The following is a 57,528-nucleotide window of genomic DNA, read 5'->3' as shown; positions in this document are numbered from 1 at the left end:
TCAGTCTTTGCTTAATGGCAACAAAATTTTATGTTGTGGCAATGGCGCATCTGCTGCTACTGCACAACGTTTTGCTGCGAGTATGATCCACCGATTTGAAACTGAGCGCCCTAGTCTTCCTGCTCTTGCACTGAATACCGATAATGCGGTACTTACCGCAATTTCAGGTAGCAAGCAACCTACTGAAATTTATGCGAAACAAGTGAGAGCATTAGGCCAGCATGGTGATGTTTTAATGGCAATTTCCACCCATGGTAATAGTAGCGATATTATTAAAGCTGTTGAAGCCGCTGTTACACGGGATATGACCATTGTCGCTCTTACTGGCTACGATGGAGGAGAGCTTGCTGGCCTGCTTGGCCCACAAGATGTTGAAATTCGTATTCCTTCTCAGCGCAGTGTTCGAATTCAAGAAGTTCATCTTCTTACTGTAAATTGTCTATGTGATCTTATAGATAATACCCTTTTCCCTCATCAGGATGATTAAGGAGACAAAATGCGATTAATACCCATTTTTGCCATAGTAATCAGTACGATTCTTTTACAAGGCTGTATTGGTGCTGCAGTTGTTGGCTCTGCCGCTGTTGCCACGAAAAGTGCTTCTGACCCACGGACCGTTGGCCAGCAAGTTGATGATGGCACATTAGAAGCTCGAGTGAGCGGGCAGCTCAATAAAGATAAAGAAATTACGGGTAAGGCACGAATTATTGCCACTGCATATAAAGGTAATGTGCTATTAACTGGGCAAAGTCCTGACATGTCATGGGCTGAACGCGCCAAACAAATCGCCTCGAATGTTGATGGCACCGTATCCGTTTATAATGAAGTGCGTAACGGTGAACCTGTCGATTTAGGTACTGCTTCCAAAGATACTTGGTTAACCACTAAAGTTAAATCAAAAATCTTAGCGAGTGACAGCGTTAAATCGGGTAGTGTAAAAGTGATTACTGAGAATGGTGAGGTTTTTTTACTTGGCGTATTAACAAGGCAAGAGGGTGATGCTGCAGCTAAAATCGCCAGTGAAACTGATGGTGTTCGTCGAGTGACGACGGCTTTCACTTATCTCAATTAATCATAAACAATAATATATCCGAATAAGAATAAGAGCCATTAGTGAAAAACTATGGCTTTTTTCTTATTCAGACAAAATATCATTTACTTTCAGAAAATTCTTACCGCCCAAAAGGTGCATTTGGTTCAATATCCACGCCTGCCGTCTCAACACATAAGAAGATGGTGATTTCGCACTATATCGGTGTGGATTAGGAAGAACTGCTGCTAAAAGTGCAGCCTCACTCATGGAAAGCTGACTAGCAGGCTTATTAAAGAATTTATTTGAGGCTTCTTCAACACCAAAAACCCCATCACCAAACTCAGCAATATTAAGATAAATGGTCAGTATTCTCTGCTTAGACCACATAAGCTCCATTATTGGTGTCATCACTGTTTCTAGGCCTTTTCTAACCCAGCTTCTACCATCCCATAACCATAAGTTTTTAACGGTCTGCTGGGATATTGTTGAGGCACCTCTAATTGATTGTTTATTGTTCACATTATGTTTATAAGCACGTTCTATTGCATCAAGATCAAAACCCCAATGATGTGGAAAATTTTGATCTTCAGATGCGATAACCGCTAAATAAATATACGGAGAGATCTGTTTTTCACTGACCCAAGTAGAGCTAGATACATAAGAAAAATTTAAGTTTAACCATGCACTAATTTGGCGTTCAAACATAACCGCTGAGAATGGCACGGGCACATATTTAAAGACAATGACAGTACAAAACCACACCAGAAGTAATGAAATTGTGATCTTCTTTAACCCGCGCCATAATCGAGAAACAATAGTTAGCATTCAAATAATCACGCCATTTCCAATACTTTCTTAACGAGTTTATTAATCCCTGTATTTGCTTCAGAAATTGATTGTGCCAGCATATAAGCAGGGGTTGTTATAACTCGGTTAACTTCATCAACAACAATGTCATCTACTGAACATTTGATGTGTTCTCCTCCCATATTTTCTATTTGAGCAATCGTTTTGCTGTCATCACCAATAGTTAATTTCACTGATGTATTTAACATTTTCGGAAGCATAACAGGTGCAATACACATCAGCCCTAGAGGCTTTTTTTGTTGGTGCATTTGGCGAACTAAACTTAATAGTTCTTTATTAATCTCACAGTCACTTCCTTTAACTGCAAAATCACATAAATTTTTTGCCGCACCAAACCCACCAGGAATAATGAGCGCATCCAGCTTAGAGGCATCCGCAGAGGACAAAGGGGATATTTTACCACGTGTAATACGGGCCGATTCCTCTAGTTGATTACGTTTTTCTGTTTTTTCTTTTCCATTTATATGATTTATAACAGTCGGTTGTAATTCATCAGGTGCAAAAAAATGAACTTCAGCATTATTTTGACTCAATGCTAACATTGTTAATACTGACTCATGAACCTCACTTCCATCAAATACACCACAGCCACTTAAAATAACCGCAATTGATTTCATATCTTGCTCCATTTGTAGTAAATTATCTCTCAAGCGATAAGGCAGGCAAACATCAATCTTCATCACAGATTTTAATGAATCTTGTAACAGATTCGCTAAATTTTGGTATCTTGATGTTATTGCTTACCGCGATTAACCTAATTTAACGATTTGCCTAGAATGAAAACCACATGCAAATCAACGATTTCCCTGGTGTTGGCGCAGTATTCGCGCACCCCAACTTCGGTTGGGGTTATTTTTTTGTGCGCACATCAACCCAGTTTCTTAAAGTTTCTATATCGTCTTTCCAATCCTGTTTTAATTCATCAACCCATTCTTGTACATTATCCCACCAAGCTGGTAAATCAGGAGATTGGATTTGCTGAGCTATTTTCTGTAAATTCCTTAAGCCCACAGAACCCGCTGCACCTTTAATCTTATGAGCCTCTTCCACGATACCCTTTTGATCTTTTGCAACCATATTAGAATCGAGAATTGCTAAGTAGCCTGGAAGCATTTTTTCAAATACGTCTAGCCCATCATAAATTAATTTAGGGCCAACCAATTCAATATATTGCTCCAACATTTCACAATCTAACCTTGATTCATCAACCGTTGATTTAGGGATATCGCTTTGAACCTCGTCTTCAGAGTGAGCGGCTTGCTCGCCCCAAAACTGCTCAATAACTTGAGTCAGCGCTGGAACAGATAATGGTTTGCTTAAAACGCCATCCATACCTGCATCAAAGTACTCTTTTTTATCTTTAAGCACATTTGCGGTCAGTGCGATGAGTGGAGGTAAATCCTCCTTGTCATATTGCTGTTTCAGTTGCCTTGAAATATCCAACCCTGTCATATCTGGTAGCTGAATATCTAATAAGACTAAATCGTACTCACCAGGTGCGAACATGGATAACGCATCTTTGCCTGTCATTGCGACATCAACTGTATTCCCTAAATTTTCTAATACAGAGCACGCCACAACAACGTTTAGCTCAATATCTTCCACTAATAAAATATGCAAAGCAGGTAATGGGTAATCATCATCATTTTCTTCAAATTCCACAACTTCATCGTCAACAACAGGCGCAGAAATAGATAACGTAAATGTAGAACCTTCGCCTATTTGACTTTCAACTTGGATGTCTCCCCCCATATTTTGTGCTAGCCGGCGAGATACAGAAAGTCCAATCCCCGTTCCCGTTGCAGGCTTACCACCCGCAGAATCTGTTACTTGGTAGTACATTGCAAAAATTTTATCTAGCTCATCTTTGGGGATACCAATTCCGCTGTCTTGTACCCTAAAAAACAACTTATTTTCAGACTCTTGCCAGATGCTGAGTTTGACTTCCCCTTGTTGTGTAAATTTGACTGCATTACCAATTAAGTTCCATAATATTTGGCGCAAGCGCGTCCCGTCAGTTAGTACTTTTTTCGGCAATGCGGGGGCGACATCCATGACAAATTTAAGCCCTTTTGGCTGAACTAATAAGCCACTTAAATTTTCGAGATCATTCACAAACTCAGATAATGTGATTGGCTGGTTATCCAACTGAACTTTACGGCGCTCGATCTTATCCATCTCAATGACATCGTTGAAAATATTTCCTAATGTCACTGCACTGACATGAATCGTTTTTAAATAGCTAGATTGTTCCGAAGTTAACTCAGTGTCTAACAATATTCGGCTCAAGCCAACAATGCCGTTAAGGGGAGTACGAAGCTCGTGGCTGATTGTTGAGATAAATGTGGTCTTCTCCCTACTTGCGCTCTCTAATGCCTCTTGGTAACGTTTACGCTCTGTTATATCGCGACCAAAACCCATGAGGCCATGACGTTTGCCAACTCGGTCATAAAATGGCACTTTTCGTAGCTCAAAACAGGCTTTTCTACCGTCTGGGTAAACCAACCATTGCTCATAGGTTAGAGAAACATTATGGCGAAAAACTTTTTCATCGGTTTCCATCACTTTAGAAGCGATTTCCACATCATAAATATCTAGAGGGGTTAGCCCAACTAAGTGTTTTTCACTTTTCCCAGTCAGAAGTTCCATTGCCCTATTACAACCCGAAAATTCGTTATTTTCATTACGGTAATAAACTAAGTCAGGGGAGGCATCAAGGAATGAGCGTAACAATACCGATTGCTGCTCAAGTTCAATTTGAGTTTGCTCACGGTATTTCATTTCTTGCTTAAGTTGTTCAAGTAATTCTAAATGTGCACGTTCCGCTTTTTCACGCTCAAGTATTTCGAGGTTGAGCTGCTCTATATTTCCTTGTAATTGCGTGTTTAATTCAGCGTCACGCTTGCGCATTACCTCAAGCTTATCCACCATACGCGATAATCGTTGGCGTGACTCTTCCAGTTGTTCCACCACAACAGACAGGAAGTAAACCGCAAGTGGAGTGATAATAAGCCCAAAGAAAATAGACCCGACCATATCTAAACTATCTACATGCCCGCGCAAGAAGATAGCGACCGCCATTTGCATTATCATGGCGAGTACAACAAGTGCGGATGCGAGTAATAGTGAAAATCGCACCAATCCAAGTTTCATCATCAAATCGACATAGTATTGCGCAAGGCCGCGAAGTACTTTCATAACCACCCCTTAGTAAAATTCTCTTTGAATCATATATCAAACAGGGCAGATTCGGATGTTTATTAATACAAAATGTCGATCCTGCTCATTCAATAGCCATTTTTTATCATTAATGATAAATAACAATCAGGTATTTTCTTTGTTTTAGCTCGAGTAAAAATGTATCTCGGGTTACTTTTCATCATAATCGTTTGAAAAATAGATCAATCGTGCGACTTATACTGACTTTTGTCGTGCTAAGCTTTAGGTTTCAAAGCGCACTGTATGATGTAAAATCAGACTAAGTTCAGTAAGGACTACCATGAACGCCAAAATTATCGGTCTCCCGCGAAATGAACCGCAAAAAAAAGCAGTCAATATTCGAAAAATAGATTTCGTCGAAATTTATGAGCCTGATGATGTCAACAATACGCAGCAACAGGCAAGTCGTTGTCTCTCCTGCGGTAGTCCGTTCTGTGAATGGAAATGTCCTTTGCATAATGCCATCCCTAAATGGCTAAAATTAGCAGAGGAGGGTCGTATTATTGAAGCCGCTGAATTATCTCATCATACCAATAGCTTACCTGAAATCTGTGGCCGCATTTGTCCACAGGATAAACTGTGTGAAATGGCCTGTGTATTGAACGATACCTTTGGCGCTGTCACCATTGGACACATAGAACGTTATATCAATGACACAGCATTCTCTCTAGGTTGGCGGCCTGATCTTTCCCATGTCACGCCAGTGAATTTCCGTGTTGCTATTGTTGGTGCAGGCCCTGCTGGCCTTGCGTGTGCAGATGTTTTAGCGCGTAATGGTGTACAAGTGACTGTATTTGATAGACACCCCGAAATTGGTGGTTTATTAACCTTTGGGATACCCGCATTTAAATTAGAAAAACAGGTCATGATACAACGACGCGACATTTTCACTAAAATGGGAATTCAATTTCAACTTAACATCGATATCGGCAAGGATATACATCTCAATACGCTTGAGACGGATTATGACGCGATTTTCCTCGGAACAGGTACATACAGTGCAATTAAAGGTGAACTGCTCAGGAATGACGCTCAGGGCTGTTATGATGCCCTACCTTATTTAATTGCTAACACACGTCATTTGATGCAACTCCCACCTTTACCTCTTGAACCTTATATCGATTTACAGGGAAAAAATGTGGTTGTGCTCGGCGGAGGTGATACTGCAATTGACTGTGTGCGAACAGCGATTCGCCAAGGTGCTTCGCAGGTGGCCTGTATATATCGGCGTGACAAACAAAGTATGCCTGCTTCACTAAAAGAGATAAATTATGCAATTGAAGAAGGGGCTGAATTTTATTTTCATTTACAAGCCACTGAGATTCTTTTGAATGAGGCTCAAAAAGTCCGCGGAATTTCTGTCGTCCGCACCCAAAATGGTGAACTCAAAGAGGGACGAAACGCCGTAGAGCCTATCAAAAATTCAGATTTTACAATTGAAGCGGATGCCGTCATTGTTGCTTTCGGTTTTCGCCCGCACAAACAACCTTGGGTTGAAGATAGTCTTGTACAATTTGACTCGCAGGGGCATATTTGTGTAAATCGCAATAGCCCGTTTCCTTTCAAAACTTCCCATGAAAAAATATTTGCTGGGGGGGATGCCGTTCGAGGTTCAGACCTGGTTGTCAATGCAATTGCCGATGGACGCAGTGCCGCCGAGGGTATTTTACTTTTTTTAGGGGTATAGAAGAACATAAAAAAACAGAGGAAAATCCCTCTGTTTTCTATCAACATGAAGTGAATTTGCTACTTAACCACTCTTAACGCAGGTCTGCCTTTTGGTGGTCTTGGTGGCTCATCATCCGAAGGTTCTTCAGCGCTATGCTCAACTAATGTGCTATCTTGAACTAATGAAATCCCTTCTTCTTGCGAATCATCTACGTCTTCAAAATCAGAAGATATTTGTGCATCATAGGCTGCTTCAGGTTCAAACATCATCCCTGCACCATTCTCACGCGCATACACAGCCATAATTGCGGCCATTGGGACATACACTTGACGAGGAACTCCACCAAAACGTGCATTAAAACGCACTTCGTCATTGGTAATTTCAAAGTTACCCACAGCACGTGGTGCAACATTCAATACAATTTGCCCATCCCGAGCAAATTCCATTGGAACGTTAACAGTAGGAACAGTGACATCAACCACCAAATGCGGGGTCATATCGTTATCGAGTAGCCACTCATAGTGGGCACGTAACAGATAAGGGCGACGTGGTGACATTGCTGTCATTTCCATCATACTTTTAGCCTCTTGCTGACAGACGCATTTCGCGTTCTAATTCCGTCAAAGATGCTAAGAATGCATCACGCTCAAATACACGTTGCATGTACATCTGTAAATGTTTGCTATTAGCAGGTTTCAATTCAATACCCAGTACAGGTAAACGCCATAACAGCGGCGCTAAGTAGCAATCAACCAAGCTAAATTCATCACTCATAAAGAATGGCATTTCAGCAAAAACAGGCGAAACGGCAATTAACTCTTCCGTTAGTTGACGACGGGCGCTATCCGCTTCCTGAGCACTGCCTTTTTCTACTTTGTGCATCAGAGAATACCAGTCTTTTTCAATGCGATGCATTAATTGACGGCTAGTTCCACGCGCGACAGGGTAAACAGGCATTAATGGGGGATGAGGAAAACGCTCATCAAGATATTCCATGATAATCAGCGGATCATATAAAGTCAGCTCACGATCAACGAGTGTCGGAACGCTTTGGTACGGGTTGAGATCAATGAGATCTTGAGGCGGATGACCAGGTTCAACATGTTCAATTTCGACGCTAACCCCTTTTTCTGCCAGGACGATACGTACCTGATGGCTAAAAATGTCAGTTGGGCCTGAGAACAATGTCATTACCGAACGTTTGTTAGGAGCGACAGCCATTAAAACCTCCAAATTACAAAAATGGACGAAATGTAATTAATTTTTAATTACCCGTTACCCATTTTAAAATCCCCTGTGTCCTACTTTCATTTATCCATACTGAAAGTCAACACAACCCTCCCGCACAGAAAGGCGAGAAATGATGAAATAAAAAAACAGGGGCATATTCTAACAGATTTTGTACAGCTTAGGGGGGAGTGATAGGAAAAATCATAGGTTTATTTCATTGAAGAAGAACAATTACACAAAAATCAAAATAAAAAACGAAACTAACCAAAATTAAAAAACAATAAACCTTAAAGTTAACTCCATGGTTATCTAAATAATATGATAAAAAAAACAATTTTTATTACCAAAGAGTGATTATTTTAAATTTTAGACTAATTCGTTGTCTTTTTCTGCTAATTATATTTAATTCTTTTTTAAATTATCTTTAAACGTCAGTTTATTAATTTTTAGGCAATAAAAAACCCGCCATAAAGACGGGTTTTTTCATCAATTTTATGCCCACAGGGCAATAAATTAACGTTTGGAGAACTGTGGACGACGACGAGCTTTACGCAGACCCACTTTCTTACGTTCAACAGAACGCGCATCACGGGTAACGAAACCAGCTTTACGCAGATCAGAACGAAGAGTCTCATCATAAGCCATCAGTGCACGAGTAATACCGTGACGGATTGCGCCTGCTTGACCTGAAATACCACCACCTTTAACAGTGATGTACAGATCCAGTTTTTCCAACATTTCAACCAATTCTAACGGCTGACGAACGACCATGCGCGCAGTTTCGCGACCAAAGTACTGTTCCAGCGTACGCTGATTGATTGTGATGTTACCGCTACCCGGCTTAATAAAGACACGAGCAGATGAGCTTTTGCGGCGACCAGTGCCGTAGTATTGATTTTCAGCCATTGCTATAATCCCGATTAAATGTCAAGAACTTGCGGTTGTTGAGCCGCGTGGTTGTGCTCATTACCTGCGTAAACTTTCAGTTTACGGTACATTGCACGACCCAGAGGTCCTTTTGGCAACATGCCTTTAACCGCGATTTCAAGCACACGCTCAGGACTGCGAGCAATCATTTCTTCGAAAGTTGCTTGCTTGATTCCACCTACATGGCCAGTGTGGCGATAGTAGATTTTGTCTTCGCGTTTTTTGCCGGTAACAGCAATTTTTTCTGCATTCAGAACGATGATGTAATCACCAGTATCCACGTGCGGAGTGTATTCCGCTTTATGCTTACCGCGCAGACGGCTAGCAATTTCTGTTGCAAGACGGCCTAAAGTTTTGCCATCTGCATCAACAACGTACCAGTCGCGTTTTACGGTCTCTGGTTTAGCTGTAAAAGTTTTCATTAAAACTTACCCAATATTGAAGTTACACGTTGGTGAACACTCATGTTCATAAGCTTTCTGAGGTTCACACGACTCTTTGTCCAGTAAACCTACCCCTTCGAGCAGCCTAACTGGCATTATGCGTTATTTTTTGGGAAATAAAAAATAGCGCTGTAACGTGGGGTCGCAAGATTATAGAGAAGTCAGAAACAAAAATCGACCCCAAATGCATTTTTTTTACGTTTGTGTGAATATCAAACGCCATTTGTACTTAATTTAAACGTTTTAGCTCATTTTTGCGCTGAAACTCGCATGCAAGCAAAAAAACTTAAGCCAAATGTGGAATTTTTAAGTATTCTTCGCTTTGCATTTCTTGTAAGCGAGATAAACAGCGTTGGTATTCAAAGGCTAAAAGTTGCCCTTGATATAATGATTCCATCGGGACTTCTGCATTAATCACCAATTTCACTTTACGCTCATAAAACTCATCCACCAGCGCAAGAAAACGCCGTGCAGGATTTTCATCTCTCGACCCCATAGAAGGGACATCGTACAATAAAACCGTGTGGTAACAGTTTGATAAGTAAATATAGTCATTTTGACTACGCGGCTCTTCACATAGCACTTTAAACTCTACGGCTAAAACGCCTTCCGCTGAGCGAAGCACTTGCATTTTCCGATGGTTGACCTCTAAAACTGGGTTTAACTTACCTTCCTTACCCGCCAATTTGACAAAAATCTCATCCAAGTGCTGGCGATTTTGTGCATTTATCGGAGATAAAAAGAGGTGAGCTTGCGTCAAAGTCCGTAAGCGGTAGTCAATCCCTGCATCAACATTCATTACATCACAATATTTTTTGATTTGTTCGATAGCAGGTAAAAACCGTGCCCTCTGTAAGCCATTGCGATATAAATTGTCAGGAATGATATTTGACGTGGCAACCAGCGTGATCCCGCGGGCAAACAAACCTTCTAGCAGTGTTCCCAGTATCATCGCGTCAGTAATATCAGAGACAAAAAACTCATCAAAACACAGCACATCAGTTTGCTTTTTAAATTCATCCGCAATGATATCTAGCGGGTTCTCCTGCCCTTGTAAAGCCATCAAATCTTCCTGCACTTTCTTCATAAAACGATGGAAATGCAACCGAAGTTTACGATCACCAGGTAAGCTTTCATAAAACATGTCCATAAGCCATGTTTTACCGCGACCTACCCCGCCCCACATATATAAGCCTTGAACAGGCTCTATTGATTTATTGGCCGCGTTTTTCCCTAATAATCGGCTAAAAAAACCGTTATTCTTTCTATTTGGCACAGCTAAAACAACTTGAGTCAGTTGCTGATAAATTTTATCTAAACGTTCTACGGCAAGCTTTTGCACGTCATCTGGCTGATAATTGCCATCCGCTAGCGCTTGTTGATAACGCATTGTAGGGGTCATCGGTGACATTAACTGAATAATCCTTAAAAAATTTTCGGTTTTTTTACCGTTATTTGATATACACTGCCTTTATTATAACCAGATTCAGTTACCATTTAACTTTCGGTTAACGAATCACCATAGAGTAAGGAAATTCACCTTAAGATTCTACTCTTAAAAAAGCGGTTAATTGTTTTACAATTACTCGATTCAAGCGCTGTGGGTTTTATCATCACTTAACGGCCAAATTACAATATGTTGAGATGCTTTACTTGACGTCTACATGCAACTTGAATTATTTAAGGTATAGTAACGGTAACGACGCTTAATTTCTGCGAACATTGAAGTAATGAAGGAGTCAGCATGACCTGGGAGTATGCATTAATCGGATTGATTGTTGGTTTTATCATCGGTGCATTAGTTGTCCGCTATGGTAATCCAAAACTTCGCCAACAAAAAACAGCGCAAGCTGAGCTAGACAAAAAAAGTACTGAACTGGAAGAGTACCGTAAAGAATTAGTCAGCCACTTTGCTCGTAGCGCAGAATTATTGGATAAAATGGCGCGTGATTACCGTCAGCTTTACCAACATATGGCACAAAGTTCATCTGAATTAATGCCAGATATGCCAGCACAAGATAACCCGTTTAACTATCGTTTAACGGAATCTGAAGCCGATAACGATCAAGCGCCAGTAAAAATGCCACCAAGAGATTATTCGGATAGCGCATCAGGCTTATTTCGACCTATCGAAGAGAAAGAAAAATAGTTTCTAATTGTATATCACCAGTAAGTCTCACTTGCTGGTGATTTCTTGTTGTATTAACTAAAACCCCCCATTCAACTCGCATCATCTGCTGTGAAATAATCATTTAATAATCTTGAACAATATTTACATCTAAATTTAATTAGACAATTTATTTAACTACCGTATAGAAGTTAAAGTCTTACTTAAATTACATGTAAATAGATGTAAAAGAGTGGTTAATTGCTATCCGTAAGTGGAACTTTTGCGCATAATCTGTGGTCATAGTCATCAGTAAAATTGAATCTTATACCAACCAAATAGAAACGCATTGTGCTTGCCTAATAAAAGGCTCCACAGTGAATTGAACCTTTATTCTTGAGAGAATTAACTGAATTATGAAAAGAAAAAACTTTTTTCTTACCGCTGTAGCAATGAGTTTAGGCTTATCACTGGCCACTATCCCAACGATAAGTAGCGCGGCGCTACCTGCAACATTACCAGCAACAGCGCAAAGCCAAAACATGCCAAGCCTTGCACCTATGCTTGAAAAAGTTCTGCCTGCGGTGGTGAATATTCATGTGTCAGGAACACGTGTACAAAATCAACAAATTCCAGAAGAGCTGAAATTCTTCTTTGGCCCAAATGCACCTTCACAACAACAAAGCGTGCGTCCTTTTGAAGGCCTCGGTTCGGGCGTGATTATTGATGCGCAACAAGGCTATATTTTAACTAACAACCATGTCATTGATGGTGCAGATAAAATTCAAATTCAACTCAATGACGGCCGTGAAATCGCTGTAAAGCTGATTGGTAAAGATCCACAAACAGATATTGCATTGCTTAAAATCTCTAACGATAAAGATATCAAAAACTTAACTGCAGTTAATATCGCAGACTCTGATAAGTTACGAGTTGGTGATTTTGCTGTCGCGGTTGGTAACCCATTCGGGTTGGGGCAAACGGCAACGTCAGGTATTATCTCAGCATTAGGCCGTAGTGGCTTAAATCTTGAAGGCTTAGAGAACTTTATTCAAACCGATGCCTCTATCAACCGGGGTAACTCTGGTGGTGCTTTAGTCAACTTAAATGGTGAGCTGATTGGTATCAATACCGCTATTTTAGCGCCAGGTGGTGGTAATATCGGCATTGGTTTTGCTATTCCAAGTAATATGGCAAAAAATCTCAGTGAGCAGCTGATTAAACATGGTGAAGTTAAGCGCGGTATCCTCGGTATTAAAGGGACTGAGATGAATTCTGATATCGCAAAAGCCTTTAATATTGATGCTCAACGTGGTGCATTCGTCAGTGAAGTTCTACCGAAATCCTCTGCTGCAAAAGCGGGTATTAAGTCTGGGGACGTATTAGTCTCTGTTGATGGCAAACGCATCAATAGCTTCGCAGAATTAAGAGCCAAAATCGGCACTAGCCAAATCGGTAAAGAAATTACTATCGGCCTGATCCGCTCGGGTAAACCGATGGACGTGAAAGTCGTCCTTGAAAATGATGAAGGTTCAGCAACAAGAGCTGAAAAATTAACTGAGTCATTATTAGGTGCAACTATTTCTAATGCAACCATTAGCAATACACGTGGTGTTCAAGTCGATAGCGTCGCGCCTAAGTCTCCAGCTGCCGCAATTGGTTTAGTCAAAGGGGACTTAATCTTTGGCGTCAATGACCAACGAGTTGAAACTATTGATCAATTCCGTAAAATTATCGATGGCAAACCACCCGTGTTGGCAATGAAAGTATTACGTGACGGCGAAACCTTATATTTATTAATGCGTAATTAATTGATAAAAATCGGTCTTAAAGTCAATAAAACAGGCTCAGTATCACTCTACTGTGCCTGTTTTTTTATGTTATGCTCAGTACATGTTTAAGAAATAACTGAATCTCCAATATTTTATGGTAAAGAAGCTTACTATTTCTGTCATGCTAGGCCTATTAGCTGCATTGATTATCATCATTGCGGTACCTTCATTGCGTCCGCAAGGTTTAGCTGATTTACTGTATGGCAAAACGGATAGTGAGCCTGTTAGTTATAACAAAGCTGTACGCCGTGCAGCCCCTGCCGTGGTTTATGTCTACAGTAGCTCCAAAGGTAGCTTCTCCCAGTCTGGTCGTGAACTTAAATCGTTAGGCTCTGGTGTCATTATGAGCCCGAATGGCTATATCATTACTAACAAGCATGTTGTTGATAACCCAGACCAAATTTTAGTCGCACTGCAAGATGGCGCAATTTTTGATGCATTACTGGTAGGCTCTGATACGCTCACCGATCTTGCGGTATTAAAAATTGATGCCGATAACCTCCCAGTGATCCCAATTAATACTCAACGTGTCACCCATGTGGGGGATGTCGTCTTAGCCATTGGCAATCCGTACAATATTGGTCAAACTGTGACTCAAGGTATTATCAGTGCGACAGGTCGTGTTGGCTTAAGCTCCACTCGTCGGCAAAATTTCTTACAAACAGATGCTTCGATTAACTCAGGTAACTCAGGTGGAGCACTGATTAATACCGAAGGTGAGTTAGTGGGAATTAACACTCTGTCCTTTACCGCGGGGCAAGGCATTACCTCTGAAGGCCTCAGTTTTGCTATCCCAACCGCGCTTGCAACAAAAATTATGGATAAGCTGATCCGTGATGGCCGCGTGATCCGTGGTTATATTGGTATTACTGCACGTGAACTACCGCAAATAAGGTCAAACAACAATAATATCAATCAGATACAAGGACTGCGTATTTTCCAAGTTGCCCCAAATGGCCCAGCCGCTAAGTCGGGTATTATGCAAGGGGATATTATTTTATCTGTTGATGGAAAACCTGCAGTTTCTGCCGCTGAAACGATGGACTTAGTTGCAGAAATTCGCCCTGGCAGTAAAGTGTCGGTGCAAATATTACGCGATGGTGAAATGAAAACGATCGATGTGATTATAGAAGAAAATCCTGAAGGGCAAGCAGGATGATGCTACCAAATGAATTTTAATATAAAAATGCCGTTCAATTCAGTTTGAACGGCATTTTTGTTTCAATTCAATAAACGAGAAAACTAGTCGTCTGAATGAACACGCTGAATATCTGCCCCTAAGCCACGCAGTTTATCTTCAATATGTTCATAACCGCGGTCAATGTGGTAAATACGGTCAACCGTTGTAGTGCCTTCCGCAATACAGCCAGCAATCACTAGACTTGCAGATGCGCGTAAATCTGTTGCCATCACTTGTGCACTAGTTAATTTCTCAACTCCATGACATAGCACTGTATTACTTTCAATTTCTGCATGAGCCCCCATACGGATAAGCTCAGGGATGTGCATAAATCGGTTTTCGAAAATCGTTTCAGTGATAAGCCCTGCACCTTCAGCCACTAGGTTAAGTAAGCTAAATTGTGCTTGCATGTCCGTTGGGAACCCTGGGTGTGGTGCAGTACGAATAGTGACCGCTTTAGGGCGCTTACCTTCCATATCTAGGCTAATCCAGTCATCACCTATTTCAATCGTTGCACCCGCTTCACGCAGTTTTGCTAATACCGCATCTAGGGTGTCTGGACGTGCATTGCGGCAAATGACTTTACCACGAGAAACAGCAGCTGCGATTAAGAATGTGCCTGTTTCAATACGGTCTGGCAGAACTTGGTATGTCCCACCGCCTAAACGTTCCACCCCTTCAATCACAATACGGTCAGTTCCTGCACCTGTAATTTTTGCACCAAGAGTGTTTAAGAAGTTGGCAGTATCTTCAATTTCAGGCTCACGCGCAGCATTTTCAATGACGGTAGTGCCTTCAGCTAATGTGGCTGCGGTCATAATTGAAACAGTTGCTCCAACACTGACTTTATCCATCACGATGCATGCCCCTTTCAGGCGGCCATCGACGGTAGCTTTCACATAACCATCTTCCAAAACAATATTTGCACCTAACTGTTCTAAACCAGAAATATGTAGATCAACAGGACGAGCACCAATAGCACAACCACCTGGCAGAGAAACTTCACCATGACCAAAACGTGCCACTAAAGGTGCCAGCGCCCAGATAGAAGCACGCATAGTTTTCACGAGGTCATAAGGCGCGCAGTAAGTGCTTACTGTGCTCGCATCAACAAATACAGAACCATTGCGTTTCACTTTCGTACCAAGCTGGTTCAATAATTTGATGGTGGTGTCGATATCCCTCAAATGAGGAACATTCTGTATTTCTACTGGCTCTTCAGCCAATAGAGCAGCGAACAGGATTGGCAGCGCAGCGTTTTTCGCGCCAGAAATAGTAACCTCACCCGATAAACGGGTTGGTCCTTTAACTAAAAACTTATCCATTCAAGTATTCTCGTATGTCGAATTGTACAGGCTGTTCGCTTAGGCTTTGAAATCAAAGGCCACTAAGTTTACGATCGCGCTCCCATTGCGCAGGGGTGTACGCTTTAATTGATAGAGCATGGATGCGGTTATCCGCAATATATTCCATCAATGGCGCATAAATTGCTTGCTGTTGCTTAACACGGCTCATACCGTCAAACATGTCACCGACAGCGATAACCTGAAAGTGGCTACCATCACCCGTAACAATAGCCTCATCCAGAGACAACTTTTCCATCAATACTTGTTTTATTTCGTTGGTTTCCATAGTGACTCTATTATGATTATTTGTGGTTTTTAATTTTACTCTGGCTAATTCTAGTTGAATGTGCCCAATTAGTCACAACTCGAATTAAAAGAGCATAAACGCCTATCCTAAAGGATTACGCCTAACACTTAAACCAAAGAAAACGCCTCTTACGCACAAATGCACGTAGAGGCGCTTATTTTTACATAACTTGACTAAATTTAAGACTCATCGCCTTAATCTAGAATGATGCTTTTCACCCCATATAACTCAATAAGTGTATTCAAGTTATCACTGGCCCCAATAATATTCAGAGGCTGTTTTTTGGCTTGAAACTCACCTTTTAAGCGAACTAACATAGCCAGCCCCGTTGAATCTACATGGGTTAAGCCAGAAACATCTATTTTCTCAATATGTTCCAGCAGTGGGGACTTTTTGTCCCAAAACGACATCAATGAGTCACGGTCTAATGACCCCGTCAGATACAACGTTGATTGCGTTTTCTCCCATGCCAATACCTGGCTCATATTAGTTTTTCTCTTCTAACGTAATTGGGGCTTTTGCACTGATTTCTAACTGTTTTGTTAAGCCATCAATACCTTGCTTACGTAAAATATCCCCCCACTCATTTTGCTTGGTGGTGATCATGCTTACGCCTTCAGCAATCATGTCATATGCCTGCCAGTAACCTGTTTTACTGTTTTTACGCCATTGGAAGTCTAAGCGTACTGGTGGGCGGCCATTGGTATCAGTTATCGTTACGCGAATGGCAACAATGTTTTTATCACCAATGGGTTGTTCTGGTGCAATTTGGTAAGTTTGACCATGGTACATCGCCAATGCTTGGCCATAAACCTGCTCAAGGTAATCTTCAAATGCCGCAAAGTAGGCATCACGTTGTGCGGGTGTTGCGCCTTTATAGTAAGTACCTAAAACGAGTGCACCTGCATATTTAATTTGCACATAAGGCAGTAATTCTTCACGGACAATCGTTCTTAGATATTCAGGATCTTGTTTGATTTTCGGCTGTTCAGATTTCAACCGAGTAAAAGTTTTTGCTGCCGCCTCATCCATTAATTTATACGGATTAGTTTGGTCTACTGCCATCGCAAATGGCGCAATAGCCAACATGGCAACCATCATTAAACGTTTAAACATAATTCATTCCTTTAACTATTTTGAGGGAACTTCACATTACTTAGATGCAGGCTCTGCACCTTGGCTATCGCCACTCTTATACAAGAACTGCCCGATTAAATCTTCTAACACCATAGCGGGTTTAGTATCCTCAAGGCGTCCGCCATCTTTCAAAATCGCAATCCCTAACTCCTCATCATCAGGGCCAATATTCATGGCAATATACTGTTCACCCAGTAAACCTGATGTACGAATGGATAAAGAACTTGAATCTGGAATATTGTCATATTCACTTAATAAGTCGATTTTCACTTCAGGTACATAGTTCTTTTTATCGAGAGTGATACTGGCAACACGGCCGACAACCACACCACCGACTTTGATCGGAGAACCTTCTTTCAAGCCACCAATATTTTCAAAAGACGCTGAAATTTGATAGGTAGATTGGCTACCAATTGATTTCAAATCGGCGACTTTTAAACACAAAAAGATAATTGCGGCAATCGCCAACAACATAAAACAGCCAACCCATATTTCACTTTTTTTACTTTGCATGACTTAGTTCCCAAACATCAGTGCGGTAAGTACGAAATCCAGTCCTAAAACAGACAATGACGCGTGAACAACGGTTCTCGTTGTTGCTTGGCTGATCCCTTCCGAGGTTGGAATTGCATCATAGCCATTAAACAGTGCGATCCACGTCACCGTAAAAGCAAACACTAAACTTTTGATAACACAGTTAACCAGATCTAATCGCCAGTCGATAGAAGATTGCATTGATGCCCAGAAAAAGCCTTCATCAATCCCCTTCCAATCCACACCGACTAATGCGCCACCTAAAATCCCGACAGCCACAAAAATCAGTGATAACAAAGGCATACTAATAAAACCCGCCCAAAAGCGTGGCGCAATAACCCGTCTTAATGGGTCAACTGCCATCATTTCTAAGCTCGAAATCTGTTCCGTAGCTTTCATTAAGCCAATTTCGGCGGTCAACGCCGAACCTGCACGCCCTGCAAATAACAAGGCCGTCACAACAGGGCCAAGCTCTCTTAATAAAGAAAGCGCCACCATCATGCCAAGGCTAGCTTCTGCACTGAATGTGGTGAGGACAAGATAACCTTGTAGCCCCAGTACCATGCCAATAAATAAGCCCGATACGGCCACAATCAATAAAGACTGTACGCCCACAGCATACAATTGCTTCATCAGAAGTGGCCACTGCTTGCCAAATTCAGGTTTCCCCAATAAGGCACGAAACAGCATATATCCAGCTCGACCAAAGGCAGAAAAAATATCAATCCACCGACGTCCGAAGGCTGCTATCGCCTTTATTATCATCTTATTTTACCCTAATAAATCGGCCAGATAATCATTGGCAGGAAAACGGAACGGCACGGGACCATCAGCGATACCATCAAGAAATTGGCGCACTCTAGGGTCTTGATTATCACGCAGCTCTTCACCCGTTCCCTGAGCAATAACATGCTGCTGGGCAACAATATACGCATTATCTGCAATGCTCAATACCTCTGGCACATCGTGAGAAACCACCACACACGTTACGCCAAGCGCTTGATTCAGTTCATCAATTAATTTAACTAAGACCCCCATAGTAATTGGGTCTTGCCCCACAAAGGGTTCATCAAACATGATCAAATCAGGGTCAAGGGCAATGGCACGTGCGAGTGCAGCACGGCGAGCCATCCCACCCGAAAGCTCTGATGGCATCAATTTTGCGGCGCCGCGTAACCCAACCGCCTCTAATTTCATCATCACTGTCGTGTGAATTAAAGACTCTGGCAAGTTTGTGTGTTCTCGCAGCGGAAATGCCACGTTATTGAACACATCCATATCGGTGAACAGCGCTCCTGATTGGAACAGCATGCTCATTTTTTTACGTGATTGATATAACTTGGAACGTGATAGCGACGGAATATTGTCACCATCAAACCAAATTTCCCCCTCACTTGGCCGTAATTGCCCACCAATCAAGCGCAGCAATGTGGTTTTACCAATCCCAGATGGCCCCATTATTGCCGTAATTTTACCACGAGGGACAGTCAGGTTAATATTTTCAAATATTTTCCGATTGCCTCGAGTAAAGGACATGTTCCGTACTTCAATTAAGTTGTCTGTCTGTGATTGCATTATTAAATAACTCGTTATACATCATGCCTGAGTATGCATTTATCCGTTCAGATATTACCGAAAGATAAACTGAAAATCGTCAAATATCACAACAAAGTGGAATTTATAGTATCATAGCGTCAAAAAGGTAACTGTTAATATTGTAGCTGTTTTTTATCTCTAAAAAGCGGCTAACTCCCTATGGAATTTACCTATAGTTAGGTAACTCTTTCATTAATAAAAGCAGATAGCTCTTAGAGTGTTGCAATTTACTAGCATGAGAATACGTGAATTAGCGAATACATTTTTGGTTTAGGGTGCTAATGACAGCGTATTTCATCTACCTTAAACATAAACAAAATAGCGATTAGGTGCAAAACTATCATTAAGAATAGCTTAACAGACAAAATACTTACTGATACTAAGTATTCGTTATACAATTTGATTTCGCTAATCCGATTAACTTAAAAGCTACGCATGGAACTAGAAATGTCAAACTTCGATTTTCAGAAAGTAGGTAAAGAAGTTCTCCATATCGAACACGACGGCTTAAAAAACCTCGAACAATATATTAATCATGATTTTGACTGTGCTTGCCAACTGATTTTCGGCTGTAAAGGCAAAGTTGTCGTTATGGGTATGGGAAAGTCGGGGCACATTGGCAGGAAGATTGCCGCAACATTAGCTAGTACTGGGACACCTTCGTTTTTTGTTCATCCTGGTGAGGCTAGCCATGGCGATCTTGGCATGATCACTAGTAAAGATGTGGTGTTAGCCATTTCAAATTCAGGGGAATCAGGGGAAATTTTAGCGTTACTACCTGTTTTAAAACGTATTAAGGTTCCCTTAATCTGTATGACTAACAACCCTGATAGTAATATGGGGAAATATGCAGATGTGCACCTGTGTATTAAAGTACCACAGGAAGCCTGCCCATTAGGGCTCGCGCCAACGACCAGTACAACCGCAACCTTAGTCATGGGTGATGCCTTAGCTATCGCATTATTGACTGCCCGTGGGTTTACAGCGGATGATTTCGCACTTTCTCACCCAGGCGGCGCACTCGGGCGCAAACTTTTACTCTTAGTTCGTGATTTAATGAATACGGGTGAAGATATCCCCCATATCCCTAAAAGCGCGTCTTTGCGGGAAGCTTTAGTCGAGATAACCCGTAAAAAACTGGGTATGACGGTTATCTGTGATGACGATATGAATATTGAGGGCATTTTTACAGATGGTGACTTGCGCCGTATCTTTGATATGGGAATTGACCTAAATAACGCGAAAATTGCAGATCTCATGACGCCAGGTGGCATTCGGGTTTCGCCCAATATGCTCGCGGTTGAAGCGCTTAATTTAATGCAATCAAAACACGTGACCTCATTATTAGTCGCACAAGACAACAAATTAGTCGGTGTTTTACACATGCACGATCTGCTCCAAGCAGGTGTTGTATAATATAAGGAAATACCATGAGTTCTCAAAACGTGGATACTTGCTACGGCCCTGTGGCAACATCCGTTATCGAAAAAGCCGCTAAAATTAAGCTGCTAATTTGTGATGTTGACGGTGTGATGTCCGATGGCTTGGTATATATGGGCAATAGTGGTGAAGAGCTCAAAGCTTTTAATGTACGTGATGGCTATGGCATTCGTTGTCTATTAACGTCCAATATTGACGTCGCCATTATTACAGGCAGAAAAGCGAAACTCCTTGAAGATAGAGCAAAAACTTTAGGCATTACACATCTTTACCAAGGCCAAAGCGATAAGCTTTTGGCGTATCGCGAACTGTTGGATACACTACAGCTAGCAGAAGACGAAGTAGCTTATATTGGCGACGACCTTATCGATTGGCCAGTAATGGCTCGAGTTGGGCTATCTGTTGCTGTTGCGGATGCACATCCACTGCTATTACCAAAAGCGAACTACATAACACGCATCGCTGGTGGAAAGGGTGCAGTACGTGAACTTTGTGACCTGATCCTTCTTTCCCAAGGTAAATTGGAAGAAGCAAAAGGCTTATCGATATAACGAATAGATTGAATTCATGAGCAATGCGAAGAAGTGGTTAATCATTATTTTATCCTTAGTTGTGCTGGGGCTTATCGGCTGGAATTTAGCGGGTAATGACACATCAGACTCACAGGAAAAAGTAATCAATGATGGGCAACCTAATTATCAAACTGATGATTCAGTAACTTACGTCTATAACCCAACAGGAAATCTAGCGTATAAACTCGTTTCGGATAAAATTGATAATTATACCGAAGGAAAAATCACGTGGTTTTCGAAACCCGTTTTAACCACTTATAATGAAGCGGGCGTGCCAACATGGACAGTCACTGCCTTTAAAGCAAGGTTAACAAACGATCGAGTGCTTTATCTGTACAGTGATGTTCAAGTCGATAGCTTAACGAAAGAGTCGCAAATTCAACGAATTACAACTGAAAGTGCAGTTGTCAATTTGACAACACAAGACGTTTCATCTGACGATAAAGTGACCATTATTGGACATGGCCTTAATTCTACTGGTCTAAAAATGAAGGGAAATCTTCGTACTAGAACCGCAGAATTAATCGAAGATGTGAAAACTCATTATGTGTTACAACCAGAAGAGCATCAAAATGAATCAAGTAACTAAGAAGCGTTTTATTCAAGGAGCGGTTGCCAGTGCAATTTTGGCTCTTAGCCTCCCAGCGATGGCATTAAAAAGTGACACCCAGCAACCGATGACAATTAACTCGGTTAAGCAATCCCTTGATCTAGAAAAGAACGTCACCACATTTACCGATGACGTCATCATTAAACAAGGTTCAATTGATATTCGAGCCAACAAAGTGGTTGTAACACGTCCAAGCAGCGACTCCGATAAAATCGTCATCGAAGCATTTGGTAACCCTGTGACCTTTTATCAGCTACAAGATGACGGCAAGCCAATTAAAGGCCATGCAAACAAAGCGCGTTATGAAGTTGATAAACAGCTCGTCACGTTAACGGGCGGTGCGTATTTAGAGCAGCTAGACAGCAATATTAAAGGCGACAAAATCACCTATGTTGTGCCAACACAGCAAATGGAAGCCTTTAGTGATAAAGGCAAGCGCGTGACTACTGTGATTTTGCCAGCGCAATTGCAAGAAAAAGGCCCAGCAGCAAACAATTCATCAGCAACTACGGGTAAGAGTAAATAATCGTTATGGCGACACTAACCGCAGAGAATCTGGCTAAATCCTATAAAAAACGCAAGGTTGTTGAAGATGTCAGCCTTGAAGTTAAATCAGGCGAAATTGTTGGCCTGTTAGGGCCAAATGGTGCCGGTAAAACCACCACCTTTTATATGGTTGTGGGCATTGTTCAGCGGGATGCGGGCAAAATTTTAATTGATGGTGAAGATATCAGCTTACTGCCACTGCATGAACGTGCGCGCCGCGGTATTGGCTATCTTCCTCAAGAAGCCTCTATTTTCCGTCGCCTTAGCGTTTATGATAACCTGATGGCGGTATTGGAAATCCGCGAAGATTTAACCTCTTCCCAACGTAAAGAACGTGCTGAAGAGTTAATGGAAGAATTTAGCATCACACATCTTCGCGACAGCATGGGGCAATCCCTTTCTGGTGGGGAACGCCGCCGAGTTGAGATTGCAAGGGCCCTCGCCGCTAACCCAAAATTCATCTTATTGGATGAACCCTTTGCGGGTGTCGACCCAATTTCTGTCTTGGATATTAAAAAAATTATCCAACATTTACGTGACTATGGCCTCGGTGTTTTGATTACCGACCATAACGTCCGTGAAACGTTAGATGTGTGTGAAAGAGCCTATATTGTCAGCCAAGGTCACCTGATTGCCCATGGTACACCAACCATGATATTGGAAAATGAACAAGTGAAACGTGTATACTTAGGTGAAGGTTTCCGGTTATAAACCGTATGTCGTATTCTATTGTTAGGGAGAAGAAAACAGTTTCATGAAGCAAAGTTTGCAGCTCAGAGTCAGTCAACAACTTGCGATGACCCCTCAATTACAACAGGCAATCCGTCTGCTGCAACTTTCTACACTTGAGCTTCAACAAGAAATCCAACTTGCGTTGGAAACTAACCCGCTTCTTGAGCAAGAAGAGTTAGGTTCTGAAACTGACTCGATTGATTCCCTTGCCACCACAGACAGCAGTGAGCTCGATACCAAAGACGCTTTAGAAAACAATGACATGCCTGAAGAACTTCCTCTTGATGCGGATTGGGACGAAATCTACACAGCAGGAACACCTTCAGGTACCAGCAACGATTACAGCTTCGATGAACTCCCTGTTTACCAAGGTGAAACCACTCAGACACTGCAAGATTACCTGATATGGCAATCGGATCTCACGCCGTTTACGGATACTGACCGTGCGATTGCCACCGCAATTATTGACTCCATAGATGACTCTGGCTATCTCACAACAACAATCTCTGATATACATGAAGGGATTGATAATCCAGAAATTAGTTTAGAAGAAGTGATTGCGGTACTTAAACGCATCCAGCACTTTGACCCACTTGGTGTCGCGGCACAAGATTTAAAAGAGTGTTTATTAATTCAGCTTTCGCTCTACCCAAAAGAAACGGAAGGTCTACAAGAAGCAAAGTTAATCATTACCAACCATATTGATTTACTGGCTAACCGTGATTTTAGGCAGCTTGGTAAATTAACGCGTTTAAAGGAAGATGCTTTAAAAACGGCTATCGACTTAATTCTCGCATTAAATCCAAAGCCAGGGCAGTCTATCAATACAGGTGAATCGGAATATGTTATTCCTGATGTTTTAGTGAAAAAGATAGCTGGGCACTGGCAAGTTGAGTTAAATACAGATAGCATTCCTAAACTCAGTATTAACAATCATTATGCTTCGATGGCAAATAGTTCAGCTAGCGATGATGATACACAATATATTCGCAGCCACCTGCAAGATGCAAAATGGTTGATTAAAAGCTTAGAAAGCCGCCATGAAACCTTGTTAAAAGTGGCGACCTGTATTGTCGAACAGCAACAAGAATTCTTTGAGCTGGGAGAGGAACACATGAAACCCATGATACTGGCGGATATTGCCTATCAAGTGGACATGCATGAATCCACCATCTCGCGAGTGACAACTCAAAAGTTTCTCCACAGCCCACGAGGCATTTTTGAGTTGAAGTATTTTTTCTCCAGCCATGTAAGCACGGATACAGGTGGCGAAGCCTCCTCTACCGCAATTCGGGCCTTGGTGAAAAAACTGGTTGCTGCGGAAAACCCCGCAAAACCATTGAGTGACAGTAAATTGACGAGTATGCTGGCAGAGCAAGGTATTCAAGTGGCTCGTCGTACTGTTGCTAAGTATCGTGAATCGTTATCTATTCCGCCCTCAAACCAGCGTAAACAACTGGTTTAATTGATAAAATAAGGAAGGTTGTATGGAATTTCAGATTACTGGACACAATATTGAAGTTACTCCAGCACTGCGTGAAACTGTTGAGAAAAAACTCAGTAAATTAGAGCAACTGTTTGACCGTATTAACAGTATCCAAGTCGTCCTGAAAGTTGAAAAAGTTCAGCAAATTGCTGAAGCAACCGTGCAAGTCAATGGAGCGGAGCTCCATGCATCAGCGGAAGAAAATGACATGTATGCCGCTATCGATTTACTGGTAGACAAACTGTCGCGCCAATTAACCAAACATAAAGAAAAACTGAGACAACATTAATACATTGAGGTGGCTGATTCGTTAGCCAACGAATGTTTCAAACCAGATGGTGGCATACATCATCTGGTTTTGTAGTCCTAAGTGAACAATAAAATGAATAGTGATATAGAAATCCAGTTAAACGATGTTTTATCATCAGCCTGTACACGTAATAATATTGTGTGCACCAGTAAAAAAAGAGCCCTAGAAATTATTAGTGAGCTGGCTGCCGTTGAATTGGAATTACCTGAAAATACGGTATTTGAAGCGTTATTAACCAGAGAAAAAGTCGGTACCACGGGTATTGGTGGCGGGATTGCAATCCCTCATGGCAAGTTAGATGAAAGCGAAAGTTCCCATGCTGTTGGTGTATTTTTGCATTTAGAAGAACCTATTGCCTTTGATGCGATTGATAATCAGCCTGTTGACCTGCTTTTTGCACTACTTGTGCCATCTGATCAATGCAAAACGCACTTACACACGCTCTCACTTATCGCCAAAAAGCTGGCCGATAAAACATTCTGTAAGCGTCTGCGTAGCGCACAAAGTGATGATGAACTATATAGTATTATTACTGAGTAAGTGATAATTTATGTGTCTTGCTATAGATTAATGATATTGCTATGGTTTTTATCATTAAAAACATGCAAAACACAGTTTATTAAGAAATACATCATTAGGAAACGAAAGGGAGTAAGCTCATGGTGCTGATGATTGTCAGCGGCCGTTCCGGTTCGGGGAAATCCGTTGCCTTACGTGCGCTGGAAGATATGGGTTTCTATTGCGTGGATAACCTGCCAGTCGTATTACTGCCAGAGTTAGCCAATTCACTGGCTGATCGTAACATCTCAGCAGCAGTGAGTATCGACGTGCGTAATATGCCCGACAATCCAGAAGTGTTTGAAGAAGCGATTGATAAATTACCCGCTAGCTTCTCTCCACAACTATTGTTTCTGGATGCCGATCGCAACACCCTGATCCGCCGCTACAGCGATACTCGCAGGTTACACCCACTTTCAAGTAAAAACCTGTCTCTTGAAAGCGCAATTGACGAAGAAAATGAGCTCCTAGAGCCACTTCGTTCACGGGCAGATTTAGTTATCGATACCTCTGAGATGTCTGTCCATGAACTTGCAGAAATGCTAAGAACGCGTTTAATGGGCAAACGTGAGCGTGAGCTGACAATGGTGTTTGAATCTTTCGGCTTCAAACATGGTATCCCTATTGATGCGGACTATGTTTTTGATGTGCGCTTTTTACCAAACCCACACTGGGACCCGAAACTGCGCCCAATGACAGGCCTTGATCGCCCTGTTGCTGCATTCTTGGATAGGCACACTGAAGTTCACAACTTTATCTACCAAACCCGTAGCTATTTAGAGTTATGGCTACCGATGTTAGAAACGAACAACCGTAGCTACTTAACCGTTGCGATTGGCTGTACGGGGGGGAAACACCGTTCTGTCTATGTTGCAGAACAGCTTGCTGACTATTTCCGCTCCCGTGGTAAAAACGTGCAATCGCGCCACAGGACTCTCGAAAAACGCAAGTAGCTGAAATGACTGTAAAAGCCACCATAACGCTAAAAAACCGCCTTGGAATGCATGCAAGACCAGCTATGTTACTTTATGATTTAGTTCAACAATTTAACTCTAAGGTTATTTTGCGGAATAATAGCCAAATTGAGGCAGAGGCGGATAGCGTTATCGCAATGTTGATGTTAGACTCGGAACAAGGCAGTAAAATTGATATTGAAGTGAGTGGTGCAGATGAAAATCAGGCATTATCCGCAATTGTTAACCTATTCGAGAGTGGGTTTGATGAAGAGTAAGCCTATTTCTACCTAACAATAAAAATATCAATATGCGTATTTTTACAAAGGCAGGCTTGGAGATCGTGATCCTGATCTCTTCCCTTTAAAGCGCATAGCGCCTAATATTTTAAACAAATTTATTAATAGCAACACCCCCTACCTTCTGGGTGGGGGGTGTTTGCTTTGTACGTCTCTATTGGAGTGTGGTATGACAAAGCCAACAATTATTATCAATGATTTAGATGCTGAACGCTTAGATGCACTAATGGAACAGCCAGCTTACGCAGGCACCCCTGTTGCTGAAGCGCTCAATGATGAACTTGACCGTGCGGATATTCTTAGCCCACAAGAAATTCCTGCTGACGTGGTCACAATGAACAGTACGGTTCGCTTTTTAGACCTCATTAGTAATGAAGAGCGCACACGTACATTAGTTTACCCTGCCTCGCTAAAAGACAGTGCAGAACAGTTATCTGTTATGGCGCCTATCGGTGCTGCACTATTAGGTATGCACGTTGGCGACGAAATTAGCTGGGAGCTGCCTAACGGTGTGCAAACACGCGTTCGTGTTCTTGAAATCGTGTATCAGCCAGAAGCGGCTGGTGAATTTCACCGTTAATTTCGACTTGCTGAATTAAGGATGGCTTAGCGAAAAAAGTTTTCTTGAAAAACTCAGGCAAGTCTTCTGGCATATTCAGGCACTCATTGAGTGCCTTTTTTGTGCCTAGTTATCTTGATAGATGATGCTACGGTTTTTTCGTTATACGCAGTAGCCTTTTGTGTTGCCACTGGCGAAAAAATTTATCCAATAAAAAGAGCCTAATCACCTTTATCGCTAATAACCCACCCCAAATAGACATCACCCAAATTGGCCAATCACGCTGCGGAGTATAAAAAGAGTTAACGGTATACAATACGGCACACACAATAATCGCAATGATGATGTTCTTCAGTAATTTTATTTCATCATTAACCCGCTTTTTCGCCTCTTCTATACGGCTGTCCAACTCATAACTTTCGAGTAAAGGCTCAGAGGTTAGCTCTGATACACTCACATTAAAAACGGATGCAAGTGCACTTAGAGTTTCTAAACTTGGCACTTCATTATTTTCAATGCGTTGGATCGTTCTTGTACTTAGGGATGACAATTGAGCAAGTTGCTCTTGCGACCAAGCCCTTGCCAATCTGAGCTGCTTGACTTTGTTTTCCATCATAACCTACCTTAGACCTAGCAATCTTCGTGTATGGCTATACTGTCAACTCAATAGAATTTTGACCACGACGCCTTAGCGACAGAGGGACGACAATAACATGACAGTTTATAAATCAATAAATTAGATAATATTATCACCAAGTAAAAGCGCCTAATAAAAAGTATTAGGCGCTTAAAGTTGTTCGTTAGATGAGGAAAGCCTTACTCCCCTGCAATACTCATTTCTGGGATCAACACAGAGCCGCACTGAATATTACTGCGAGTTTCGATATCATCAGCAATAGTGACCATATTGGCCCACATATCTTTTAGATTACCTGCAATAGTAATTTCACTCACTGGGTATTGGATTTCGCCGTTTTCAACCCAAAAGCCTGATGCACCACGAGAGTAATCCCCTGTAATGCCGCTCACACCTTGCCCCATTAACTCAGTAACGACTAAACCTGTTCCCATTTGTTTGAGCAATGCATCAAAAGAAAGCCCTTGCCCAGCGATACGCCAGTTATGAATTCCCCCCGCATGGCCTGTACTCTGTAAGCCCAGCTTTCGAGCTGAATAACTGGTCATTAGCCACGTTTGTAGAACGCCATCTTCCACGATATTACGCTCAGTTGTGCGTACACCTTCGCTATCGAAAGGTGAGGAGGCTAAACCGCCAATTAAATGTGGCTGCTCATTAATGGTTAACCAACTTGGTAAAATTTGTTTGCCAAGGCTGTCTAATAAAAAGGACGATTTACGGTAAATGCTGCTGCCGCTGATCGCCCCAACAAGGTGACCAAACAACCCTGTCGCCACTTCTGACGCAAAAATGACAGGGGCCTTCATCGTTGGCAGTTTTCTTGGGGATAGACGCGCTAACGTGCGGCGAGCGCATTCTTGACCCACCCACTCAGGGGATTTCAATGCATCCACACTGCGACCAATGGTGTAAGCGTAGTCACGCTCCATATCACCATTATGCTCTGCAATAACGCAGCTCGACATAGAATAACGACTTGAACAATAGCTTTGCAGCATGCCGTGGGAGTTCCCAAACACGCGCACACCGTAGTGGCCGTTAAAGCTACCGCCCTCGGTATTCACAATGCGCGAGTCCGCATTGAGCGCTGACATTTCAGCGATAGACGCTAAGCGGATAGCTTCTTCAGGAGAGAGCGCTGTCGCTTGGAATAATTTAAGATCAGGTGCTTCAAACGCCAGCAATGATTTTTCTGCTGGGCCCGCACAAGGGTCTTCAGAGGTATAATTCGCAATATCGATAGCGGCTTGAACGGTACGCTCGATGGCTTCAGGGCTTAAATCTGTTGAAGATGCGCTACCTTTACGCTGTTGGTGATAAACGGTGATCCCAAGGGCACCATCACTGTTAAATTCAACATTTTCAACTTCGCCTTGACGGGTACTAACGCTTATCCCTGTGCTTTTATTCACTGCCACTTCCGCGGCATCACAACGTGACTTTGCAAATTCTAATGCGTGCGCAACTGCATCTTCGAGTTTTTTACGTTGTTCTGTGACTTGTTCGGTTACACTCATGCATTCAATCCAATAATGTGGGGAAAATGTTTTTCTGCCCTAACATGCAAATGCTAGGTAGTCATAAAGGGGTTTTCCCAGTTACAATAGATAATAGTCAAATGTTAACACTCACAACGCAGTAAATCATATTAATTACGTGTAATTTCACGACTGTGTTTGGAAAAAGGAAAATCGATATGGCCAAACAGCCTGATGACTGGCTGGATGACATCCCAGCGCCGCAAGACGAAGAAGACGAGGAGATCATTTGGGTCAGCAAAAGCGAAATTAAACGCGATGCTGAGATCCTCAAAAAACTGGGGGCTGAACTCGTTGATTTAAGTAAAAGCGAGCTTGAACGTATTCCATTGGACACTCAACTACTTGAGGCCATTGAGCTCGCTCAAAAAATTAAACGTGAAGGTCGCCGTCGACAATTACAGCTTATCGGTAAGTTATTACGTTCACGTGAAGTGGAACCGATTACCGAAGCCCTTGATAAACTGAAAAACCGCCATAACCAGCAAGTCGTTATTCTGCATAAATTGGAAGATTTACGCACCCGTTTGCTGGAAGGGGGTGATGATGTGATTGAAGAAGTGGTGACGCTGTTCCCAACAACGGACAGGCAACAACTGCGCGCCCTTGTGCGTAATGCGAAAAAAGAACGTGAAGGCAACAAACCGCCAAAAGCGTATCGTCAAATATTCCAATATTTGAAAGACCAATCTGAAATCGCCTAATCGTTTTCCCCTACGCCTATTTTGGGCTAGGGGCTGTTTATCTTTGCTGCTGATTTTTACCGCTAAAAAGGTCAAAAAACAATTAAAACAATGATAAATGTGTCAATCAAGATGACTGGCTATTATCTACGTTAGCTATTGTGCTTAAACGCTGCCCTGCGGGTTCGATTAAAGCGCGTTTCACTCATTTGATGCTGTGTTGAGAGGCTCTTGCCTAGTTCACTAGGCGGCGAACCTCTCGCCTTGCCTAAAATGGCTTTAATTCGAATAAAAATTGACCATCAAAGATAAACAGCCCCTAGGGGAAAATCCTAAAAAGCATCCCTTCCATTGATAGCCCGCGTAAAGCGGCGTACTATTCGCCTGTTAGTCATACTCTGACCCGTATTATCGCGGCTGCTGAACCCCGATAAATAATGAGGAAGATATGGATAATACTCGAAATAGAGCATGGCGCAGAGCCCAAGCTCGTACCAATAAATCACGTGATCAACTGAACGCTCGCCTCGTCGACTGTTATGCGCCAGAAAAAAACTGGAAACAGATGTATGGGCGCAGTGAAAAAATGATCCGCGCAGCCCAACTTGGCATGGCCTATCCGCAAGTAAGCAGCGCCAAGCTTGTGCGTAATAGCCTTGATGAGATACAAGAAGATTAATGAATATTTTATTCATTTGCAGTAAAAATCAATGGCGTAGCCCAACCGCTGAACAGATCTGGCGCAATCATGCAAGCTGGGTCACCCGTTCAGCGGGAACCAGCCGCCACGCCAAACGCCCCGTTAATGCCGATTTAATCCGTTGGGCTGATGTCATTTTTGTGATGGAACAAAAACACAAAAACCGCCTTAAAGCTGATTTTTCGCGCCTACTTGAACACAAGCCCCTCCATGTTCTGGATATTCCTGATGATTATCAGTATATGGCTCCTGAACTGATAGCCTTACTGGAAGATGCAGTCCCTCACATCCTTAACCAAACTGCTGTTTAATTGCCTCAAGCAAGGTGGGAAACGTCGTGTAGCCTTCTCTATCCAGAAAATGCCCTGCATTCTCTTCTAAGATAACCTGTGTTTTTAATGCCTCCGCCAGCACTTTTGATGAGGATGGTGAGACAATTTCATCATTGGTTGATATGATTGAAATTCGCTTATCAGCCAGATCAGTTAATGTTGCATAGCCGAGTGGGCTCAAAGTGTGACTACGCAGCTCAGGTAGCGTCTGTTGCTCTTCATCAAAACCAGACACTAAGACATACCCCTTAACCGCTTGATTCTTATTTTGTAAAAAACGCAATGCGGTAACACAACCAAGGCTATGGCCAATCAACACAGACTCTTTATCAATGTCAAAAGGAAGCTGTTGCAAGCGCTGCTGCCATTTTACTGGATCAGGGGATAAAGAATCTGGCATGTCTGGCACATCAACTTGCGCGCCAAGCGCTTCAAGCTGGCTTTTTAACCATGGGAACCAATTTTTTTCGGGGGATGCTGTATAGCCATGGATAATAACGAATTTTTGATTTATTAATGGCCGTAACATCGAAGTGAAGTTGCTCATCTTAGAATTCCTATCAACTCAGTCATCTTGCTTAGACTTTACCATGAGTGATTGGAAAATCAGTTAGCACTTTTTGTTATATCTAAAGCAAAAACAAATTCGTCTTCCCACATGTCTTGTGCATCATTCATCACATCAATAATATCGGAAAATTCGATGCGTTGTTCTGCACTCATGTGGCTAAAAATAATTGTCACGGGAAGCTCAATGCCTGCAGAAACCATGTCCCACAAAGCATCGAGGTTATGACCAAACCAATCTGGAAGCGAAAATTGCTGAGCAAATTGCTGATAAAAATCATTCAGTGTGTTTATCTGACGAAAATCAAAGCTCACCTGTTTGCTCATCGCGATGCTTCCTTTAATTAACTTGTTTAAAGCTCTTATAATGGTCGTGGGTAACAAAAATCATCCCATCTGAAGAGTATAGCAAACGATCGGCCCCGCGGTGCCCACAACGGTAGTTGATATCCGCTTCAAACCATTGGCGATTATCTGCGATAGGCAATGATTTTTCGCGATTCGAAAAACGATCCCCCCCAATTGCCCGCCCAGGTAAGACATCGCAAAGATTGCCTTTTTTGGCATCCCAACCCGCTTGTCTCGCCTCTTTTTTCGTTAAATAAAATGCAGGAAGTTTTTGATATTTCTGCATATAACTAACGACATTCTGTTGATCAGTCAGTTGGTCAATAGTTTTAGGAAGGGCATTTTCTCGGGCGATTGTTTGTTCTGGAATCGCTGGTTTGTCTGCTTGTGGTTTATCTTGAACATCACCGCCACGAAAGTATAGGCTCAGTACAATCAAAACGGCCATCAACACCAGTGATATAACTCTTTTATTCATTTATTACCTTCATAATGACAATAACGGCAACCCATACTGGCGCAAAGGCTGCCGTTTAACCCGCTATAACGTGGGATATCGCGAAATTATGCAGTACCACCCACCGTCATTTTGTCTAATTTCAGGGTTGGCTGACCGACGCCCACTGGCACACTTTGGCCTTCTTTACCACAAACGCCGACACCTTTGTCTAGTGCGAGGTCATTACCTACCATGGAAATTTGCTGCATCGCCTCAACACCAGAGCCAATCAGTGTAGCCCCTTTCACTGGCGATGTGATTTTCCCATTTTCAATTAAGTAGGCTTCAGAGGTTGAAAACACAAATTTACCCGAGGTGATGTCAACCTGACCGCCGCCAAAATTCGGTGCGTAAATGCCTTTGTCGACGCTAGCAATGATTTCTTCTGGCGTTGAAGAACCTGCCAGCATGTAAGTGTTCGTCATGCGCGGCATTGGCAGATGCGCATAAGATTCACGACGTGCATTACCTGTTGGGGAAACGCCCATCAGGCGTGCATTCAGTTTATCTTGAATATAGTTACGTAAAATACCATTTTCTATTAGGACGTTATATTGCCCTGGTACCCCTTCATCATCGATAGCAAGAGAACCACGACGACCCGCAATCGTGCCATCATCCACCACAGTACACAGTGGCGAAGCCACTTGCTCCCCCATTTGCCCAGAAAATACGGATGTCCCACGACGGTTAAAGTCACCTTCAAGGCCATGGCCAACCGCTTCGTGTAACAGTACACCTGGCCAACCCGCTCCCAGTACCACAGGCATCATTCCAGCAGGTGCTGCAACGGCAGATAAATTCACCAACGCCATACGTACCGCTTCACGGGCATATTGCTCTGCCACAATTTGGCCTTGATGTAATTCTAAGAAATATTCATAACCATAACGGCCACCACCGCCACTGGCACCACGTTCACGCTTGCCGTCATGTTCGACTAATACACTGACAGAAAGGCGCACTAATGGGCGAATATCTGCCGCCAATGTACCATCAGTTGCGGCAACCAGTACTTGCTCGTAAACACCTGTTAAACTCGCATTCACTTCGATAACACGCGGGTCTTCAGCACGGGCGACTTGGTCAACACGGTGCAATAAATCAATTTTTTGTTCACGCGACAGGCTCTGTAATGGATCAACTACGGAGTACAGTTTTTTATATTCAACATTGCTTAAAACGCGTGATTTACCAGAGCCTTGTTCGTTCACAATGCTTCGTGCTGCGGTAGCGCTTTGCATCAGCGCTTGCAGTGAAATTTGGTCTGCATAAGCAAACCCTGTTTTTTCCCCGCTTACCGCTCTTACACCAACACCTTGGTCAATATTGTAAGAGCCATCTTTAATGATCCTATCTTCAAGTACCCAAGACTCATGGAAACTTGATTGAAAAAACAGATCCGCATAATCCAGATGGCGCTCAGATAATACCCCTAAAATGTCATACAGATTTTCTTGCCCAAGGCGGTTGGCGGCCAGCAAATGTTCGCTGACAGAAGCTAAACTCATATTCGTTACTCTTTGGTTGCGTCTTTTTTAATCAGAGAGGTCAGTTGCGGTCTGAAGCGGTTATGTTTAACGACTCGAATTTGCTCACGCATGACACTCAAACTGTCTGTTTTAATATTCAATACCGTCGATGCCACTGCATCCACGTTCTTTTTCATCACTTTACCCCAACCATCAACGGCAAGGCTATGACCCCACGTGCGGCGGGTTCCATGCACACCCACTTGAGCAGGTGCCAAAATATAACATTGGTTTTCAATCGCACGAGCGCGCAATAATGGCTCCCAGTGTGCTTGACCGGTATAACGGGTAAATGCGGCTGGAACAGAAATAATCTCCGCACCTTGTTCGCGCAGCGCTTGGAACAAGCCTGGGAAACGTAAGTCATAACAAATCGTCATCCCTAACCGACCCACAGGGGTATCCACCACCGTAATATGTTCTCCGCGTTGATAAATCACAGACTCATTATAGTTCCCTTGCTCATCTTCAATATTCACATCAAACATATGAATTTTATCGTAGCGAGCTTTGATATTACCTTCGGAATCAAATAATAAGCTGCTGCTTGTAATACGTTCGGGATCTTCACGGCTGACCATCGGCATAGACCCAACGAGGATCCACACATTATACCGTTTCGCCATGCTGCTGATAGCGTCTTGCAGCGGGCCTTTTCCTTGGACCTCAGCTTGTTTACGGTAAGTCGCGGCGTCCGCAAAGAGCAATGCATTTTCAGGTGTCAAAACTAACTGAACAGTCTCTGGCAACTGTTTGATTTGTTGCTCGATTTGCGCCAAATTGTGCTTAGTATTATTTCCGCTACATAACTGCAAAAGTGCAACGTTACCATTTTTCATTACTCTTGAGTCTCCTTTAGTTGACGTAATACTTCATCAATTTTTGGCTCGTCCAAGCTACCTGTTACACGATAACGGATAACAGAAACTTTGCTCCATAATGGACCGAGCACTTTCGTCGCCGCGAATACCGCAGCGCCTGCAAATGGGTTGACCACAAATGCGGTTGCTACCCCTACTGTAGCAGAAATTTCAGGAGTAATGACCGCTTCTAAGTTAATTTGACGTTTAACAAGGTCAACCTCACCATTTAAAGCAATATCCGCGACCAAGCCATCCACAACTGTGTTTTTTGATGTCATTACGCCATTGTGAAGGGTTGCATCCCCTTTAATCGAGTCAAAATCGAAATCGTTGTTAAACGTATCGCGAAAATCGAACTGTAACTTCCGTAATAAGGCGTCGAAGCTGACTAAGCGCAGGATCTGCCCTGCACGCCCACCGCCCATCTTCGCTATCGCCCCTTTACCCAGTTTTGCCGAGAGCTTACCGTTTAATGAGGCAATGTCTGGTGACCACGGCAAATTACCCCAGTCTAAATTAAATTCAATCGTATAAGGGGACTCAATAATTGGCACTAACATACCGAAATAAGCCGCCGTTTCATCGAAAGCTTCTCCCGTTAAGGAGCCCGCTACTTCGGTTTTATTACCATCACCGCTGTGCCAAATAGCATCCAATTTTAGCTGCATTGCACTATTGTTTAGCACACCACCAGTGAGTTGCAACGCATTGCCTTGCGGAATGATATTCGCGCTAAACTCACCCAGTTTTTGCCCCGCTAGCCAGCACTCTTTACAAGCCACATTCAGTTGGGGCCAGTGGCTAAAATCAAAGCGCTCGGAACCCGTTGTACTTTCCGCGATTGAACTTGGGTTGTAATACAGGTAATCAATCTCGACTTTCCAAGGCTGTTTGGCATAAATTTGCAGCGAACCTTTTAGATTTTCACTATCTACGCTAACAACTTGGTCATCCCGTTGTAAATCATACGAAAAGTTTAAATCTTTCCAATACTGTCCACCAAGGTAAATAGAAGCCAGTTTGATCTCCAGTACTTCAGGAAGGCGAATATTAACGCCACCTTGACGGCTGTTTGATGAAACTAACAACCCAGCGAGTTTGTCCCAGTCCATGGCCTTAACAGGGGGAAGAGAGACAACAATCGCCGTATTTTTCGGTAATTCAGGTGCTTGGTTTTGCCATGGGGCAATGTGAGCTTTGACTAGCCTTAACGGCTTATCATTCAAGTTCCACACTGTATTAAAGCCAAGACGTTTGCCGATATCACCACCAATGGTCAATTGCTCAGTATCGCCTTTTGCTTGAACATTAATTTGCCCTAATTCTGCTAGTAACTGGCTATTTAGCGCAGGTAATTGGCTTTGTAGCTGCTTCAAGCCAGCAGTGACATCAATTTGCAAATTCACTTTTTCTTTTGCTGAGTCAGGTAAATTTATCGTGACATGACCTTTCCAATCACTGGTACCAGACACTTTCTGTTTAATTTCTTCAGGGAGCATCGCCAATTTATTCAGCGCCCAATTCCCTGCGATGTTCACATCAACCTGATAATCTTTCGAGCCCATCAACGTTGTAAAATCAACAGAAATAGGTTGCCCAAACCACTGTCCCTGTAGCTTATCACCAATCAAGTCGCCATTATTAAAGCTAAAACTGCCTGTTAGTGACGAAATAGTGCTATCAATCGGCTGAATGAATAAATCATTTTTATTAAGGTTAACCTTCCCTTTTGCGACAACATCTTTCCCCCCAGTTAATGGGATAGACAAACTGAGCTGTCCATTCACGATGCCACCAATTTGTAACTCTTCCAAGGTATCACCTATGGAATGTTTCATCGGTGTGTGCACAAAATATTGCTGAATTTGCTTTCCTGTGCCACTAATATCCGCATCGATATACAGCATTTCGTCGGTGTAATCACGGATAATCGCATCAAGGTTGGTTGCGGTTGCATCTGCCAGTTTGACCGTTGGCGCATGCATATACAGACCTGCACGGCGAAAATCTAAATCCATGTCCAAGTTGAGTAACGCTGGCCATTCGCTGTCATACTCGAAAGTGGCATCTCTCAGCGGCACATACACTTGGAATTGACCGTCATTGTGGCCATATGGGAAATTGGCAGGATCACCTTTATACACCAATGTGGCGTTGTCGACCTTACCTGCAATAATCGCTTTTGTCAGGTAGTCAGCAACATCTTGCCCCATTAATTTTTGAGGGAAATAGCGCCATGCATCTCCTGCATCATCTAGTCGAATGCCCGATAGAATGGCTAAATCGGCATAATTGCCTTTTTTGGCTTTGGCATAACGAAATTCGCCGTTTGCCCACAGCGATGTGGCTTGTACATCTAAGGCAGGGCTCCAAAGCTTAAATTCACTGTCGTTATCTACCCAATACAGCTGCCCTTTTGCAGTGGAAATCGTAAAAGGCGCTTTAAATTCATCACGGTAATCGACTTCGCTGTCTTGCAGGTTGAAAGAGAGCCCACCACTTTGCATTCCCCCTATCAATACACCAGAGAAATGATCCACAGAAGGAAGCGCCTTCCATTTTTTCCAGCTAACATCCTGCCAATCTAAGCTAACTTGCAAAGATTCAGGCCTATTTTGCGTCGCATCCAGCGCAAATTCGCTCACGATCCCTGTTGGTTGTCGGTGTTGCCAATCTTGCACCATGTCTGGTGTGAGAAATGAAAACGTTGGTAGGACTTCACTTAGACGCTCAAGCTCAATATTCTTTGCTCGAACACGCCAATGGTCGTTATCTTGATATTTTTTCGATGCAGGTAAATACAGCACCGACACACTACCTTGCGGCCAAATGAATTCATTGGTTTTTAATGTATCAAGCTCAGGAATATTAAATAACCAACCATCTCCCTGCCTTTTCATTCGTAGCAGTAAATCATTCACTTGCAAATTCTGAGCTAACTCTCCCGTCCCCCAGTTAGCTTCCCCTTGACGCAGTTGAATCAAGCCACTTTCAATACGGTTATCTTTTAAACTGATCCAAGAAGATAGGCTAAAGTTCGCATCACGTAATGATGTGTTATCTCGTAACCAGCGACTTAACCAAGGCTGCATATCAATATTGTCGGCTTGAAGATAAAAAATGCCATCACTCAATGCACCATTTTTATCTGATACATCCAGTTTAACTTGCAGATACCCATGCTGTTTATTAATGGTTTCAAGGCTGACAAAGCCTTGAGCGCGGTGACGTTCATTTTCATTCAGCCAAGAAAGTTCTGGCAGAATTAACGTGGTCTTTTGCTCTGAAGGCGTTAAGAAGGTCAATTGACTGTCTTTTAACGTAAAATGGTCAAATTGACGTAAAAATAGCTCTTCAACGCCATCTAATGACCCACCTTCGGGGGAGCCTTCAAAAGAAAAGGGAATTTTGTAATCGACATTGAGTTGGTAGAATGTCAGGTCGCGAAAGCGCCAACGCAGGGAAAAAAGCGAGTTCCAAATATCCAGTTCGAGGTGGATTTGCTTGGCACTTACATCCGTTGTTTCATTTTGCAACGTGGTATCAGATAACGTAAGAATAGGGCCAAAATAACGCCATGCCCCTTCAATCTTACCTATTTTTACCGAAACATCGGCCTTTTTTTCGATATAAGCAATAAGATCGGGGCGATAACTATCAATATTCGGTAAAAGGAAACGCAGCCCTGTCAGCACCAGCGCGCACAGCAATAAAATAACCGCAGTGGTCACCAGTACTACACGTGGCAGTCGTTTCACTTATTTCTCCTTTAAGCAAACAGGCTACATCATCACAACATCAAAGCGTTCTTGGCTGTATAACGGCTCAGTCTGAACTTTCACTTGCTTCCCAACGAAGATTTCTACTTCAGCTAGTGCGTGTGATTCATCCCCTTTGAGCACATCCACCACAGCTTGTGATGCATAGACTAAGAAGCGATCAGCATCGATCGTGCGGTGAACTCTCACAATTTCACGTAAGATTTCATAACATACCGTTTCCACTGATTTCACCGTACCACGGCCTTGGCAAGTTGGGCAATCATCACACAATACGTGTTCAAGGCTTTCTCTTGTCCGCTTACGGGTCATTTCCACTAAGCCAAGTTGCGAGAAACCGTTGATCGTCGTTTTAACTTTATCTTTGCTTAACGCTTGTTCCAGCGATGCTAATACACGACGGCGGTGCTCAGCATCAGTCATATCAATAAAGTCGATGATGATAATCCCGCCTAAATTGCGTAAGCGTAACTGACGTGCAATCGCTTGAGTCGCTTCAATATTGGTATTGAAAATGGTTTCTTCTAGATTACGATGGCCAACAAATGCCCCCGTATTGATGTCGATGGTGGTCATGGCTTCAGTTTGATCGATGATCAGGTAACCACCTGATTTCAACTCAACTTTTCTGTCCATCGCCCGTTGAATTTCATTTTCAACATCAAATAAATCGAAAATCGGCTGGTTACCTTGGTATAACTCCAGCTTTGCCGTCATTTCTGGCACATACTCTTCGATAAATTCTTGTAATTGAGTATAGGTCAAACGGGAGTCAACGCGAATTCTATCGAGATGAGCGCCTGCAAAATCACGGATAATACGAAAAGCGAGCGCTAATTCACCGTAAATCTTTGTTCGGGTAACATTGCGTTTTTTCCGCTCAATAACTTTTGCCCAAAGACGTTTTAAGAAAGCGGCATCTTGTTTGACTTCATCTTCCCCCACACCTTCCGCTGCAGTACGAATAATAAAGCCACCATTTTCATCACAATATTGGGCAACACATTGCTTTAAGCGTTCTCTTTCTTCTTCACTTTCAATGCGTTGAGAAACCCCCACATGAGAAGCTCCTGGCATGAAAACTAAATAGCGTGAAGGCAGAGTAATGTCTGTCGTCAGCCTCGCCCCTTTGGTTCCTAACGGGTCTTTTACCACTTGTACAATCAGGTCTTGGCCCTGTTTAACCAGTTCGGCAATATCCCTGACGTGAAAGTTTTTTTGCTCATCACCCGCAATGCATTCGGTGTGCGGCATGATATCGGATGCATGCAAAAAGGCGGCTTTCTCCAGACCAATATCAACAAAGGCCGCCTGCATTCCGGGTAAAACGCGGCTCACGCGGCCTTTGTAAATATTCCCTACAAGTCCTCTTTTTGCTTCTCGCTCAACATGTATTTCTTGTAAAATCCCACCATCAATATAAGCTACGCGCGTTTCAGATGGTGTAATGTTCACTAGTAGTTCCGCTGTCATGACTTCCCCTTACCATCACCTAACGCTAAAAATCGTTGAATTAATTCATTTGTTTCGACCAAAGGTAAACCCACTACACCGTGGTAACTGCCATTAATTTTACGAATAAAACGACCACCAAGGCCTTGGATTGCATAGGCCCCCGCTTTATCCATAGGCTCACCTGACTGTATATAATCCTGTATTTCAAGTAAAGATAACCCGCTGAATGTCACATCTGTCACAATCAACTCGTGTAATGTCTGTTGGCGATCGGAAATTGCTATCGCTGTCATCACTTGGTGAGTTTTACCCGATAACGCGCTGAGCATCTCTTGAGCGTGCTGGTCATCCCTTGGTTTTTCAAGGATTTTCCCATCCAGAACCACAATCGTATCCGCCCCTAAGACAGGCTTATCTTCCGGTGCAATGGCAACACCTGCTAAGGATTTATCACACGCTAGTCGCTGTACATAACCTTCTGGCGTCTCACCCGGTTGCCACTGTTCCTCTACCTCTGGACGTAAAATTTCAAAAGAATAGTCAAGATATTGCACCAATTCGCGTCGGCGGGGTGAACCTGATGCCAAATAGATTAAATTCATAAAAAATATTTTCCGTCAGATACGACAGTTAAAGCCCTTAACACACTGAAAACTGTCGACGAATTTTTCGTAAAAGCAAAAACAGCCATGGCCACAGGATACCATTGACGAGACTATTCCAGAATACTTGCGGATGGAATAATACCTGAGATGATAAAAACTCAGCCCAAAATACCGCCAGATCTTGGATAATGGTCAACAACATAATGACGAGCGCTTGCTGCCATAGCGCCATATTGCGTAATAATTGATGTTTATAGGCGACGAGATAACAAATAATACTGAAGGAAAGCGCGTGAACGCCCAGAGCAGAGCCTTGAATGGAGTCAACAATAATACCTAAAATAAAGCTGGTGCCAACGCTCACGCGGTGTGGCAACGCCATCACCCAATACGCTAAAATCAACAGCAACCATGATGGCCGATAAAAATTAAGCTGTTCTGGCCACGGCATGACTTGCAAAATCAGAGCAATAATAAAGGACAGCCAGATAATAGCACGTCCATTACCACGGTATTCATCCATTTAATTCATTCCTCCTACCCATAACCATAATAATATTTCCTTTACCTATGGTTGCGGTGCCATTGATGGTGGCAATGGTGGCCCTTGAATTTCACTTGGATTCGGTAAAACTTGCGGGAGCACTTTCATTAAGCGTTCATTTGCTGCACGGTACACTTCTGATGGCTGTAACGGCGTTTTCGGGTCACTATCATTACCCCATAAAAGCAGAAGATAACGTAAACGTTGTAGCTCAGCGCTTGGTCTGGCGCTAATGATAGTATATGCACGTTGTGTATCATGTTTCACCGCAGAGACAACCCCAACGGGGTAACCTTCAGGGAAACGCCCACCTAGGCCAGAGGTAACGAGCACATCCCCAACACGGATATCGGTGTTTTCAGGTAATGGCTCAAGCTGTAAATCATCCGCACACCCTGAACCCGCGGCAATGACACGCACATCATTGCGCAGAACCTGTACTGGAAGAGCATGTGTGGTATCGCAGATTAATAATACGCGGCTATTAAAGTTACTCACTCCCACCACTTGGCCGACAACGCCTTTATCACTAATAACGGGCTGACCTTCATAAACACCTTCATTACTGCCTTTATCAATCACCACTTGATCACGATAAGGCGTGTTCGCACCTGAAATAACTTGCGTCACCATCATGTGTTCATCCTGGCGTAATGGCGAACCGAGAAGCTCCCTTAAGCGCGCATTTTCCTGCTTAAGTTGTTCCAGTAATAGGTTATCGGCTTTTTTCAGTAGCAGCTCTTGGCGCAATGCTTTGTTTTCAAATTGCAGCTGTTCCCGTGAAGAGAAACTTTCTGAGATATTGTCTAGGAACTGACGTGGGCCATTAGCTAAAAAATAGAATGGGCTGACCGCCGTGTCTAAGTAGTTACGGACTTTATTGAAAGGCTCGAATCGATGGTCAATCACCACCAGCACAAGTGCAATAATTACCGCAAAAAAAATGCGTAACTGTAGGGATGGACCTCGCCTAAAAATGGGCTTCATGTGTGGCTAAGTTTCGCTAATGTCAGAGGATCAAAAATAGTCAAAGCAGCTAGGCACCAACCTAACTGCTTATAGTTGGCCATTTAGTCTTCGCTAAACAGGTCACCACCGTGCATATCAATCATTTCTAACGCTTTACCACCACCACGGGCGACACAGGTTAGAGGATCTTCTGCAACGATAACTGGAATACCAGTCTCTTCCATTAATAAGCGATCTAAATTACGAAGAAGTGCACCACCGCCCGTTAAGACCATTCCGCGCTCTGAAATATCAGACGCTAATTCAGGTGGACACTGTTCCAGTGCAAGCATAACCGCGCTAACAATCCCCGTTAACGGCTCTTGTAATGCTTCTAAGATTTCATTGGAATTCATTTTGAAACCACGTGGAACCCCTTCAGCAAGGTTACGACCACGGACTTCAATTTCAAACACTTCATCAGTTGGGAATGCAGAGCCAATACCATGTTTAATACGCTCAGCCGTTGCTTCACCAATCAGTGAACCATAATTACGACGAACATAGTTAATAATGGATTCATCAAAACGGTCACCACCGATACGAACAGAGGATGAATACACCACACCATTTAATGAGATAACAGCGACTTCCGTAGTACCACCACCGATATCAACCACCATTGAACCTGTTGCTTCAGATACAGGAAGACCCGCACCGATAGCCGCAGCCATAGGCTCTTCAATTAAGAAGACTTCACGCGCACCAGCACTTAAGGCGGATTCGCGAATGGCTTTACGTTCAACTTGAGTTGCACCGACAGGTACACAGACCAACACGCGAGGGCTTGGACGCAAAAAGCTGTTGCTATGAACTTGTTTAATGAAGTGTTGTAACATTTTTTCAGTCAAGAAAAAGTCAGCAATAACGCCGTCTTTCATTGGTCTGATTGCAGAAATATTACCTGGTGTACGTCCCAGCATCTGTTTGGCTTCACCACCGACTGCGGCCACACTTTTCGACGAACCTGCACGGTCTTGACGGATAGCGACTACAGAGGGTTCATTTAATTTTACGCCCTGTCCTTTGACATAAATGAGGGTATTGGCCGTACCCAAGTCAATAGACAAGTCATTAGAAAACATGCCACGAAATTTTTTAAACATAACGAAAGAGTTATCCTGCAAGCTGGGGACGAATATAAACCCGTCTACTCTACCAACCACTTGAAGCGGCCTCAAGACGTTAATGAGCTGCTTCTATAAATATGGTCAATTCATCTATTTTTCACGTACCGTACTGTACATGCTTCTTATCGAAACGAAGCAGATAAAAACCTCAAAAATAGATATTAATTTCACTTTTCCCATCACTAGATAGAATTACGTAAAAATAACCCCTACTCTTTGGCTGTTATATACTCCATTGTTTGTATTCCCAGTGTGACAAGTAATTGTGACTACAAGTTCAAATAATATTTATATCTTTTTATTATTGCTACGCACTGGTTATTTTCACTACAAATCAGATGAATTTCACGAGTGTTCGCTCTATTATCTACCAAAAATGAGGCAAATTTGTATTAGTACGCAAAATGAATTCGTCGTGATGCGTTATTTTGCATGATAAAAGCCTATTTATGCCAGAAAAAAATAAAATTTTACAAAATAATTACATTACTAATAGCTTAAGAACCGTTATTACGTCAATGAAATACCTTTAAATTTTCGGCATTTTAAATGACATATTTAATCATTTCACTAGGAGTGAACGATGAAAGCTCTCGTCCTAAACAAATCCGATGAAAAAATCACCGCTAATATCCAATCTCTGACAACAGAAATGCTACCTGCCGGGGACATTATAGTCGATATTCACTGGTCCACACTAAATTATAAAGATGCGCTCGCCATTAATGGGAAAGCGGGTGTAGTAAGACAATACCCGATGGTGCCTGGTATCGATTTTTCTGGCGTCATTCACCACAGTGAAGACCCTCGTTTTCAAGTTGGGCAGCATGTTTTATTGACAGGTTGGGGGGTCGGTGAAACCCATTGGGGGGGCTTAGCCTCACAAGCCCGTGTTCCTGCAAATTATTTAACCCCCCTTCCTGAGCAACTCTCTTTAAAACAGGCGATGATTATTGGCACTGCGGGTTTTACCGCTATGCTGTGTGTCCAGGCTCTAGAAGATGCAGGCATTACGCCAGATAAAGGCGAAATCGTTGTCAGTGGAGCAAGTGGTGGTGTCGGCAGCACCGCGGTTCAACTGTTATCTTTATTAGGCTATGACGTGGTCGCCATTTCTGGACGTGAAGAAAATAACGCTTATTTGCAGACGCTAGGCGCAAAACGCGTTTTACCGCGCAGTGATTTTACACATCCCGCAAAACCACTCGATAAACAGCTTTGGGCTGGGGCTATCGATACCGTTGGTGGTGAATTGCTGGCTAACTTGCTGGCACAAACCCATTATAATGGTGCCATTGCAGCTTGTGGCTTGGCTGGTGGTTTTAACTTACCGACCAGTGTGATGCCTTTCATTTTACGTAATGTGCGCCTACAAGGAGTCGATTCAGTCTATTTTCCTGCGGCAAAACGCGCGAAAGTCTGGGAACGCCTTGCACGATTGCTGCCAGCTGCTTTCTATGAGCAAGTATGCTCTGAAATCAAATTGGAAGAAGCTGCAGAATATGCAAAAAAACTCTTAAAAAATGAAGTGACTGGACGTACTCTAGTCAATCTTTGCGAAAAATAACCGAATACGTGCGGCTCTCTGGCAAAAATACGGATTACCGCACATTTCACAAAATAAATTCGGGTAATTTCTCTGATAAGACCAGTATTTTGCTGCTATATGCCACGAAATAATTATAATAGCGTCCTTTGTCGGTAGAAATTCCATTTATTTTTATGATAAAAGATGACAAACGCTCAACATCGCGTTATGTTGTCGGACTATTGATATATCGTCGGAGTTAGCAGCATAATGGCAGAAGATATTCACATTTTACTCTTGAACGGGCCAAACCTAAACCTGCTAGGTACACGGGAGCCAGATAAATATGGCAACCAGACTCTTGCTGATATCGTCGCAAAATTGGACGTTGAAGCAGGCCAGTTAGGTGTAAAATTGAGTCATTTTCAATCAAATGCAGAGCATGAACTGATCGATAGAATTCATGCAGCACGCCATGATGTTGATTTTATTCTCATCAATCCGGCTGCATTCACACATACTAGCGTAGCTCTACGTGATGCGTTATTGGCGGTGTGTCTCCCGTTTATCGAGATCCACCTGTCTAATGTGCATGCGAGAGAACCATTTCGCCAACATTCTTATTTCTCCGACCAAGCTGTCGGTGTAATTTGTGGTCTAGGCGCTGATGGCTACCGTTTTGCTTTACAGGCAGCGGTTAACCGCGTGCGCCTAATTAATTCAATCCAAATATAAGAGTACGGAATCATATCCATGGATATTCGTAAAATTAAAAAGTTGATCGAGCTGGTCGAAGAGTCTGGCATTTCTGAACTGGAAATTTCTGAAGGTGAAGAGTCAGTACGTATCAGCCGTGTCGCTCCTGCTTCTCAAGTTATGGCTGCACCTCAACAATTTTACTCAGCACCTGTTGCACAACAACCTGCGCTGGCAAATGCTGTTGCACCATCTGAAGCAATGGCAACACCAGCTGCTCCTGCAACCGTTGCAGGGCATCAAGTTCGCTCACCAATGGTAGGAACGTTCTACCGTGCGCCAAGCCCAGAAGCGAAAGCATTCGTTGAAATTGGCCAAACTGTGAGTGTTGGTGACCCACTTTGCATCGTTGAAGCGATGAAAATGATGAACCAAATCGAAGCAGACAAAGCAGGCGTTGTTAAAGCCATTCTGTTGCAAAACGGTGATGCAGTAGAATTTGACGAGCCATTAGTTGTCATCGAATAACGAGGCGTCTCCATGCTGGAAAAAATTGTCATCGCAAACCGCGGGGAAATCGCACTACGTATTTTGCGTGCCTGTAAAGAATTAGGCATCAAAGCTGTAGCGGTTCACTCCACGGCTGATAGCGATCTAAAACACGTGTTGCTGGCTGATGAAACTATCTGTATTGGCCCAGCAGCCTCTGCAAAAAGCTACTTAAATATCCCTGCGATTATCTCCGCAGCAGAAATTTCAGGCGCACAAGCGATTCACCCAGGATATGGTTTCTTGGCTGAAAACGCTGATTTCGCAGAACAAGTTGAAAACTCGGGCTTTATTTTTATCGGTCCCAAAGCTGAAACCATCCGCCTAATGGGTGACAAGGTTTCTGCGATTAACGCGATGAAAAAAGCAGGAGTTCCGTGCGTGCCAGGTTCTGATGGCCCACTAGGTAATGACACCGAAAAAAATAAAACCATCGCAAAACGCATCGGTTTCCCTGTGATCATCAAAGCATCTGGTGGTGGTGGTGGTCGTGGTATGCGTGTGGTTCGCAACGAAAAAGATTTGGAATCTTCCATCAATCTGACGCGTGCTGAAGCGAAAGCCGCTTTCAATAATGATATGGTTTACATGGAGAAATACCTTGAAAACCCACGTCACATTGAAATTCAAGTTATGGCGGATGGCCAAGGCAATGCGGTTTATTTAGCAGAACGTGACTGTTCAATGCAACGTCGCCACCAAAAAGTGGTTGAAGAAGCACCTGCACCAGGGATCACCCCTGAAATTCGCCGTAGCATCGGTGAACGCTGTGCAAATGCCTGTATTGAAATCGGTTACCGTGGTGCAGGTACCTTTGAATTCCTGTTCGAAAACGGTGAATTCTACTTTATCGAAATGAATACCCGTATTCAGGTTGAGCACCCAGTGACTGAAATGATCACGGGCGTTGACTTAATCAAAGAGCAATTACGTATTGCTTCGGGTTTACCATTATCAGTGAAACAGGAAGATATTGTGGTTCACGGTCATGCGGTTGAGTGTCGTATCAACGCAGAAGATCCGAAAACCTTTATTCCTAGCCCAGGTAAAATCACACGCTTCCACTCTCCAGGTGGCTTCGGTGTACGCTGGGAATCTCATATCTACGCAGGCTATACAGTGCCTCCGTACTATGACTCAATGATTGGTAAACTGATCACCTATGGTGAAACCCGTGAAATTGCTATTTCTCGTATGAAAAATGCATTGAATGAGTTAATCGTTGATGGCATCAAAACCAACATCGAACTGCACCAAATGATCATGAACGATGAAAACTTCCAAAAAGGTGGAACTAACATCCACTATTTAGAGAAAAAACTGGGCATTTCTGAGTAATTTTGAAATTGTCTGTTTGACTCATCGTCAATTAATGCCGCAAAGCCCTGCTTCGCGGCATTTTTTTGCATTAAATACCTTTTCTCGCACTTTTATTCTGCCTTTTCTTACACTCTACCTGCGGATTATCGTACAATCCCTGATTATTTTTCTGTGAGTGAGGAGGAATAACGGATGGATAAACGTTTTCTTCAATCCAATAAGGAAGCGCGTTGGTCTCTCTATTTGACCATCGCATACATGATAGGCTGGATAATTAGTGCCTATCTACCCGACAATACGCGTGGTATCACTGGTCTACCGTTATGGTTTGAGTGGTCATGCATTATTGTCCCCGTCATTTTTATTTTGCTCTGCATTATGATGGTCAAAATCATTTTTAAAGATATTCCTCTGGAGGAGAAGGATGCAGATTGAAGTTCTTCTACCTTTAATTGGTTATCTAGCACTAGTTTTCCTGTTATCCGTCTACGCCTATAGAAAACGGACGAAAGGGGAATTCCTCAATGAGTACTTTTTAGGTAACCGTTCCATGGGCGGCTTTGTCCTAGCCATGACCATTACAGCAACCTATATTAGCGCAAGCTCATTTATTGGTGGGCCTGGTGCAGCGTATAAATATGGCCTGGGCTGGGTGCTCCTTGCTATGATCCAACTCCCTGCTATTTGGTTATCTCTCGGAGTATTAGGGAAAAAATTCGCTATCTTGGCGCGTCGCTATAATGCAGTGACTCTAAACGATATGCTGTACGCTCGCTACCAAAGTCGATTTTTAGTCTGGTTCGCCAGTGTTAGCCTGTTGATTGCCTTCTTTGGGGCAATGACTGTACAGTTTATTGGCGGGGCAAGACTACTCGAAACCGCCGCAGGTATTCCCTACACATATGGGTTAATTATCTTCGGTGTCTCCATCGCGCTATATACCGCGATTGGCGGGTTTCGGGCGAGTGTATTAAACGATGCCTTACAAGGGCTCGTCATGCTGCTTGGCACGGTGATTTTACTTGTTGCCATCATTTATCATGCAGGGGGTCTCCCTGCTGCAATTGAAAAAATACAGTCTATTGATCCGAAATTAGTCTCCCCAGCAGGGGGCGATGATATTCTAAGTGGGCCGTTCTTAGCATCATTCTGGATTTTGGTTTGCTTTGGTGTTATCGGCTTACCGCACACTGCGGTACGCTGTATTTCATACAAAGACAGTAAAGCCGTTCACCGTGGTATTATTTTGGGCACTATCGTGATGGCGGTATTGATGTTTGGAATGCACTTTGCTGGCGCATTAGGTAGAGCAATCATACCTGACCTCACTATCCCTGACCAAGTCATTCCAACCTTGATGGTACAAGTACTACCGCCTTTTGCCGCAGGGATTTTCTTAGCAGCGCCTATGGCGGCAATTATGTCCACCATTAATGCCCAATTACTGCAATCTTCAGCAACTATCGTCAAAGATATTTACCTGAACGCAGCACCAGAACAAATAAGAAATGAGAAGAAGCTCGCACGGATCTCCAGCTTTTCTACTCTGATCTTGGGCGCATTACTCCTCATTGCTGCGTGGAACCCACCACAAATGATCATTTGGCTAAACCTGTTAGCCTTCGGTGGGTTAGAAGCCGTTTTCTTATGGCCACTGGTACTCGGACTGTATTGGGAGAAAGCCAACGGAACGGGCGCGGTTAGTGGCATGGTTGTCGGAGGAGTAAGCTATGCAATCTTAGCAAGCTTCAAAATCGAAATCATGGATTTCCACGCCATCGTACCATCACTGATTTTTAGCCTAATTGCGTTTCTTGTCGGTAATCTTTTTGGCAAAAATCCAGTACAATTGACGACAAATTAATTTAGAGACCTGTTTTTGACATTGTCTCGTCATATGACATTCATGCTCTAAATAGTGTGGGCTATCTGCACCAATTACGCGATAGCCCAAAACATAGTGAGCATTTAAGGAATACTATGCCTTGGATCCAAATCAAAATTAACTCCACAGCCCAACATGCGGAAGCACTGGGTGATGAACTTATTGAAACAGGCGCAGTCTCTGTAACATTTCAAGACAGCCACGATACCCCTGTTTTCGAACCGCTACCTGGGGAAACCCGTCTGTGGGGTGATACTGATGTAATTGGCTTATTTGATGCAGAAACGGAGATGAAATTCGTTGTTGCTCAATTAGAAAATAGCCCTCTACTGGGCACTGGTTTTGCCCACAAAATCGAACAGTTAGAAGACAAAGACTGGGAAAGAGAGTGGATGGATAACTTTCACCCAATGCGCTTTGGTGAGCGCTTGTGGATCTGCCCGAGCTGGCGAGATGTCCCTGATCCAACTGCGGTAAACGTGATGCTTGATCCTGGCTTAGCATTTGGAACAGGAACTCACCCAACCACATCCCTGTGTTTACAGTGGCTTGATGGCCTTGATTTAGAAGGTAAAACGGTGATTGACTTTGGTTGCGGATCTGGGATTTTAGCGATCGCGGCACTCAAGCTCGGTGCCACTCATGCCATCGGGATCGATATTGATCCTCAAGCGATTACGGCAAGCCGTGATAACGCTGAACGTAATGGCGTTTCAGAGCGTTTATCTCTCTACTTACCGAAAGACCAACCCCAAGAGCTCCAAGCTGATGTCGTCGTCGCTAACATCCTTGCTGGCCCATTACGTGAATTAGCACCAATGATAAGCGTGCTACCGCGTGCAGGTGGGTTACTAGGACTTTCGGGTGTTCTCGCAACACAGGCAGAAAGTGTCGCAGATGCTTACCGCGCAACCTTTGAAATCGACCCTATTGCCGAGAAAGAAGAATGGTGCCGCATCACAGGTGTCAAGCATTTTTAATAGAAAAATTATAAAAATCAGAGAATAATTTCTTTGAAAATAAGCGCAGAATAGATTATCTTATAGCTCAAATATTGCTCAGTTGCTGGCGATAATCTGTTCTGCACGAGATTTGAACAGCATAACAGTTATTTTAATAAATGGTTACGTAGTTATCTTAACTATTTGTTAAATATAACTAATTTTAAAATTGCAAAAATGCAAGATAAAAAAATTAGTGATAAATAACCGTTTGCTCAAAGTTTGTCCTTTCATATCTCGTAAAAAATGCGTAATATACGCGCCCTTGCAGTCACAGTATGGCCCCCATTTAGATATGCGAATCGGACAATATCAGTTGAGAAACTGTCTTATTGCTGCCCCCATGGCAGGCATTACAGATAAACCGTTTAGGTCGCTCTGTTATGACATGGGTGCAGGGATGACAGTATCGGAGATGCTTTCTTCTAACCCTCAAGTTTGGAAGACAGACAAATCTAGACTCAGAATGGTTCATCGTGATGAACTTGGGGTTCGTTCTGTTCAAATAGCTGGCAATGATCCCGATGAAATGGCTGCCGCGGCTCAAATTAATGTTGAGAGTGGCGCTCAAATCATCGATATCAACATGGGCTGTCCAGCTAAAAAAGTGAATCGTAAGTTTGCAGGTTCAGCACTGTTACGTTATCCAGACATCGTTAAATCGATTCTCGAAGGCGTTGTTAAAGCAGTGAATGTTCCCGTTACGCTTAAGATCCGCACAGGCTGGTCACCTGAAGAGCGAAACTGCATAGAGATTGCCAAATTGGCCGAAGATTGCGGCATTCAAGCACTCACTATTCACGGCAGAACTAGAGCCTGTCTGTTTAATGGGGAGGCTGAATATGACAACATTCGGGCAGTTAAGCAGACTGTTACCATTCCGGTTATTGCCAATGGCGACATTACTGACCCGCATAAAGCCAGAGCAGTTCTAGACTACACAGGGGCGGATGCCTTGATGGTAGGCAGAGCCGCTCAGGGAAGACCCTGGATCTTTCGGGAAATCCAGCATTATCTGGACACAGGTGAGCTCTTGCCACCAATGCCTATGGCAGAGGTACAACGCATTATGCTCGCGCACGTACAGGAATTGCACGACTTTTATGGTCAAGGCAAAGGAGCCCGTATCGCGCGCAAACATGTTTCTTGGTACTTAAAAGAACATGCACCTGATGACCAGTTTCGGCGCTCATTCAACGCCATTGAGGATGCCAGCGAACAGCTGGAGGTGTTGGAAGCATTTTTTGAAAATTTTTGCGTAAATAAAGATAAGAGCTGACAGAACTATGTTCGAACAACGCGTAAATTCTGACGTACTAACCGTTGCTACTGTAAATTCACAAGATCAAGTAACTCAAAAACCGTTACGTGACTCAGTTAAGCAAGCACTGAAGAACTATTTTGCTCAATTAAATAATCAAGATGTTAACGATTTATATGAGCTGGTATTGGCTGAGGTAGAACAGCCTTTGTTGGACATGGTTATGCAATATACCCGTGGAAACCAGACCCGTGCAGCCCTGATGATGGGTATCAACCGCGGAACTCTGCGTAAGAAACTGAAAAAATACGGCATGAACTAATCCTAGTCGGTTAATGCAGTGTTTTTAAAGGCATTTCCTGTTTTTCAGGGAATGCTTTTTTGTTCCCCCTCCCCCCAAAAATTCTGCTCACAATCTCTTGGCACTTATCGCGGTAATCAACAATATCGCCCCATGACAAGCGATTCCAAAAAATAAGCACAAGGTGATGCGTTAAGTCTGATTAACAAGTCAGTAATGGCTTATATTCTTATAGCCCCCTTAGTGGTTTACAATTAGAAACTGACCTTGAAGCGTTCCTGAGTCAAATTGACCAGAATACCTACGCAAAGGAATAAGATAATCTAACAAATACAGTTAGTTATCCTATCCCCTATTTCAGCTTAATCAACTAACGGGTTACACACTCGTTAGTTGAAACTTTCTAACCCCCTGCTGTAACTCCTGAGTTTGCTCAGCTAATGAACTGGCCGCCGTTGCCACTTGCTCAACTAAAGAAGCATTTTGCTGTGTAACGCTGTCCATCTGTGTAATCGCCACACCAACTTGAGCAATACCTTTACTTTGCTCTTCAGAAGCCACCGTTATCTGCTTCATAATCGCAGTCACTTCATTGATACCTTGCAGAATGTTTTCCATGGTTTTACCCATTTCATTAACTAGTCCTGTCCCTTTTTCAACACAGGCCCCTGAATCCGCAATCAAACGTTCGATTTCCATTGCCGCATCCGCGCTGTGACTCGCTAGCTTACGGACTTCAGCCGCGACGACCATAAAACCACGGCCGTGTACACCCGCCCTTGCCGCTTCAATGGAGGCATTTAGCGCTAATATATTGGTTTGAAAACTAATATCGTTAATCATATTGATGATATCTGCGATTTTTTGTGAGCTTTGGGATATCTCATTCATTGTCACAACAACTGAATCAACGATCGTATTTCCTTTGTTTGCTACGACAAACGCTTCACTTGCTAATTGGTTCGCTTGAAGAGTGTTTTCCATATTCAACTGCACAGCCGCAGTAATTTGTTCCATACTCGCCGCCGTTTCTTCTAACGCTGCCGCTTGTTCTTCCGTTCTCGATGAAAGATCACTGTTACCATTGGAAATTTCACTCGCCCCGAGATAAATATTTTCACTGCCCTGCCGTATAATACTAACTGATCCGCGCAAGCTTGTTTGCATCTCTTCAAGCAACGGAAATAGTTTACCAACACAATTGTTTCCGAAAGGCTTAATTGAATGACTTAAATCCCCTTTCGCTATTTGCGAAAAATATTGTCTTAGCAAATCCAATGGCTTTTGCATCATAGCTGCAAGGTAGCGATCGGTGAAAATTAGAGTTAATACCCCGAGTACCGTCGCAACAATCATTACGACACGCGTAATATCCATTTGATTATCAACTTGGTCACGTGTTGCACTGATCATCTCTTCTGCTGATTGATTAAACTTTTGGATTGATGCGCCAAATGTTCTGCTCAATGCTGGGGTCACATTATGCGCGTGGGTTAAATATTCCTGTGAATTATCTCCCATGCCTAGAACTAACTGTGGCTTAACACCCTCATCAAGTAGTGCCTGCCAGCTATTAATCACTTGCTCAGAAATCTCAGTTTCCATCGGCCCTGGCGAAATCGCTTTCATCTGCTCAAGATAGCTTGCCATATTCTCCATCGCATCTTTAACAGGTGCATAATCGATAGTTTTTCCCTCATTTTTACTTTCCATCACACGCGTTAACCGTGTGACAAAACGAAAATATTGGTCATTTCCTTGACTGAGTACTGTCATCTGTTTCACCAATTGCCTATCGATATCATTACCATCAGCAATCCGAGACAAAGACCAACCGCTATAGAGACTGGTTCCCCCCAAGATCAAGCATAGAAGCCCTAATAAAATGAGCATAACAGCACGAATTGAGTAGTTTCGAAGTTTCTGCATACAATTTCTCTTTTGGTGGGATAAAATGACGATATTTAACTTTATCGGCGATAAAGAGAAAAAAATTAGCCTCTTAAACGGGTTGTTTAATAGACAAAAATCAGCAAAATAAGTAAAAACGCTTATAATTCAAAAGGGTTATTATTTAGTTTTAAGATAATTAATTTTACATACGGTATAAATTAATTTTATAAGTTTGATAAGGATCGCTAAATACAGTTTCTTAACCCTAGGCTTATGCACCAGCTTTTATCTTTGCCCAATACTGTTCTTATACTCAATTCCCGCTACATAATCGATTTCATCATTAATCATGTCGATATCAATTCACAATTTATTCTCACTTAAATCAAATAATTATCTATCTCATAAATTGACTTAAATATATTGATCTTGAAATTACTTTTAATATAATAATATTGATTATCATTTGCATTATCATTACAAAAGGCAAGCCTACTCCAATGAAAACTATCTCCCCCGTTGGAAACAATAGGGTTAAACTTAAGCCAAATATTATTTGTTTTACTATTTTATCTATTCTTTCTTTTACAACTTATGCAGCCAACACAGAACCCAAATCGTCACAACCCCAAGGTGATGATGATACGATTGAGCTACAAGATAGCTACGCTCGGCCAGATTATGTTGAAATTGAACGTTTGCGAGATACCAAGCAAATTATTGTTATTACAAAAGAAGATATTCAGGGAAAAGGGAACCGCACCATCTCTGATGTGCTTAAATCCGTTCCTGGTATTAGCGTAGATACCTCTGGGCAAGGAAATATTGACCTGCGTGGACAAGGCGCAGAAACCTCACAGCGTAATCTGCAAGTGTTACTTGATGGCGCCCCGATTACGACCCTTGCGAATCATCCTTATACTACTAACTACGATATCATCCCTGTTGAACAGCTTGAGCGGATTGAAATTATTCCGGGAGGTGGAAGCGTTATTTATGGTTCAGGCACTGCGGGTGGCGTTATTAACATTACCTCTAACTTAAGAAGTATGGCCGATCCTAAAACCAGCGTTTTATCTGAATGGAACTCAGAAGGATACCGCTTAAATGCCAACTTAGGTGCTCGGGTTAATGATAAATTCTCCTTGTTAGGGACAGCCAGTAAACTCAACCGTGACCTCTACTATAAAGATACTTACCGTAACTCAGAATATTACTCGTTAGGTGGGAGATGGGATCTCACGCCAGATCAAAGTCTTATGTTACGTGGAAGCCATCTCACGGAAAGCTCACAGTACGTTAAAACGCTGACTTCACGTAATATCAAAAAATACGGTAAAGACTACGTTCCACCAGATAAAACCGTCACTGTAGGTATTGATGAAAATGGTCAGTTGATTAAAAAAACCATTAGTGGTTATTTAATTGGCGACCGCGAGGTCGATAGCTATAACCTTAGCTATCAAAATGCATTTACCGATAAGCTAAATTTTGCCACTGATGTTTTCTATACCGATGGTTTTTATACCAATAATGCCAATTGGGAACAAAAAGTTGATCAAAAAAGCCACGGCACAAAAATAAAATTAGATATTGGTTATCTTGATAATAGCAATTTACTTCTTGGTGTTGATTATTCGCAACAAAAAGCCTCAATTCATTATATTGGTAGCTATAAAAAAGATAAGAAAGGCCGCTATTATGGAGTTCCTCATAATTTCGATTACGATAAAACAACAAAAGCCATTTATGCACTTAACAGTTTGAAATCAGAGCAGTTTGTATTTACGCAAGGTTTAAGACGTGAATTGTCTGAATGGTCATTTGATAAAAGTGGTACGGTAAATGGCTCGGGTACCTCAGACCGTTGGAATACCGCGGCGGAGCTCTCCCTTGCTTATCTTTATCGTGATACTGGCCGAGTGTATGGGCGATACGAACGAGGTTACACCCTTCCTGACGGCCTGCAAATCAGCGATCAATCCGTTGTTAATGGTGAAAAAATCTATACCCCAACTAAGGCCGAAGATGAAAAATATGACTTATTTGAGCTTGGCCTTAGAGATAAATTGGCGTTCAGCACAGTCAATGTAACGCTCTGGACATCAAATACCAATAATCAACTAAATCGTATTTATCTTACCAGTGTTAATGACGCGAAAACGATGAACTTACTAAAAACTCGCCGCTGGGGAGCCGATGTCGACTTCCAACAAACTCTCGGCGATTTCACCTTCCAAGAGTCTTATTCATGGCTCAGAGGACGCTCAGATTACAATAATCATGGACGCCAATTTTTGGAGGAAAATGGTAAAAACACCATCGACTACACCAAAAGTGGTTTAACCAAAGTGCCAGAGCATTCCGTTAAGCTAAAAATTAAATACGACTTTACCGAGGATTTATCAGGGGATATTCAATACACCTATTACGGTTCGTACAATAATTTTCTCTCTGATGCCAATAAAGAAGAAGATGGCGTAGTGAAATCTCGTGAGCTTATCGACCTCAGTGTTCGTTATGCACCTATTGAACATATTGAATTATATGGTGGTGTTACTAACTTGATGAACAAAACTTACTACGATTACGTCACCTCAGGCTATGGTTCATTAATTCCGGGAAATGAGCGTTCATTCTTTGCGGGTATAAAAGCGACCTATTGATTTAAACAGGAAACGTTTCGGTGACTATACATCCCTCTTTTCGTTATAAACTCGCCTTAACGGTGTCACTCGTCATTCATATCACAGCTATTGTGTTTATCGCCCTACAAACTGGTAGGGCGCTCCCCATAGTGGAAGGTGTAGAAACAATAACGTTATCCCTTGGTGGACCAATGAGCTCTCAAGGGAGCTCAAGTCTAGCAAGTCACCAAGGAGAGCCTCTGAGACAAACAATAGCCTCAGAGCAAATCTCAAAATCAGAGCCTATTTCTCAACAAAAGCCGGCAAATAAAGCTCAAAACCCGCCAAAACGCGACCCTATTTCTGCGAATATACCCATTGATGATACCGTTGAGTCCCCATTACTTACTCAAAAAACAAAAGTGATGAAAAAACCTAAACCTGTTCAACCCGCACACAAGTCAGAGCAGAACACACCACATCAATTAGTTGCTGATAATCCACCTAAAAAGACGGAGAACCAACTGATTACAAAAGATCCGCATCAAATAACACCATCAAGCTCACAAGACAAAGCGCAGGCGATGACATCCAATGCTCCCGAAAAAAATGGTTCCACCGCAACCCCATTGGCGTCAGAAAACAGCCCAAGTGGCCAAGGGATAAATGCCTTATCCGGTAATAGCCAATTTGCAGCAAATGGGGATGGCAGCTATACCGCACTGGGTTCGAGCGGGATCTCCTACACAATT

At 42.8% G+C, this 57,528-nt stretch carries 60 protein-coding genes (2 of these 60 running past the window's edge); 31 read left to right on the top strand and 29 right to left on the bottom strand.

The features are described 5' to 3' along the window. Together diaA and dolP are read left to right on the top strand one after the other, a co-directional pair. Positions 1-487, top strand: the 3' portion of a protein-coding gene (gene diaA, locus AABS66_RS07895) for a DnaA initiator-associating protein DiaA (RefSeq protein WP_004925390.1). Its footprint begins 104 nt before the window's first position; the window shows 487 of its 591 coding nt (coding positions 105-591); the start codon falls outside the window, past its left edge; its stop codon occupies positions 485-487. Positions 488-496: 9 nt separating this feature from the next. Then, positions 497-1,072 (top strand): division/outer membrane stress-associated lipid-binding lipoprotein, encoded by a 576-nt coding sequence (gene dolP / locus AABS66_RS07890; protein ID WP_206083570.1) that lies wholly within the window; start codon positions 497-499, stop codon positions 1,070-1,072. Positions 1,073-1,135: 63 nt separating this feature from the next. Here dolP and mtgA read toward each other — a convergent pair whose 3' ends face one another. The 3 genes from mtgA to arcB all read right to left on the bottom strand — a co-directional run bounded on the left by mtgA (position 1,136) and on the right by arcB (position 5,098). Further along, positions 1,136-1,858: a monofunctional biosynthetic peptidoglycan transglycosylase gene (gene mtgA, locus AABS66_RS07885; RefSeq protein ID WP_206083569.1), complete on the bottom strand. Its 723-nt coding sequence runs from the start codon at positions 1,856-1,858 to the stop codon at positions 1,136-1,138. Positions 1,859-1,866: 8 nt separating this feature from the next. Beyond that, positions 1,867-2,517 carry an isoprenoid biosynthesis glyoxalase ElbB gene (gene elbB / locus AABS66_RS07880; RefSeq protein ID WP_206083568.1) on the bottom strand — a complete coding sequence of 217 codons (651 nt, stop codon included), beginning with the start codon at positions 2,515-2,517 and terminating at the stop codon, positions 1,867-1,869. Positions 2,518-2,749: 232 nt separating this feature from the next. Then, positions 2,750-5,098 (bottom strand): aerobic respiration two-component sensor histidine kinase ArcB, encoded by a 2,349-nt coding sequence (gene arcB, locus AABS66_RS07875; RefSeq protein WP_206083567.1) that lies wholly within the window; start codon positions 5,096-5,098, stop codon positions 2,750-2,752. Positions 5,099-5,399: 301 nt separating this feature from the next. Here arcB and AABS66_RS07870 point away from each other — a divergent pair, with 301 nt between their 5' ends. After that, a complete protein-coding gene (locus AABS66_RS07870) occupies positions 5,400-6,806 on the top strand; it encodes an FAD-dependent oxidoreductase (protein WP_206083566.1) in 1,407 nt (468 codons plus the stop codon). 59 nt (positions 6,807-6,865) lie between these two features. On the opposite strand, the gene sspB is transcribed toward AABS66_RS07870, so the two are convergent. The 5 genes from sspB to zapE form a co-directional block, all read right to left on the bottom strand. Further along, complete coding sequence (sspB, locus tag AABS66_RS07865; protein WP_430224749.1) at positions 6,866-7,345, bottom strand: ClpXP protease specificity-enhancing factor; 480 nt, start codon at positions 7,343-7,345, stop codon at positions 6,866-6,868. Positions 7,346-7,367: 22 nt separating this feature from the next. Continuing rightward, a complete protein-coding gene (gene sspA, locus AABS66_RS07860) occupies positions 7,368-8,009 on the bottom strand; it encodes a stringent starvation protein SspA (protein ID WP_206083565.1) in 642 nt (213 codons plus the stop codon). 522 nt (positions 8,010-8,531) lie between these two features. Continuing rightward, entirely contained in the window at positions 8,532-8,924 is a 393-nt protein-coding gene (gene rpsI / locus AABS66_RS07855) for a 30S ribosomal protein S9 (RefSeq protein ID WP_004258235.1), read from the bottom strand. Between the two features lie 14 nt (positions 8,925-8,938). Further along, a complete protein-coding gene (gene rplM / locus AABS66_RS07850) occupies positions 8,939-9,367 on the bottom strand; it encodes a 50S ribosomal protein L13 (protein WP_006814213.1) in 429 nt (142 codons plus the stop codon). A gap of 307 nt (positions 9,368-9,674) precedes the next feature. Continuing rightward, positions 9,675-10,799 (bottom strand): cell division protein ZapE, encoded by a 1,125-nt coding sequence (gene zapE, locus AABS66_RS07845; protein ID WP_206083564.1) that lies wholly within the window; start codon positions 10,797-10,799, stop codon positions 9,675-9,677. A 333-nt stretch (positions 10,800-11,132) separates the two neighbouring features. Here zapE and zapG point away from each other — a divergent pair, with 333 nt between their 5' ends. The 3 genes from zapG (at position 11,133) to degS (ending at position 14,486) form a co-directional block, all read left to right on the top strand. Continuing rightward, positions 11,133-11,537 (top strand): Z-ring associated protein ZapG, encoded by a 405-nt coding sequence (zapG, locus tag AABS66_RS07840; RefSeq protein ID WP_206083563.1) that lies wholly within the window; start codon positions 11,133-11,135, stop codon positions 11,535-11,537. Between the two features lie 374 nt (positions 11,538-11,911). After that, complete coding sequence (locus tag AABS66_RS07835) at positions 11,912-13,306, top strand: Do family serine endopeptidase (RefSeq protein ID WP_206083562.1); 1,395 nt, start codon at positions 11,912-11,914, stop codon at positions 13,304-13,306. 115 nt (positions 13,307-13,421) lie between these two features. Continuing rightward, entirely contained in the window at positions 13,422-14,486 is a 1,065-nt protein-coding gene (degS, locus tag AABS66_RS07830) for an outer membrane-stress sensor serine endopeptidase DegS (RefSeq protein ID WP_206083561.1), read from the top strand. A gap of 83 nt (positions 14,487-14,569) precedes the next feature. On the opposite strand, the gene murA is transcribed toward degS, so the two are convergent. From murA to mlaF, 7 genes are all read right to left on the bottom strand, one after another. Beyond that, positions 14,570-15,832 carry a UDP-N-acetylglucosamine 1-carboxyvinyltransferase gene (murA, locus tag AABS66_RS07825; protein WP_206083560.1) on the bottom strand — a complete coding sequence of 421 codons (1,263 nt, stop codon included), beginning with the start codon at positions 15,830-15,832 and terminating at the stop codon, positions 14,570-14,572. 52 nt (positions 15,833-15,884) lie between these two features. Further along, positions 15,885-16,139, bottom strand: coding sequence for a BolA family protein (ibaG, locus tag AABS66_RS07820; protein ID WP_206083559.1), 255 nt, complete (start codon positions 16,137-16,139; stop codon positions 15,885-15,887). A gap of 215 nt (positions 16,140-16,354) precedes the next feature. Further along, positions 16,355-16,645, bottom strand: a complete 291-nt coding sequence (gene mlaB, locus AABS66_RS07815; protein ID WP_206083558.1) for a lipid asymmetry maintenance protein MlaB — start codon at positions 16,643-16,645, stop codon at positions 16,355-16,357. 1 nt (position 16,646) lies between these two features. Beyond that, positions 16,647-17,276 carry a phospholipid-binding protein MlaC gene (gene mlaC, locus AABS66_RS07810; RefSeq protein ID WP_206083557.1) on the bottom strand — a complete coding sequence of 210 codons (630 nt, stop codon included), beginning with the start codon at positions 17,274-17,276 and terminating at the stop codon, positions 16,647-16,649. 36 nt (positions 17,277-17,312) lie between these two features. Beyond that, positions 17,313-17,810: an outer membrane lipid asymmetry maintenance protein MlaD gene (gene mlaD / locus AABS66_RS07805; protein ID WP_206083556.1), complete on the bottom strand. Its 498-nt coding sequence runs from the start codon at positions 17,808-17,810 to the stop codon at positions 17,313-17,315. Between the two features lie 3 nt (positions 17,811-17,813). Then, positions 17,814-18,596, bottom strand: a complete 783-nt coding sequence (mlaE, locus tag AABS66_RS07800; protein WP_047756206.1) for a lipid asymmetry maintenance ABC transporter permease subunit MlaE — start codon at positions 18,594-18,596, stop codon at positions 17,814-17,816. Positions 18,597-18,602: 6 nt separating this feature from the next. Then, complete coding sequence (gene mlaF, locus AABS66_RS07795) at positions 18,603-19,406, bottom strand: phospholipid ABC transporter ATP-binding protein MlaF (RefSeq protein ID WP_206083555.1); 804 nt, start codon at positions 19,404-19,406, stop codon at positions 18,603-18,605. Between the two features lie 468 nt (positions 19,407-19,874). Between mlaF and kdsD the strand changes: the two genes are divergently transcribed. The 11 genes from kdsD (at position 19,875) to rnk (ending at position 27,513) form a co-directional block, all read left to right on the top strand. Further along, positions 19,875-20,843, top strand: coding sequence for an arabinose-5-phosphate isomerase KdsD (gene kdsD / locus AABS66_RS07790; RefSeq protein ID WP_206083554.1), 969 nt, complete (start codon positions 19,875-19,877; stop codon positions 20,841-20,843). 14 nt (positions 20,844-20,857) lie between these two features. Further along, positions 20,858-21,418 carry a 3-deoxy-manno-octulosonate-8-phosphatase KdsC gene (kdsC, locus tag AABS66_RS07785; RefSeq protein ID WP_206083553.1) on the top strand — a complete coding sequence of 187 codons (561 nt, stop codon included), beginning with the start codon at positions 20,858-20,860 and terminating at the stop codon, positions 21,416-21,418. A 16-nt stretch (positions 21,419-21,434) separates the two neighbouring features. Next, complete coding sequence (lptC, locus tag AABS66_RS07780) at positions 21,435-22,028, top strand: LPS export ABC transporter periplasmic protein LptC (RefSeq protein WP_206083552.1); 594 nt, start codon at positions 21,435-21,437, stop codon at positions 22,026-22,028. After that, the gene (gene lptA, locus AABS66_RS07775) at positions 22,012-22,575 is read left to right on the top strand and encodes a lipopolysaccharide ABC transporter substrate-binding protein LptA (RefSeq protein ID WP_206083551.1); all 564 of its coding nucleotides are present in this window, start codon (positions 22,012-22,014) and stop codon (positions 22,573-22,575) included. Before lptC ends, lptA begins: the two co-directional genes overlap by 17 nt. Positions 22,576-22,580: 5 nt before the next feature. Next, positions 22,581-23,306, top strand: a complete 726-nt coding sequence (gene lptB / locus AABS66_RS07770) for an LPS export ABC transporter ATP-binding protein (protein ID WP_206083550.1) — start codon at positions 22,581-22,583, stop codon at positions 23,304-23,306. A gap of 43 nt (positions 23,307-23,349) precedes the next feature. Next, complete coding sequence (rpoN, locus tag AABS66_RS07765; protein WP_206083549.1) at positions 23,350-24,792, top strand: RNA polymerase factor sigma-54; 1,443 nt, start codon at positions 23,350-23,352, stop codon at positions 24,790-24,792. 22 nt (positions 24,793-24,814) lie between these two features. Then, the gene (gene hpf, locus AABS66_RS07760) at positions 24,815-25,102 is read left to right on the top strand and encodes a ribosome hibernation promoting factor (RefSeq protein WP_206083548.1); all 288 of its coding nucleotides are present in this window, start codon (positions 24,815-24,817) and stop codon (positions 25,100-25,102) included. Between the two features lie 93 nt (positions 25,103-25,195). Continuing rightward, positions 25,196-25,663: a PTS IIA-like nitrogen regulatory protein PtsN gene (ptsN, locus tag AABS66_RS07755; protein ID WP_206083547.1), complete on the top strand. Its 468-nt coding sequence runs from the start codon at positions 25,196-25,198 to the stop codon at positions 25,661-25,663. A gap of 119 nt (positions 25,664-25,782) precedes the next feature. Next, positions 25,783-26,634: an RNase adapter RapZ gene (rapZ, locus tag AABS66_RS07750; protein WP_206083546.1), complete on the top strand. Its 852-nt coding sequence runs from the start codon at positions 25,783-25,785 to the stop codon at positions 26,632-26,634. A 5-nt stretch (positions 26,635-26,639) separates the two neighbouring features. Then, complete coding sequence (gene npr, locus AABS66_RS07745) at positions 26,640-26,912, top strand: PTS phosphocarrier protein NPr (RefSeq protein ID WP_206083545.1); 273 nt, start codon at positions 26,640-26,642, stop codon at positions 26,910-26,912. Positions 26,913-27,102: 190 nt separating this feature from the next. Continuing rightward, positions 27,103-27,513, top strand: a complete 411-nt coding sequence (gene rnk / locus AABS66_RS07740) for a nucleoside diphosphate kinase regulator (protein WP_225818527.1) — start codon at positions 27,103-27,105, stop codon at positions 27,511-27,513. Positions 27,514-27,640: 127 nt separating this feature from the next. Here the strand turns inward: rnk and AABS66_RS07735 are convergent, their stop codons facing one another. After that, positions 27,641-28,108 (bottom strand): helix-turn-helix domain-containing protein, encoded by a 468-nt coding sequence (locus tag AABS66_RS07735; protein WP_206083543.1) that lies wholly within the window; start codon positions 28,106-28,108, stop codon positions 27,641-27,643. A 200-nt stretch (positions 28,109-28,308) separates the two neighbouring features. Then, positions 28,309-29,649, bottom strand: coding sequence for a metalloprotease PmbA (pmbA, locus tag AABS66_RS07730; RefSeq protein ID WP_206083542.1), 1,341 nt, complete (start codon positions 29,647-29,649; stop codon positions 28,309-28,311). Between the two features lie 179 nt (positions 29,650-29,828). Here pmbA and yjgA point away from each other — a divergent pair, with 179 nt between their 5' ends. From yjgA to AABS66_RS07715, 3 genes are all read left to right on the top strand, one after another. Then, positions 29,829-30,374, top strand: coding sequence for a ribosome biogenesis factor YjgA (yjgA, locus tag AABS66_RS07725; RefSeq protein ID WP_206083541.1), 546 nt, complete (start codon positions 29,829-29,831; stop codon positions 30,372-30,374). A 427-nt stretch (positions 30,375-30,801) separates the two neighbouring features. Then, on the top strand, positions 30,802-31,032 hold the full coding sequence (locus AABS66_RS07720; RefSeq protein WP_206083540.1) for a hypothetical protein: 231 nt from the start codon (positions 30,802-30,804) through the stop codon (positions 31,030-31,032). Beyond that, positions 31,032-31,364, top strand: a complete 333-nt coding sequence (locus tag AABS66_RS07715) for a low molecular weight protein tyrosine phosphatase family protein (protein WP_206083539.1) — start codon at positions 31,032-31,034, stop codon at positions 31,362-31,364. Before AABS66_RS07720 ends, AABS66_RS07715 begins: the two co-directional genes overlap by 1 nt. On the opposite strand, the gene AABS66_RS07710 is transcribed toward AABS66_RS07715, so the two are convergent. The 11 genes from AABS66_RS07710 to AABS66_RS07660 all read right to left on the bottom strand — a co-directional run bounded on the left by AABS66_RS07710 (position 31,345) and on the right by AABS66_RS07660 (position 43,691). Beyond that, positions 31,345-31,932, bottom strand: coding sequence for an RBBP9/YdeN family alpha/beta hydrolase (locus tag AABS66_RS07710; protein WP_272539228.1), 588 nt, complete (start codon positions 31,930-31,932; stop codon positions 31,345-31,347). The genes AABS66_RS07715 and AABS66_RS07710 overlap by 20 nt on opposite strands. 59 nt (positions 31,933-31,991) lie before the next feature. Continuing rightward, positions 31,992-32,279, bottom strand: coding sequence for a barstar family protein (locus tag AABS66_RS07705; protein ID WP_047757384.1), 288 nt, complete (start codon positions 32,277-32,279; stop codon positions 31,992-31,994). A gap of 13 nt (positions 32,280-32,292) precedes the next feature. Further along, a complete protein-coding gene (locus tag AABS66_RS07700) occupies positions 32,293-32,778 on the bottom strand; it encodes a ribonuclease domain-containing protein (RefSeq protein WP_206083537.1) in 486 nt (161 codons plus the stop codon). Positions 32,779-32,864: 86 nt separating this feature from the next. Then, positions 32,865-34,310 carry a metalloprotease TldD gene (tldD, locus tag AABS66_RS07695; RefSeq protein WP_206083536.1) on the bottom strand — a complete coding sequence of 482 codons (1,446 nt, stop codon included), beginning with the start codon at positions 34,308-34,310 and terminating at the stop codon, positions 32,865-32,867. Positions 34,311-34,315: 5 nt separating this feature from the next. Beyond that, positions 34,316-35,170 carry a deaminated glutathione amidase gene (nit1, locus tag AABS66_RS07690; protein WP_206083535.1) on the bottom strand — a complete coding sequence of 285 codons (855 nt, stop codon included), beginning with the start codon at positions 35,168-35,170 and terminating at the stop codon, positions 34,316-34,318. Beyond that, positions 35,170-38,952: an AsmA2 domain-containing protein YhdP gene (gene yhdP / locus AABS66_RS07685; protein WP_430224746.1), complete on the bottom strand. Its 3,783-nt coding sequence runs from the start codon at positions 38,950-38,952 to the stop codon at positions 35,170-35,172. Before yhdP ends, nit1 begins: the two co-directional genes overlap by 1 nt. A gap of 24 nt (positions 38,953-38,976) precedes the next feature. Further along, positions 38,977-40,446, bottom strand: coding sequence for a ribonuclease G (gene rng, locus AABS66_RS07680; RefSeq protein WP_206083533.1), 1,470 nt, complete (start codon positions 40,444-40,446; stop codon positions 38,977-38,979). Continuing rightward, complete coding sequence (locus AABS66_RS07675; RefSeq protein ID WP_206083532.1) at positions 40,443-41,030, bottom strand: Maf family protein; 588 nt, start codon at positions 41,028-41,030, stop codon at positions 40,443-40,445. Before AABS66_RS07675 ends, rng begins: the two co-directional genes overlap by 4 nt. A 37-nt stretch (positions 41,031-41,067) precedes the next feature. Then, positions 41,068-41,556, bottom strand: coding sequence for a rod shape-determining protein MreD (gene mreD / locus AABS66_RS07670; protein WP_206083531.1), 489 nt, complete (start codon positions 41,554-41,556; stop codon positions 41,068-41,070). A gap of 45 nt (positions 41,557-41,601) precedes the next feature. Then, positions 41,602-42,564, bottom strand: a complete 963-nt coding sequence (gene mreC / locus AABS66_RS07665) for a rod shape-determining protein MreC (protein ID WP_206083530.1) — start codon at positions 42,562-42,564, stop codon at positions 41,602-41,604. Positions 42,565-42,647: 83 nt separating this feature from the next. Next, positions 42,648-43,691 carry a rod shape-determining protein gene (locus tag AABS66_RS07660; protein WP_430224745.1) on the bottom strand — a complete coding sequence of 348 codons (1,044 nt, stop codon included), beginning with the start codon at positions 43,689-43,691 and terminating at the stop codon, positions 42,648-42,650. Positions 43,692-44,298: 607 nt separating this feature from the next. Here AABS66_RS07660 and AABS66_RS07655 point away from each other — a divergent pair. The 9 genes from AABS66_RS07655 to fis all read left to right on the top strand — a co-directional run bounded on the left by AABS66_RS07655 (position 44,299) and on the right by fis (position 52,277). Then, a complete protein-coding gene (locus AABS66_RS07655; RefSeq protein ID WP_272539226.1) occupies positions 44,299-45,282 on the top strand; it encodes an oxidoreductase in 984 nt (327 codons plus the stop codon). 231 nt (positions 45,283-45,513) lie between these two features. After that, positions 45,514-45,978, top strand: a complete 465-nt coding sequence (gene aroQ, locus AABS66_RS07650) for a type II 3-dehydroquinate dehydratase (protein WP_272539225.1) — start codon at positions 45,514-45,516, stop codon at positions 45,976-45,978. 18 nt (positions 45,979-45,996) lie between these two features. Continuing rightward, positions 45,997-46,467: an acetyl-CoA carboxylase biotin carboxyl carrier protein gene (gene accB / locus AABS66_RS07645; protein ID WP_206083527.1), complete on the top strand. Its 471-nt coding sequence runs from the start codon at positions 45,997-45,999 to the stop codon at positions 46,465-46,467. A 12-nt stretch (positions 46,468-46,479) separates the two neighbouring features. Continuing rightward, positions 46,480-47,826 (top strand): acetyl-CoA carboxylase biotin carboxylase subunit, encoded by a 1,347-nt coding sequence (accC, locus tag AABS66_RS07640; RefSeq protein WP_206083526.1) that lies wholly within the window; start codon positions 46,480-46,482, stop codon positions 47,824-47,826. A gap of 174 nt (positions 47,827-48,000) precedes the next feature. Further along, a complete protein-coding gene (locus tag AABS66_RS07635) occupies positions 48,001-48,243 on the top strand; it encodes a YhdT family protein (protein ID WP_206083525.1) in 243 nt (80 codons plus the stop codon). Further along, the gene (gene panF, locus AABS66_RS07630) at positions 48,233-49,672 is read left to right on the top strand and encodes a sodium/pantothenate symporter (RefSeq protein ID WP_206083524.1); all 1,440 of its coding nucleotides are present in this window, start codon (positions 48,233-48,235) and stop codon (positions 49,670-49,672) included. The genes AABS66_RS07635 and panF overlap by 11 nt, the downstream gene beginning before the upstream one ends. Positions 49,673-49,788: 116 nt before the next feature. Then, a complete protein-coding gene (gene prmA / locus AABS66_RS07625) occupies positions 49,789-50,673 on the top strand; it encodes a 50S ribosomal protein L11 methyltransferase (RefSeq protein ID WP_430224744.1) in 885 nt (294 codons plus the stop codon). A gap of 316 nt (positions 50,674-50,989) precedes the next feature. Further along, a complete protein-coding gene (gene dusB / locus AABS66_RS07620) occupies positions 50,990-51,973 on the top strand; it encodes a tRNA dihydrouridine synthase DusB (protein ID WP_430224743.1) in 984 nt (327 codons plus the stop codon). A 7-nt stretch (positions 51,974-51,980) separates the two neighbouring features. Next, positions 51,981-52,277: a DNA-binding transcriptional regulator Fis gene (gene fis, locus AABS66_RS07615; protein WP_004258438.1), complete on the top strand. Its 297-nt coding sequence runs from the start codon at positions 51,981-51,983 to the stop codon at positions 52,275-52,277. A 357-nt stretch (positions 52,278-52,634) separates the two neighbouring features. On the opposite strand, the gene AABS66_RS07610 is transcribed toward fis, so the two are convergent. Further along, a complete protein-coding gene (locus AABS66_RS07610; RefSeq protein WP_375083713.1) occupies positions 52,635-54,185 on the bottom strand; it encodes a methyl-accepting chemotaxis protein in 1,551 nt (516 codons plus the stop codon). A 464-nt stretch (positions 54,186-54,649) separates the two neighbouring features. On the opposite strand from AABS66_RS07610, the gene AABS66_RS07605 reads away from it, so the two are divergent. Both AABS66_RS07605 and AABS66_RS07600 read left to right on the top strand, forming a co-directional pair. Further along, positions 54,650-56,815, top strand: a complete 2,166-nt coding sequence (locus AABS66_RS07605) for a TonB-dependent receptor (RefSeq protein WP_272574021.1) — start codon at positions 54,650-54,652, stop codon at positions 56,813-56,815. Between the two features lie 20 nt (positions 56,816-56,835). Beyond that, on the top strand, positions 56,836-57,528 hold the 5' portion of the coding sequence (locus tag AABS66_RS07600; RefSeq protein ID WP_272539221.1) for an energy transducer TonB. Its footprint extends 258 nt past the window's final position; the window shows 693 of its 951 coding nt (coding positions 1-693); it begins with the start codon at positions 56,836-56,838; its stop codon lies off the right edge, out of view.

Source organism: Providencia sp. SP181 (genome assembly GCF_050446505.1).
Taxonomy (GTDB): Bacteria; Pseudomonadota; Gammaproteobacteria; order Enterobacterales; family Enterobacteriaceae; genus Providencia; species Providencia vermicola.
Note: the sequence above shows the minus strand (reverse complement) of the source record. Positions and strands in the feature narration are given on the sequence as shown.

What these genes read in the sequence shown, in the direction of transcription:
- dolP (WP_206083570.1), top strand. Translation starts at nt 497, where the DNA reads ATGCGATTAATACCCATTTTTGCCATAGTAATCAGTACGATTCTTTTA.
- mtgA (WP_206083569.1), bottom strand. Translation starts at nt 1,858, where the DNA reads ATGCTAACTATTGTTTCTCGATTATGGCGCGGGTTAAAGAAGATCACA.
- elbB (WP_206083568.1), bottom strand. Translation starts at nt 2,517, where the DNA reads ATGAAATCAATTGCGGTTATTTTAAGTGGCTGTGGTGTATTTGATGGA.
- arcB (WP_206083567.1), bottom strand. Translation starts at nt 5,098, where the DNA reads ATGAAAGTACTTCGCGGCCTTGCGCAATACTATGTCGATTTGATGATG.
- AABS66_RS07870 (WP_206083566.1), top strand. Translation starts at nt 5,400, where the DNA reads ATGAACGCCAAAATTATCGGTCTCCCGCGAAATGAACCGCAAAAAAAA.
- sspB (WP_430224749.1), bottom strand. Translation starts at nt 7,345, where the DNA reads ATGTCACCACGTCGCCCTTATCTGTTACGTGCCCACTATGAGTGGCTA.
- sspA (WP_206083565.1), bottom strand. Translation starts at nt 8,009, where the DNA reads ATGGCTGTCGCTCCTAACAAACGTTCGGTAATGACATTGTTCTCAGGC.
- rpsI (WP_004258235.1), bottom strand. Translation starts at nt 8,924, where the DNA reads ATGGCTGAAAATCAATACTACGGCACTGGTCGCCGCAAAAGCTCATCT.
- rplM (WP_006814213.1), bottom strand. Translation starts at nt 9,367, where the DNA reads ATGAAAACTTTTACAGCTAAACCAGAGACCGTAAAACGCGACTGGTAC.
- zapE (WP_206083564.1), bottom strand. Translation starts at nt 10,799, where the DNA reads ATGTCACCGATGACCCCTACAATGCGTTATCAACAAGCGCTAGCGGAT.
- zapG (WP_206083563.1), top strand. Translation starts at nt 11,133, where the DNA reads ATGACCTGGGAGTATGCATTAATCGGATTGATTGTTGGTTTTATCATC.
- AABS66_RS07835 (WP_206083562.1), top strand. Translation starts at nt 11,912, where the DNA reads ATGAAAAGAAAAAACTTTTTTCTTACCGCTGTAGCAATGAGTTTAGGC.
- degS (WP_206083561.1), top strand. Translation starts at nt 13,422, where the DNA reads ATGGTAAAGAAGCTTACTATTTCTGTCATGCTAGGCCTATTAGCTGCA.
- murA (WP_206083560.1), bottom strand. Translation starts at nt 15,832, where the DNA reads ATGGATAAGTTTTTAGTTAAAGGACCAACCCGTTTATCGGGTGAGGTT.
- ibaG (WP_206083559.1), bottom strand. Translation starts at nt 16,139, where the DNA reads ATGGAAACCAACGAAATAAAACAAGTATTGATGGAAAAGTTGTCTCTG.
- mlaB (WP_206083558.1), bottom strand. Translation starts at nt 16,645, where the DNA reads ATGAGCCAGGTATTGGCATGGGAGAAAACGCAATCAACGTTGTATCTG.
- mlaC (WP_206083557.1), bottom strand. Translation starts at nt 17,276, where the DNA reads ATGTTTAAACGTTTAATGATGGTTGCCATGTTGGCTATTGCGCCATTT.
- mlaD (WP_206083556.1), bottom strand. Translation starts at nt 17,810, where the DNA reads ATGCAAAGTAAAAAAAGTGAAATATGGGTTGGCTGTTTTATGTTGTTG.
- mlaE (WP_047756206.1), bottom strand. Translation starts at nt 18,596, where the DNA reads ATGATAATAAAGGCGATAGCAGCCTTCGGACGTCGGTGGATTGATATT.
- mlaF (WP_206083555.1), bottom strand. Translation starts at nt 19,406, where the DNA reads ATGCAATCACAGACAGACAACTTAATTGAAGTACGGAACATGTCCTTT.
- kdsD (WP_206083554.1), top strand. Translation starts at nt 19,875, where the DNA reads ATGTCAAACTTCGATTTTCAGAAAGTAGGTAAAGAAGTTCTCCATATC.
- kdsC (WP_206083553.1), top strand. Translation starts at nt 20,858, where the DNA reads ATGAGTTCTCAAAACGTGGATACTTGCTACGGCCCTGTGGCAACATCC.
- lptC (WP_206083552.1), top strand. Translation starts at nt 21,435, where the DNA reads ATGAGCAATGCGAAGAAGTGGTTAATCATTATTTTATCCTTAGTTGTG.
- lptA (WP_206083551.1), top strand. Translation starts at nt 22,012, where the DNA reads ATGAATCAAGTAACTAAGAAGCGTTTTATTCAAGGAGCGGTTGCCAGT.
- lptB (WP_206083550.1), top strand. Translation starts at nt 22,581, where the DNA reads ATGGCGACACTAACCGCAGAGAATCTGGCTAAATCCTATAAAAAACGC.
- rpoN (WP_206083549.1), top strand. Translation starts at nt 23,350, where the DNA reads ATGAAGCAAAGTTTGCAGCTCAGAGTCAGTCAACAACTTGCGATGACC.
- hpf (WP_206083548.1), top strand. Translation starts at nt 24,815, where the DNA reads ATGGAATTTCAGATTACTGGACACAATATTGAAGTTACTCCAGCACTG.
- ptsN (WP_206083547.1), top strand. Translation starts at nt 25,196, where the DNA reads ATGAATAGTGATATAGAAATCCAGTTAAACGATGTTTTATCATCAGCC.
- rapZ (WP_206083546.1), top strand. Translation starts at nt 25,783, where the DNA reads ATGGTGCTGATGATTGTCAGCGGCCGTTCCGGTTCGGGGAAATCCGTT.
- npr (WP_206083545.1), top strand. Translation starts at nt 26,640, where the DNA reads ATGACTGTAAAAGCCACCATAACGCTAAAAAACCGCCTTGGAATGCAT.
- rnk (WP_225818527.1), top strand. Translation starts at nt 27,103, where the DNA reads ATGACAAAGCCAACAATTATTATCAATGATTTAGATGCTGAACGCTTA.
- AABS66_RS07735 (WP_206083543.1), bottom strand. Translation starts at nt 28,108, where the DNA reads ATGATGGAAAACAAAGTCAAGCAGCTCAGATTGGCAAGGGCTTGGTCG.
- pmbA (WP_206083542.1), bottom strand. Translation starts at nt 29,649, where the DNA reads ATGAGTGTAACCGAACAAGTCACAGAACAACGTAAAAAACTCGAAGAT.
- yjgA (WP_206083541.1), top strand. Translation starts at nt 29,829, where the DNA reads ATGGCCAAACAGCCTGATGACTGGCTGGATGACATCCCAGCGCCGCAA.
- AABS66_RS07720 (WP_206083540.1), top strand. Translation starts at nt 30,802, where the DNA reads ATGGATAATACTCGAAATAGAGCATGGCGCAGAGCCCAAGCTCGTACC.
- AABS66_RS07715 (WP_206083539.1), top strand. Translation starts at nt 31,032, where the DNA reads ATGAATATTTTATTCATTTGCAGTAAAAATCAATGGCGTAGCCCAACC.
- AABS66_RS07710 (WP_272539228.1), bottom strand. Translation starts at nt 31,932, where the DNA reads ATGAGCAACTTCACTTCGATGTTACGGCCATTAATAAATCAAAAATTC.
- AABS66_RS07705 (WP_047757384.1), bottom strand. Translation starts at nt 32,279, where the DNA reads ATGAGCAAACAGGTGAGCTTTGATTTTCGTCAGATAAACACACTGAAT.
- AABS66_RS07700 (WP_206083537.1), bottom strand. Translation starts at nt 32,778, where the DNA reads ATGAATAAAAGAGTTATATCACTGGTGTTGATGGCCGTTTTGATTGTA.
- tldD (WP_206083536.1), bottom strand. Translation starts at nt 34,310, where the DNA reads ATGAGTTTAGCTTCTGTCAGCGAACATTTGCTGGCCGCCAACCGCCTT.
- nit1 (WP_206083535.1), bottom strand. Translation starts at nt 35,170, where the DNA reads ATGAAAAATGGTAACGTTGCACTTTTGCAGTTATGTAGCGGAAATAAT.
- rng (WP_206083533.1), bottom strand. Translation starts at nt 40,446, where the DNA reads ATGACAGCGGAACTACTAGTGAACATTACACCATCTGAAACGCGCGTA.
- AABS66_RS07675 (WP_206083532.1), bottom strand. Translation starts at nt 41,030, where the DNA reads ATGAATTTAATCTATTTGGCATCAGGTTCACCCCGCCGACGCGAATTG.
- mreD (WP_206083531.1), bottom strand. Translation starts at nt 41,556, where the DNA reads ATGGATGAATACCGTGGTAATGGACGTGCTATTATCTGGCTGTCCTTT.
- mreC (WP_206083530.1), bottom strand. Translation starts at nt 42,564, where the DNA reads ATGAAGCCCATTTTTAGGCGAGGTCCATCCCTACAGTTACGCATTTTT.
- AABS66_RS07660 (WP_430224745.1), bottom strand. Translation starts at nt 43,691, where the DNA reads ATGTTTAAAAAATTTCGTGGCATGTTTTCTAATGACTTGTCTATTGAC.
- AABS66_RS07655 (WP_272539226.1), top strand. Translation starts at nt 44,299, where the DNA reads ATGAAAGCTCTCGTCCTAAACAAATCCGATGAAAAAATCACCGCTAAT.
- aroQ (WP_272539225.1), top strand. Translation starts at nt 45,514, where the DNA reads ATGGCAGAAGATATTCACATTTTACTCTTGAACGGGCCAAACCTAAAC.
- accB (WP_206083527.1), top strand. Translation starts at nt 45,997, where the DNA reads ATGGATATTCGTAAAATTAAAAAGTTGATCGAGCTGGTCGAAGAGTCT.
- accC (WP_206083526.1), top strand. Translation starts at nt 46,480, where the DNA reads ATGCTGGAAAAAATTGTCATCGCAAACCGCGGGGAAATCGCACTACGT.
- AABS66_RS07635 (WP_206083525.1), top strand. Translation starts at nt 48,001, where the DNA reads ATGGATAAACGTTTTCTTCAATCCAATAAGGAAGCGCGTTGGTCTCTC.
- panF (WP_206083524.1), top strand. Translation starts at nt 48,233, where the DNA reads ATGCAGATTGAAGTTCTTCTACCTTTAATTGGTTATCTAGCACTAGTT.
- prmA (WP_430224744.1), top strand. Translation starts at nt 49,789, where the DNA reads ATGCCTTGGATCCAAATCAAAATTAACTCCACAGCCCAACATGCGGAA.
- dusB (WP_430224743.1), top strand. Translation starts at nt 50,990, where the DNA reads ATGCGAATCGGACAATATCAGTTGAGAAACTGTCTTATTGCTGCCCCC.
- fis (WP_004258438.1), top strand. Translation starts at nt 51,981, where the DNA reads ATGTTCGAACAACGCGTAAATTCTGACGTACTAACCGTTGCTACTGTA.
- AABS66_RS07610 (WP_375083713.1), bottom strand. Translation starts at nt 54,185, where the DNA reads ATGCAGAAACTTCGAAACTACTCAATTCGTGCTGTTATGCTCATTTTA.
- AABS66_RS07605 (WP_272574021.1), top strand. Translation starts at nt 54,650, where the DNA reads ATGAAAACTATCTCCCCCGTTGGAAACAATAGGGTTAAACTTAAGCCA.